50 protein-coding genes and 1 pseudogene (1 of these 51 running past the window's edge) are annotated in these 57671 nt (G+C 57.5%); 18 read left to right on the plus strand and 33 right to left on the minus strand.

Features of this window, described 5'->3' with window-relative positions; genetic code table 11:
• The 3 genes from BM403_RS26245 to BM403_RS26250 form a co-directional block, all read left to right on the plus strand.
• On the plus strand, positions 1-2348 hold a 2348-nt coding region (locus BM403_RS26245; protein WP_175538109.1), incomplete at its 5' end, for an RHS repeat-associated core domain-containing protein.
• A 3-nt stretch (positions 2349-2351) separates the two neighbouring features.
• The gene (locus tag BM403_RS31720) at positions 2352-2984 is read left to right on the plus strand and encodes a hypothetical protein (RefSeq protein WP_139238004.1); all 633 of its coding nucleotides are present in this window, start codon (positions 2352-2354) and stop codon (positions 2982-2984) included.
• Between the two features lie 196 nt (positions 2985-3180).
• Positions 3181-3543: an Mpo1-like protein gene (locus BM403_RS26250; protein WP_012722965.1), complete on the plus strand. Its 363-nt coding sequence runs from the start codon at positions 3181-3183 to the stop codon at positions 3541-3543.
• A gap of 2 nt (positions 3544-3545) precedes the next feature.
• Here the strand turns inward: BM403_RS26250 and BM403_RS26255 are convergent, their stop codons facing one another.
• The 3 genes from BM403_RS26255 to BM403_RS26265 form a co-directional block, all read right to left on the minus strand.
• Positions 3546-4343 carry an acyl-CoA thioesterase gene (locus BM403_RS26255; protein WP_012722964.1) on the minus strand — a complete coding sequence of 266 codons (798 nt, stop codon included), beginning with the start codon at positions 4341-4343 and terminating at the stop codon, positions 3546-3548.
• Positions 4344-4433: 90 nt separating this feature from the next.
• Positions 4434-5195 (minus strand): CHAD domain-containing protein, encoded by a 762-nt coding sequence (locus tag BM403_RS26260; RefSeq protein WP_093545864.1) that lies wholly within the window; start codon positions 5193-5195, stop codon positions 4434-4436.
• Between the two features lie 41 nt (positions 5196-5236).
• Positions 5237-5515 carry a hypothetical protein gene (locus BM403_RS26265; protein WP_012722962.1) on the minus strand — a complete coding sequence of 93 codons (279 nt, stop codon included), beginning with the start codon at positions 5513-5515 and terminating at the stop codon, positions 5237-5239.
• Between the two features lie 228 nt (positions 5516-5743).
• Between BM403_RS26265 and BM403_RS26270 the strand changes: the two genes are divergently transcribed.
• A complete protein-coding gene (locus BM403_RS26270) occupies positions 5744-6781 on the plus strand; it encodes a patatin-like phospholipase family protein (RefSeq protein WP_012722961.1) in 1038 nt (345 codons plus the stop codon).
• 114 nt (positions 6782-6895) lie between these two features.
• Here BM403_RS26270 and BM403_RS26275 read toward each other — a convergent pair whose 3' ends face one another.
• The 6 genes from BM403_RS26275 to kdpF all read right to left on the minus strand — a co-directional run bounded on the left by BM403_RS26275 (position 6896) and on the right by kdpF (position 14910).
• Positions 6896-7585, minus strand: a complete 690-nt coding sequence (locus BM403_RS26275) for a response regulator (protein WP_043204998.1) — start codon at positions 7583-7585, stop codon at positions 6896-6898.
• A gap of 37 nt (positions 7586-7622) precedes the next feature.
• Complete coding sequence (locus tag BM403_RS26280) at positions 7623-10274, minus strand: sensor histidine kinase (protein WP_093545867.1); 2652 nt, start codon at positions 10272-10274, stop codon at positions 7623-7625.
• 123 nt (positions 10275-10397) lie between these two features.
• The gene (kdpC, locus tag BM403_RS26285) at positions 10398-10943 is read right to left on the minus strand and encodes a potassium-transporting ATPase subunit KdpC (protein ID WP_093545870.1); all 546 of its coding nucleotides are present in this window, start codon (positions 10941-10943) and stop codon (positions 10398-10400) included.
• Positions 10944-11043: 100 nt separating this feature from the next.
• The gene (gene kdpB / locus BM403_RS26290; protein WP_175538110.1) at positions 11044-13101 is read right to left on the minus strand and encodes a potassium-transporting ATPase subunit KdpB; all 2058 of its coding nucleotides are present in this window, start codon (positions 13099-13101) and stop codon (positions 11044-11046) included.
• Between the two features lie 15 nt (positions 13102-13116).
• On the minus strand, positions 13117-14811 hold the full coding sequence (kdpA, locus tag BM403_RS26295) for a potassium-transporting ATPase subunit KdpA (protein WP_046035051.1): 1695 nt from the start codon (positions 14809-14811) through the stop codon (positions 13117-13119).
• A gap of 9 nt (positions 14812-14820) precedes the next feature.
• Entirely contained in the window at positions 14821-14910 is a 90-nt protein-coding gene (gene kdpF / locus BM403_RS26300) for a K(+)-transporting ATPase subunit F (RefSeq protein ID WP_003218754.1), read from the minus strand.
• 402 nt (positions 14911-15312) lie between these two features.
• On the opposite strand from kdpF, the gene eat reads away from it, so the two are divergent.
• A complete protein-coding gene (gene eat / locus BM403_RS26305; RefSeq protein WP_010211919.1) occupies positions 15313-16677 on the plus strand; it encodes an ethanolamine permease in 1365 nt (454 codons plus the stop codon).
• A 112-nt stretch (positions 16678-16789) separates the two neighbouring features.
• Positions 16790-16957: a DUF2897 family protein gene (locus BM403_RS26310; protein ID WP_012722955.1), complete on the plus strand. Its 168-nt coding sequence runs from the start codon at positions 16790-16792 to the stop codon at positions 16955-16957.
• A 74-nt stretch (positions 16958-17031) separates the two neighbouring features.
• Here BM403_RS26310 and BM403_RS26315 read toward each other — a convergent pair whose 3' ends face one another.
• Together BM403_RS26315 and BM403_RS26320 are read right to left on the minus strand one after the other, a co-directional pair.
• Positions 17032-17880, minus strand: coding sequence for an urea carboxylase-associated family protein (locus tag BM403_RS26315; protein ID WP_093545877.1), 849 nt, complete (start codon positions 17878-17880; stop codon positions 17032-17034).
• A 15-nt stretch (positions 17881-17895) separates the two neighbouring features.
• Entirely contained in the window at positions 17896-18540 is a 645-nt protein-coding gene (locus BM403_RS26320; protein ID WP_093545880.1) for a GntR family transcriptional regulator, read from the minus strand.
• A gap of 132 nt (positions 18541-18672) precedes the next feature.
• Between BM403_RS26320 and BM403_RS26325 the strand changes: the two genes are divergently transcribed.
• Positions 18673-19251, plus strand: a complete 579-nt coding sequence (locus BM403_RS26325; protein WP_093545883.1) for a TetR/AcrR family transcriptional regulator — start codon at positions 18673-18675, stop codon at positions 19249-19251.
• 20 nt (positions 19252-19271) lie between these two features.
• Here the strand turns inward: BM403_RS26325 and BM403_RS26330 are convergent.
• A pseudogene (locus BM403_RS26330) lies at positions 19272-19611 on the minus strand (ComEA family DNA-binding protein).
• 996 nt (positions 19612-20607) lie between these two features.
• Between BM403_RS26330 and BM403_RS26335 the strand changes: the two are divergent.
• The 7 genes from BM403_RS26335 to BM403_RS26365 all read left to right on the plus strand — a co-directional run bounded on the left by BM403_RS26335 (position 20608) and on the right by BM403_RS26365 (position 27758).
• Positions 20608-21018, plus strand: coding sequence for a sugar 3,4-ketoisomerase (locus BM403_RS26335; RefSeq protein ID WP_093545886.1), 411 nt, complete (start codon positions 20608-20610; stop codon positions 21016-21018).
• Complete coding sequence (locus tag BM403_RS26340; protein WP_093545889.1) at positions 21011-21475, plus strand: acyltransferase; 465 nt, start codon at positions 21011-21013, stop codon at positions 21473-21475. The genes BM403_RS26335 and BM403_RS26340 overlap by 8 nt, the downstream gene beginning before the upstream one ends.
• Positions 21472-22596 carry a DegT/DnrJ/EryC1/StrS family aminotransferase gene (locus tag BM403_RS26345; RefSeq protein WP_093545892.1) on the plus strand — a complete coding sequence of 375 codons (1125 nt, stop codon included), beginning with the start codon at positions 21472-21474 and terminating at the stop codon, positions 22594-22596. The genes BM403_RS26340 and BM403_RS26345 overlap by 4 nt, the downstream gene beginning before the upstream one ends.
• 55 nt (positions 22597-22651) lie before the next feature.
• Positions 22652-24373 carry an ABC transporter ATP-binding protein gene (locus BM403_RS26350; protein WP_218189872.1) on the plus strand — a complete coding sequence of 574 codons (1722 nt, stop codon included), beginning with the start codon at positions 22652-22654 and terminating at the stop codon, positions 24371-24373.
• Positions 24374-24406: 33 nt separating this feature from the next.
• Positions 24407-25291 (plus strand): hypothetical protein, encoded by an 885-nt coding sequence (locus BM403_RS26355; RefSeq protein WP_139238005.1) that lies wholly within the window; start codon positions 24407-24409, stop codon positions 25289-25291.
• Entirely contained in the window at positions 25288-26304 is a 1017-nt protein-coding gene (locus tag BM403_RS26360; protein WP_093545898.1) for a glycosyltransferase family A protein, read from the plus strand. Before BM403_RS26355 ends, BM403_RS26360 begins: the two co-directional genes overlap by 4 nt.
• An 83-nt stretch (positions 26305-26387) precedes the next feature.
• On the plus strand, positions 26388-27758 hold the full coding sequence (locus tag BM403_RS26365) for a hypothetical protein (protein WP_093545901.1): 1371 nt from the start codon (positions 26388-26390) through the stop codon (positions 27756-27758).
• A 151-nt stretch (positions 27759-27909) separates the two neighbouring features.
• Here the strand turns inward: BM403_RS26365 and BM403_RS26370 are convergent, their stop codons facing one another.
• The 17 genes from BM403_RS26370 to mtnA form a co-directional block, all read right to left on the minus strand.
• Positions 27910-29931 (minus strand): polysaccharide biosynthesis protein, encoded by a 2022-nt coding sequence (locus BM403_RS26370; RefSeq protein ID WP_093545904.1) that lies wholly within the window; start codon positions 29929-29931, stop codon positions 27910-27912.
• A gap of 94 nt (positions 29932-30025) precedes the next feature.
• A complete protein-coding gene (locus BM403_RS26375; protein ID WP_093545907.1) occupies positions 30026-31042 on the minus strand; it encodes an MraY family glycosyltransferase in 1017 nt (338 codons plus the stop codon).
• A 248-nt stretch (positions 31043-31290) separates the two neighbouring features.
• Complete coding sequence (locus tag BM403_RS26380) at positions 31291-32490, minus strand: glycosyltransferase family 4 protein (protein WP_093546033.1); 1200 nt, start codon at positions 32488-32490, stop codon at positions 31291-31293.
• A gap of 69 nt (positions 32491-32559) precedes the next feature.
• On the minus strand, positions 32560-33690 hold the full coding sequence (wecB, locus tag BM403_RS26385; RefSeq protein ID WP_093545910.1) for a non-hydrolyzing UDP-N-acetylglucosamine 2-epimerase: 1131 nt from the start codon (positions 33688-33690) through the stop codon (positions 32560-32562).
• Positions 33691-33761: 71 nt separating this feature from the next.
• The gene (locus BM403_RS26390) at positions 33762-34880 is read right to left on the minus strand and encodes a UDP-2-acetamido-2,6-beta-L-arabino-hexul-4-ose reductase (RefSeq protein ID WP_093545913.1); all 1119 of its coding nucleotides are present in this window, start codon (positions 34878-34880) and stop codon (positions 33762-33764) included.
• 3 nt (positions 34881-34883) lie between these two features.
• Positions 34884-35918, minus strand: coding sequence for a polysaccharide biosynthesis protein (locus BM403_RS26395; protein WP_093545916.1), 1035 nt, complete (start codon positions 35916-35918; stop codon positions 34884-34886).
• Between the two features lie 385 nt (positions 35919-36303).
• Positions 36304-36534, minus strand: coding sequence for a LapA family protein (locus BM403_RS26400; RefSeq protein ID WP_093545919.1), 231 nt, complete (start codon positions 36532-36534; stop codon positions 36304-36306).
• Between the two features lie 24 nt (positions 36535-36558).
• Positions 36559-36855, minus strand: coding sequence for an integration host factor subunit beta (ihfB, locus tag BM403_RS26405; RefSeq protein WP_003218804.1), 297 nt, complete (start codon positions 36853-36855; stop codon positions 36559-36561).
• A gap of 132 nt (positions 36856-36987) precedes the next feature.
• Positions 36988-37272, minus strand: coding sequence for a hypothetical protein (locus tag BM403_RS26410; protein ID WP_012722934.1), 285 nt, complete (start codon positions 37270-37272; stop codon positions 36988-36990).
• Positions 37273-37434: 162 nt separating this feature from the next.
• On the minus strand, positions 37435-39126 hold the full coding sequence (rpsA, locus tag BM403_RS26415; protein ID WP_093545922.1) for a 30S ribosomal protein S1: 1692 nt from the start codon (positions 39124-39126) through the stop codon (positions 37435-37437).
• Between the two features lie 120 nt (positions 39127-39246).
• Complete coding sequence (cmk, locus tag BM403_RS26420) at positions 39247-39936, minus strand: (d)CMP kinase (protein WP_012722932.1); 690 nt, start codon at positions 39934-39936, stop codon at positions 39247-39249.
• Entirely contained in the window at positions 39933-42143 is a 2211-nt protein-coding gene (locus BM403_RS26425) for a bifunctional prephenate dehydrogenase/3-phosphoshikimate 1-carboxyvinyltransferase (RefSeq protein WP_256577225.1), read from the minus strand. The genes cmk and BM403_RS26425 overlap by 4 nt, the downstream gene beginning before the upstream one ends.
• 28 nt (positions 42144-42171) lie before the next feature.
• The gene (hisC, locus tag BM403_RS26430) at positions 42172-43284 is read right to left on the minus strand and encodes a histidinol-phosphate transaminase (RefSeq protein ID WP_012722930.1); all 1113 of its coding nucleotides are present in this window, start codon (positions 43282-43284) and stop codon (positions 42172-42174) included.
• Positions 43285-43293: 9 nt separating this feature from the next.
• Positions 43294-44388 (minus strand): prephenate dehydratase, encoded by a 1095-nt coding sequence (pheA, locus tag BM403_RS26435; RefSeq protein WP_003172650.1) that lies wholly within the window; start codon positions 44386-44388, stop codon positions 43294-43296.
• Positions 44388-45473 carry a 3-phosphoserine/phosphohydroxythreonine transaminase gene (serC, locus tag BM403_RS26440; protein ID WP_012722929.1) on the minus strand — a complete coding sequence of 362 codons (1086 nt, stop codon included), beginning with the start codon at positions 45471-45473 and terminating at the stop codon, positions 44388-44390. Before serC ends, pheA begins: the two co-directional genes overlap by 1 nt.
• Positions 45474-45584: 111 nt before the next feature.
• The gene (gyrA, locus tag BM403_RS26445; RefSeq protein ID WP_046035074.1) at positions 45585-48239 is read right to left on the minus strand and encodes a DNA gyrase subunit A; all 2655 of its coding nucleotides are present in this window, start codon (positions 48237-48239) and stop codon (positions 45585-45587) included.
• Positions 48240-48663: 424 nt separating this feature from the next.
• Positions 48664-49740, minus strand: a complete 1077-nt coding sequence (mtnA, locus tag BM403_RS26450) for an S-methyl-5-thioribose-1-phosphate isomerase (protein ID WP_012722927.1) — start codon at positions 49738-49740, stop codon at positions 48664-48666.
• A gap of 108 nt (positions 49741-49848) precedes the next feature.
• Between mtnA and BM403_RS26455 the strand changes: the two genes are divergently transcribed.
• The 4 genes from BM403_RS26455 to BM403_RS26475 all read left to right on the plus strand — a co-directional run bounded on the left by BM403_RS26455 (position 49849) and on the right by BM403_RS26475 (position 53538).
• Entirely contained in the window at positions 49849-51180 is a 1332-nt protein-coding gene (locus BM403_RS26455; protein WP_093545928.1) for a TRZ/ATZ family hydrolase, read from the plus strand.
• 64 nt (positions 51181-51244) lie between these two features.
• Positions 51245-51943 (plus strand): bifunctional 2-polyprenyl-6-hydroxyphenol methylase/3-demethylubiquinol 3-O-methyltransferase UbiG, encoded by a 699-nt coding sequence (gene ubiG, locus BM403_RS26460; RefSeq protein ID WP_093545930.1) that lies wholly within the window; start codon positions 51245-51247, stop codon positions 51941-51943.
• Positions 51944-51947: 4 nt separating this feature from the next.
• Positions 51948-52619: an N-acetylmuramic acid 6-phosphate phosphatase MupP gene (mupP, locus tag BM403_RS26465; RefSeq protein WP_093545933.1), complete on the plus strand. Its 672-nt coding sequence runs from the start codon at positions 51948-51950 to the stop codon at positions 52617-52619.
• 178 nt (positions 52620-52797) lie between these two features.
• Positions 52798-53538, plus strand: coding sequence for a YciK family oxidoreductase (locus BM403_RS26475; protein WP_012722924.1), 741 nt, complete (start codon positions 52798-52800; stop codon positions 53536-53538).
• A 68-nt stretch (positions 53539-53606) separates the two neighbouring features.
• On the opposite strand, the gene BM403_RS26480 is transcribed toward BM403_RS26475, so the two are convergent.
• The 4 genes in view from BM403_RS26480 to BM403_RS26495 are tightly spaced (at most 32 nt apart) and all read right to left on the minus strand, a layout consistent with a single transcriptional unit that may run on beyond the window.
• The gene (locus BM403_RS26480; RefSeq protein ID WP_012722923.1) at positions 53607-55121 is read right to left on the minus strand and encodes an ABC transporter substrate-binding protein; all 1515 of its coding nucleotides are present in this window, start codon (positions 55119-55121) and stop codon (positions 53607-53609) included.
• Positions 55122-55153: 32 nt separating this feature from the next.
• Positions 55154-56125 (minus strand): ABC transporter ATP-binding protein, encoded by a 972-nt coding sequence (locus BM403_RS26485; protein ID WP_093545936.1) that lies wholly within the window; start codon positions 56123-56125, stop codon positions 55154-55156.
• The gene (locus BM403_RS26490) at positions 56122-57078 is read right to left on the minus strand and encodes an ABC transporter ATP-binding protein (protein WP_046035078.1); all 957 of its coding nucleotides are present in this window, start codon (positions 57076-57078) and stop codon (positions 56122-56124) included. The genes BM403_RS26485 and BM403_RS26490 overlap by 4 nt, the downstream gene beginning before the upstream one ends.
• Positions 57075-57671, minus strand: the 3' portion of a protein-coding gene (locus BM403_RS26495) for an ABC transporter permease (protein WP_012722920.1). 261 nt of this gene lie beyond the right edge of the window; only the last 597 of its 858 coding nucleotides appear in the window; its start codon lies beyond the right edge, outside the window — the gene reads right to left on this strand; it ends in the stop codon at positions 57075-57077. The genes BM403_RS26490 and BM403_RS26495 overlap by 4 nt, the downstream gene beginning before the upstream one ends.

Genomic DNA, 57671 nt, shown 5'->3' on the forward strand with positions numbered 1-57671 from the left:
TTTGGAAGTATGAGCGGAATGATCAGGGGGATGTGACGCGCAGGACCGATCCTGACGGCAACGCTATTGACTACAGCTACAACAAATATGGGCAGTTGGTTGGGGTTTGGTATCCGGATCACAGCTGTCAGAAGTTGGTTTGGAATGAACGTGGGCAGTTGCTTGAGGAGCAGTGGCCGAATGGTGGAATCAAGCGGTATCGCTATGACGATCTTGGGCGAAAAATCTCCCAAGAAGATGAGCACGGTGCGCTCACACAATTTGAGTGGAACGACATTGGGCGGTTAGTCCAAATCGTCTTGCCGAGCGGCGAAACGCGTAAATATACCTACAACCCCTACGGAAAAATCACTTCCGAACGCGATGAACTAGGGCACGTCACCCGCTACGAATACGCCGACGGCCTGCACCTGATCAGCCGCCGCATCAATGCCGATGGCAGCCAGGTCAACTACCGCTACGACAACGTACGTTTGTTGCTGACCGAGATCGAAAACGAGGTTGGCGAGACCTACCGACTTCAGTACCACAGCAATGGCCTGATCCAGCAGGAAACCGGGTTTGACGGTCAGCGCACGGCCTACGTTTACGACCTCAACGGCAACCTTCAGGAAAAGACCGAACACGGTGATGACGGCAGTCAGCAGGTTACCCGCTACGAGCGCGACCATGCCGGTCGACTCGTAAGAAAAACCCTGCCTGATGGTGGTGCCGTCGACTATGCCTACGACCGCCAGGGCAACCTCCTCAGCGTCGAAGACGGCCACTGGGCCCTGGCCTACGAATACGACAAACAAAACCGCCTCACCGCCGAACACCAAGGCTGGGGCACCCTGCGCTACGGCTACGACACCTGCGGCCAACTAACAAACCTGCGCCTGCCCGACAACAACCGCCTCACCTTCAACCACGACAAAGGCGGCCATCTTTCCACAGTTGAACTGAACGGCGCGGTACTGACCTCACACCAATTCAACGCAGGCCGCGAACAACAACGTACCCAAGGCAAACTGCTCAGCACTTACCAACACGACCACCAGGGACGCCTGTTCAACCAAAGCATCGGCGATGCCGACGGCCCGGTGTACCGCCGTCATTACGACTACGACAAATCCGGCAACCTCACCCGCCGGCTCGACACTCGCAAAGGCGAGCACCACTACCACTACGACCCACTAAACCGCCTCACCCGCGCCGACCACTCCCAAGGCGAGCCAGAACGCTTCGGCCACGACCCCGCCGGCAACCTGCTCATGCAAGACCGTCCGGGCCCCGACATCGTGGCGGGCAATCGCCTGATGATCCAAGGCGACCACCACTACGACTACGACGCCTTCGGCAACCTCATCCGCGAACGCCGCGGCAAAGGCTACGCACTCGTCACCGAATACCGCTACGACTGCCAGCATCGGCTGATCGGCCTCACCCAACCCAACGGCCAGACCGCCAGCTACCGCTACGACCCGTTTGGGCGGCGTATCAGCAAAACTGTCGGCGACGTAACCACCGAGTTCTTCTGGCAAGGCGACACACTCATCGCCGAGCACCACCAGGACCGTCACCGCAGCTATGTCTACGAACCCGAAACCTTCCGCCCGCTCGTCCTGCTGGAAGGCTTCGGCCCAAAGGAAACCAAGGCTTACCACTATCAACTCGACCACCTCGGCACGCCGCAGGAACTCACCGCCGCCGACGGAGAAATCGTCTGGTCCGCCCATTACCGCGCCTACGGCGAAATCAGCCACGTCGACATCGGAAAAATCGACAACCCGCTGCGCTTTCAGGGCCAGTACTTCGACCAAGAAAGCGGGCTGCACTACAACCGCCATCGCTACTACCATCCGGATATTGGTCGGTACCTGACGTCGGACCTGGTGAAGCTGGCGGGTGGGATCAATGCGTACCAGTACGTGCCCAACCCTACGGGATGGGTAGATCCGCTAGGGTTGAGTAGGTGTCCTGGAGGCGATGGGTGTAAACCCTCAAATCGCGTAGAAAACCCGGCGGAAAACGTTAAAGTCAATGAGGGTGATGTCGAGCTACCTAAAGGCTTTGATACCAAACTGTCTAGAAATGGGGCTTTTAGAAGAGCGAAAGAAATTGGCGGGGTTCCCAAACACCTGCATCCGGGACACGTATATAGAGATCCCCTTACCGATCAAGATCGCTATACAGAGAGTCGAATCTATGAATTCAATTTAAATGGCCGAATAATTGAAATTCGTGAGCACTCCTTAGGACACAAGAAAGGCAATCACGGCCCCCACTTTAATACTAAAATAACCATCAAGCGCCAAAAAGCACCACTTACAATTGGCGATGATTCTCACACATACTTCAAGAGGTAATCAATGAACACCGTACTCATCAAAGAAGTTGGCATCAGTCTATGGAACCAATTATATTCAACCAAGGAATGCGAGTTCTCTACAATCTCTCTACTCAATCAAGACTTTAAAAGTGTCTGGAACACATGGTGCGAACTCGCGTCCTCACTAACAGCAGAGTGGCCAACAATCATAACTTGGTACACCTTGGGGTTCCCGCACGAAAATAAAACACAAGAATACCTAACTTTAAAAGAGCACTCAAAACATTCAGCACCAAACGATATACTCAAAAAAAATGAGACAACCTCCATTTATTCTGGAATAGAGCACCTTAACTCCAAACCGGATCAGATAGACCCATCTACACTAACCAGCTATCGATACTGCGTGACACTTATGCAGAAAGAAAATAGCAATCTCGAAAACTTGTGGCAGAGACTGAAGCATCTAGACCACTTATCTAAAACCGATGATTTCAAACTGATACTTTCAGATCGAAGTTCGTTAGCCTTTAGTTTTTTTGATGCGGAAACACATGGTGTTGCCCAGCTCATTTGCCATTCAGAACACTTGCCTTACCTAAACGAAACCCTCCAAAAAATGAATTTGGAAGAAATCCAGCAGGACGGTGTTTACGCATATATCCACAGATAATGGGTTTAGGAGTGCGCCATTCACCTTGTTTACCTTACATATATGCCCTCTCAGAAGAGCTGAATATTAGACTGCTAGTCGATACCTATTATTTCGTATAGGTCTATAGACCCCATAGCCAACCCCAATTCGCCCCCCCACCCAACCCCACCTAAACTCTCTCCATGTTGTTTCAACGGACAGAGGATTCACCATCATGGGCAAACGTCATCCCAATCTCCCCGCCTGGCAATGGCGTAACTACCCGCAGAACCATCAGCACCCGACCAACCTGGCGTTGCACCTGATTGCCGTGCCGCTGTTTATCATCGGGTTTCTGTTGATCGTGTCCGGGGTGTTCAGCCTGAGCCTGGCCAGTTTTGCCATCGGGGTTGTCGGTATCCTGGCCGGCTTGGCGCTGCAGCGGCATGGCCATAGCCTGGAAGCCCAGGCCAGTGAGCCGTTCAGTGACCGTAATGATGCGGTACAACGCCTGGTGGTCGAACAGTTCGTGACCTTTCCGCGTTTTGTGTTGAGCGGTGGCTGGTGGCGTGCCTGGCGGCAGCGCCACAGGCATTGAGGTCAGGCGAAGACCACCACGGTCTGGCGGCTGATGGCGATGAGTTCGCCGGTCGGGCTCCATAGCGCGGCGGCGGCATGGCCGTAGCCGTCGCGGGCGTGCTCGATGTTGACGTAGTACTGGCACCAGTCGAGAGTCGTGAGGTCTTGCAGGGGCTGGATGAATTCGATGGTCCAGGTCAGGGTGCTGCCCGGTGCCGGTTTTTTGAGGTGCGGCAACAGTGCCGGGGGCCAGGCATCGACCAGGGCGAGTATATGTGCCTCGGTCAGTGGCTCTTCTTTCACATCTCCACGTAACCGCACCCAACCGCCCATATCGCGGGATTTGTTGCCGGTGAACGGCAGGCCGCCGACGCTCCAGCGCATTGCCAGGTGGCGCATGAATTCGGGGGTGACGCCCTTGATATAGGGCAGTTCCTGGCACTCATCCCAGTGTTTGAACACGGGTGGCGCTTGACTCTCAACCGCAATTTCCGACTCACGGGACGCGCCAAAACTGGCTTGTACCAACGTTGCCACTTCTCCGTTCTGCACCACGCGGCCGAGCAACTGGCTGACCGCTTTGCCTTCGCGTAACACTTCGACTTGATAACTGGCGCAAACGTCGGGCGCTACAGGGCCAACGAAGGTGATTGCCAGCGACCGCAGCGGGCGATCGGCCGGCACCTGGGCACGCAGGGCTTCGTATTGCAATGCGGCGACCAACCCACCAAAGGTCGCGCGACCCTGGGCCCATTCGGCGGGGATGGTGACATCCAGCGGGTTGCTACGGGCGGCATCGAGCAAATCACTAAAGCGCATAGCGGTCTCACATCAAGAGGAACAGATGAGCGATCTTAACCATCGAACCGGCCAGGTACAGCGCCTATTCCGGCCAAAAGCCGGACCGGCTCAGAAACAATCGGCGCTGAGTTTGTCCAGCACCCGATCCGCCTGCCCTTCAGCCTTGGCCATGGTGCGATGCCACACCGCAACACAAGGTTGCAGATCCGCCTGATGCTCGGCTTGCGCCAACCATTGCCAGCAATCATGCCAATCCCCCAGGGCGCCTTGGGCCTTTTTCAGCCGCGACAGGGCGTTGGCAGGCAACTTGTCCAATTCGGGGTAAGCCTCAGCGGCGTAACGCACACGCTTGATCAACAACCGCAGGCGATGGCGATCATGGTCGGGGTCCTTCAACGCTTCATCGAGCTTCTGCCATTGCTTGGCCAAGCGTTTTTCGATTCGCGCACGCAAACCTTTGAGCAGCTTCTGGTGTTCAGAGGCCCGGATGAAACGTGGGAAAGCGTCGAGGATCAGCAGCAAATGCGCGAGCTCCGGGCTCTGCGCCACTTGGCAATAGGCAGCGGGTTGCAGGCGCAGTCGCCGGTCGGCGGCCTCGTGATGACCATGCTGAAGTAAATAAGCCGCCAGCACCTCGCGGTCGCGTAGCGGCGTCGTCAATTGGCCGACAGTACGGGCGGCCGATTCAAGCTGCTCAACCCCAGGCAACCCACGCAAGGGGCGCAACAAACTGCGCAAACGGCGCACGGTGGTGCGCAGGTCGTGCAGGGCTTCATCGTCGGTGACGGCGGCGAGGCGAGCCTGGCAGCTCAGTAACCCTACTTCCAGGCCAATGACCTGAGCGACTAACTGATCGACCAAAGCTGACATTCTGCCCTCGCTAGCTGATGAAATGTCCTACTCACAGCAGGTTAACGCCCTGCGCGAGACTCTCGGATATAGAACCGCGCTTTCTCGGCCTTGTTGGAGCAGCCTTCAAACGCCTCGAACTGTTGCTGGGTCTTGGCCCCTGTCAACAAAGACAAGGCTTTGGAATAGCTCACGGTCCCGGCAAAACCTTCCGCCTTGGCCAAGTCCAGCTCTTTCCAGGCGGCGTCCAGTTGCGAGCCGCAGCTGTCGCGATACGCGGTTTTCCCGGCGCAACCGGCAAGGGCCAACACGATCACAGGCACACACATCCAGGCTTTCATCGATGACACCTCAAAATAAAGAAAAAACAGTCGTACGCTGTAGACGTTGCCTACATGGAAAAGTGCCTGTCCTTAGCCTGAAATCGATAGTACCTACATACCCGAGCAATACCAGAGCATACCCGAGCACTGCGGCTATCCTGGAAAAATATTGCAGGCCCCGCGAAGATTGAAGCCGCCCCCTCAATGGGTGCATTGTGGGCACCTGCCTTGGGGAGGACATGGACCATGAATAAACGTGTTGCCTTGGTGCTGGGCTCCGGCGGGGCCCGGGGCTACGCGCATATCGGCGTGATTGAGGAAATCGAACGGCGTGGCTATGACATTGCCTGTATCGCCGGGTGTTCCATGGGGGCAGTCGTCGGCGGGATCTACGCCGCCGGCAAACTGGATGAATATCGGAACTGGATTGAAAGCCTCGACTACCTCGACGTGCTGCGCCTGGTCGACGTGAGTTTTCGCTTGGGGGCCATTCGTGGCGAGAAAGTCTTCGGGCAGATCCGCAAGATCGTCGGCGAGATCAATATCGAAGAGCTGCGCATCCCCTACACCGCCGTCGCCACCGACCTCACCAACCAGCAGGAGATCTGGTTCCAGGAAGGCTGCCTGCACCAGGCCATGCGCGCCTCGGCGGCGATTCCCAGCCTGTTCACTCCGGTGATGCAAGGCAATCGCATGCTGGTGGACGGCGGCTTGCTCAACCCTCTGCCCATCGTGCCGGTGGTGTCGAGCCACTGTGACTTGATCATCGCGGTCAACCTTAACGCCACCAACCAGAAGCACTACCAGTTGCCGGTGATCCAGCGCCCGCCAGCGTTCAAGAGTCGCTTCAACAACTTGGCGAAATCACTCGGTTCGCACTTGCCGTTTCGCCGCAAGCAGGCCGAACAACTGATGAAGCTGGAGCAGGAAGCCTTGGAGGCCCAGGCGGCGGAGATCAACCCGTGGCTGGAGTCTGCCGAGCCGGAGTCCCAGCAACCCGCCGCCGCGCCGGAAAAGCCCGGCGCGCCCAAGTCAGCGACCGGTTCGTTCATCATCGATAACGTCGGCCCGGCGTCGCTGCTCGACCTGATCAACCAGAGCTTCGAGGTGATGCAGACGTCACTGGCGCAGTACAAGATTGCCGGCTATCCGCCGGATGTGTTGATTAACGTGCCGAAGCGCGTGTGTCGGTTTTTCGAGTTCTACAAGGCGCCGGAGTTGATCGCGCTGGGGCGGGAAATTGCCAGTGATACGTTGGATCGCTATGAGAGTGAGCAGCGCTGAGACCCTTGGTGATGCTGATGGCCCCATCGCAGGCAAGCCAGCTCCCACATTTGGAATGCATTTCCCTGTGGGAGCTGGCTTGCCTGCGATGACGCCAGAGCAAGCACCAACGATCTACCCGCCTAACAACCGATACCCCACCCCCGCCTCAGTCACGATAAACCTTGGCTGGGTCGGGTCATCCGCCAGTTTTTGCCGCAGATGCCCCACCACAATGCGCAAGTAATGGCTGTCTTCAGTATGGGTCGGCCCCCAGATATCCTTGAGTAACTGTTGCTGGGTAATCACCCGCCCCGGATGCCGTGCCAGTTGCGCCAGCACCGCATATTCCTTGCGAGTCAACGCCACTTCCGCCCCGTCCAGCAGCACCCGGCGATAGGCCAGGTCCACCGTCAACGGGCCAAAACTCAAGGCCGCTTCCTGCGCTTCACCGGCCGGGGCCTGACGCAGCAACGCGCGTACACGGGCGAGAAACTCCTGGATGCCAAAGGGTTTGGTCACATAGTCATTGGCACCGCTGTCGAGGGCCTCGACCTTTTGCCCTTCGCTGGCCCGTACCGACAGCACCAGCACCGGCACCGTCGACCATTCGCGGAATTCGCGCAGCACCTGCTGGCCGTCCATGTCCGGCAGGCCAAGGTCGAGCACCAGCAAGTCCGGCTTGCTCAGCGCCGCCTGGGCCAGGCCTTCGGTGCCGGTGCCGGCCTCGATCACTTTGTAGCCCTGGGAGGCCAGGCTGATGCGCAGGAATTTGCGGATCTGCGGTTCGTCATCAATGACCAAAATCGTCGCGGTCTGGCTCATGGTGTCCAATCAAAATCCGTGAAGAAAGCAGGGTAGCTCATGCCTCGCGCTCCAGGCCAGGCTGTGTCGGCAAGGGCAGGAACAAGGTGATGCAGGTGCCACGCCCGTCGATACCGTCGGCCACGCTGATATGCCCACCGTGGGCACCGACCATGCCTTGGCAGATCGCCAGGCCCAGGCCTGTGCCCTGCCCGCCTCGATCACCGCGAGCGGCGGTGTAGAACATGTCAAAGATCTTTGCGCGTTCGTCTTCGGGAATGCCGGGGCCTTCATCAGCCACGGCGAAAAACAGCTGGTTATCCAACACCCCGGCACTCAGTTGCAAGCGGCCTTGCGGAGGCGAAAAGCGTGCGGCGTTTTCCAGCACATTCACCAGGGCCTGCTCGATCAACGCGGCATGCACATACAACAACGGCAGCTCCGGCGGCACATCGGCCCTCACCTGCAACGGCGCCAGCACCGCCCGCAAACGACCGAGGGCGCTGCCGACGATATCGCCCGGCGAGACCCAATCCCGCGCCAGTTTCAACGCACCGTGGCCAAGGCGTGTCATGTCCAGCAAGTTCTGGATATAGCGATCCAGGCGCTCGGCCTCATCGCGGGTGCCCTCGAGCAATTCGCGGCGATCCTCCAGGGGAATGGCCTCACCGAGTGCCAGCAGGCTGTCGATGCTGCCGCGCATGGAGGTCAGCGGCGTGCGCAAATCATGGGACACCGAAGCCAGCAACGCACTGCGCAGTTGTTCGGTTTCGCCATGCAGCCGAGCGGACTCAAGCTCCTGGGCCAGTTGCGCCCGCGCCAGTGCCTGGGCCAGCGGTTGGCTCAAGGCGGTCAGCAAGCGACGGCGTTGACCGCTCAATTCCAGACCGGGCTTGGGACTGACCCCCAGCAACCCCAGCGGGCCCTCTTCGCCCGACAGCGGCCACCACCACCAACGCCCGAACGGCAACGTGCCGGTGCCCATGCCCGCCGGCTGATCATGCTGCCAGGCCCAGTCGGCGGCGGCGCGCTCGGCTTCGGTCAGCGTCAGCGGGCCCCCGGTCTCAATCGCCCAGCCGCCCTGGCCGTCGCGGTTGACCAGGCACAGGTCGAGGTCGCTCCAGCCTTCCAAATGATGCGCCGCCGCGCTGATCACTGCCTGGCGATCGGTAGCGGCGGTGAGTTTGCGTGACAGGTCCAGCAGTTCGCTGGTTTCTTCCTGGGTATCGCGCAGCGCCTGCAACTGGCGGCGTTGGCGCGCAGCCAGGTTGCCCGTCAGCGCCGCCATCAATAGGAAGAACAACAGGGTCAGTACGTCTTCTTCGCGCTGGATGGCGAAGGAAAAATTCGGTGGGATAAACAGGAAGTCGTAGGTCATGAACGACAATCCCGCGCACACCAGCGACGGCCCCAGGCTGCTGCGCACCGCCACCAGCAATACCGCGGCCAGGAACACCAGCGAGATATTCGGCAGCGGCAACACGCTGGACACCGCCCAAGCCACTGCCGCCGCAACCACCGTCGCCACGACCGCCAGCGCGTAATCGAACCACACCAGCCCACGCACCTCCGGCAAACGGGGCGACGCGGGCATGTCGTCGCTGTCGAGGATGTTGATTTCCAGACCCCGCGCATGACGCAGCAAGCGCGCGGCCAGGCCACCCCCGAATAACCGACGCCGCCAACGCATCCGCGATTGCCCCACCAGCAACAAGCTGGCACGGCGTTCGGCGGCATGCTGGATCAGCGTCTTGGCCACCTCCCCCGCCCGCAGCAACACCACCTCACCGCCCAGGCGTTCGGCCAGTTGCTGGGCATTCTGCAGGCGTAGCCTCGACTGCTCATCCCGCGCCCGGCCGTTGTCGATATGCACCAGGCTCCACGGCAAATGGCGGCGCTGGGCAACGCGGCTGGCGTGCCGTACCAAGCGTTCGGCCTGCGCATCGCCATCCACCCCCACCAGCAAGCGCCCGCGCACCGCAGGCGCGGACTGGCCCAGTTGGCGATAACCCTGGGCCAGATCGTCATCGACGTGGGCGGCGGCGGTTTGCATCGCCAACTCGCGCAGGGCCATCAGATTGGTCTGGGTGAAAAACGCATCGATGGCCGCGCGGGCCTGTTCCGGCACGTAGACCTTGCCGTCGCGCAAGCGCTCCAGCAATTCGCGGGATGGCAGGTCGATCAGCAACAGTTCGTCGGCCTCTTGCAGCACCCAGTCCGGCAAGGTTTCGCGCACCTGCACGCCGGTGATACCGCGCACTTGGTCGTTGAGGCTTTCCAAGTGCTGGACGTTGACCGTGGTAAACACGTTGATGCCGGCGGCAAGCAATTCCTGGATGTCTTGCCAGCGTTTTTCGTGGCGACTGCCGGGGGCGTTGCTGTGGGCCAGTTCGTCCACCAACACCAGCCTGGGCTTGGCGGCGAGCAGGCCGTCGAGGTCCATTTCTTCGAGCATCACGCCGCGGTATTCGCTGCGCAGCAAGGGTTGCTGTGGCAGGCCGCTGAGCAACGCTTCGGTCTCGGCGCGACCATGGGTTTCGACCACGCCGGCAACCAACCGCACGCCTTGGCGCAACTGCGTGTGCGCGGCCTGGAGCATCGCGTAGGTCTTGCCCACCCCCGGCGCAGCGCCGAGGAAAACTTTGAGCCGGCCACGGCCGTCCCGGGGCAGATCGGCTAACAGGGCGTCGGCGCGGCCGGAGTCGCTCATGCTCGGGTTCCTTCAGATGTTTATTGGTTGCACCTCAGGCCGCCATCGCGGGCAAGCCCACTCCCACATTTGGAATGCATTCCCCTGTGGGAGCTGGCTTGCCTGCGATGCCGGAGCCACTGACTACAACTTTTCCAGGGCCATATTCAGCGCCAGCACATTCACCACCGGCGGCCCCACCAACGGGCTTTCGATGTGTTCATCCAGCAACCGCTGCAGGGTCGACACCGGCACATTCCGCGCCGCCGCCACCCGCGCCAGTTGATAGGCAATCGCCTCGGGTGGCAAGTGTGGATCAAGACCGCTGCCAGAGGTAGTCAGCGATACCAAGGGCACCGGCCCCTGGCTCGGCACTAACTGTTTGCTCGCGTCATCGAAGATACGCGTCGCCAGCGCCGGGTTGCTTGGGCCGAGGTTACTGGCGCTGCTGGAAACCGTCGCAAAAGCGCCGGCGGACGGACGCGGATGGAACCAGCCGTCGCCGGTAAAGTCTTGGGCGATCAGGCTGGAACCGCGCACTTTGCCGCTGGCGTCGCGTACTAGGCTGCCATTGGCCTGGTCCGGGAAGGCGACTTGGGCGACGCCGGTCACCACCAATGGGTAGGCGACGCCGGTGATCAGGGTCATGAGCACCAGCAGGCTCAGGGCCGGGCGGACGATGTTGGACATTTCGGATTCCTCAATTTGTGGGACGCTCTGCTGTGTTGCAATGGGGCTGCTTCGCAGCCCGGCGCGGGGCAAGCCCGCTCACTACAAAGAGCAGGTTCGGTTACACCAGGTGCAGCGCAGTCAGCAGCATGTCGATCGCCTTGATGCCCACGAACGGCACCAGAATCCCGCCCAGCCCGTAGATCAACAGGTTGCGCCGCAGCAACGCCGCCGCACTCGCCGCCTGCACACGCACACCGCGCAGCGCCAACGGAATCAGCACCACAATGATCAAGGCGTTAAACACGATGGCGGAGAGAATCGCGCTCTGCGGGCTCTGCAAGTGCATCACGTTGAGCACGCCGAGTTGCGGGTAGATCGAGGCGAACAACGCCGGCAGGATCGCGAAGTACTTGGCCACGTCGTTGGCGATGGAGAAGGTGGTCAGCGCGCCACGGGTCACCAGCAATTCCTTGCCGATCTGCACCACGTCCAACAGCTTGGTCGGGTCGCTGTCGAGGTCGACCATGTTGGCGGCTTCGCGAGCGGCCTGAGTGCCGTCATTCATGGCCATGCCGACGTCCGCCTGGGCCAGCGCCGGGGCGTCATTGGCGCCGTCACCACACATCGCCACCAGGCGGCCGTCGTTCTGTTCATGGCGAATGCGCGCGAGTTTTTTCTCCGGCGTGGCTTCGGCCAGCACATCATCCACGCCCGCTTCGGCCGCAATCGCGGCAGCGGTCAGCGGGTTGTCACCGGTGACCATCACGGTGCGGATGCCCAGTTTGCGCAGCTCAGCGAAACGCTCACGGATGCCGGGCTTGACCACGTCCTTCAGGTGGATCGCGCCGAGCAACTTGCCATCGGCACACACCAGCAACGGGGTGCCGCCGCTTTGGGCGATCTTGTCGATTTCCCGCGACAGCGCGGGCTGCAGGTCGCGACGTTGTAGACCGATGAACGCCAACAGCGAATCCACCGCGCCTTTGCGAAATACGCGGCCCTGATAATCGACACCGGACAACCGCGTTTCGGCACTGAACGGCACGGTCGTCAGCTCGTCCGCAGTCGGCTCGGCCTGAGGGTGCAAGGCGCGCAGGTATTCGACGATGGATTTACCTTCCGCCGTGTCATCCGCCAGCGAGGCAAACAACGCGCCTTCGGCCACTTCCTTGCCACTGACGCCAGGCGCCGCGACCACCGCCGCACAGCGACGGTTACCAAAGGTGATGGTGCCGGTCTTGTCCAGCAGCAACACATGCACGTCGCCCGCCGCTTCCACGGCACGCCCGGACTTGGCGATGACATTGAGGCGCACCAGACGGTCCATGCCGGCGATACCGATGGCCGACAACAAGCCGCCGATGGTGGTAGGAATCAGCGTCACCAGCAGTGCGACCAGGAACACCAGCGGCAAGCTGCCATTGGCGAAGTGGGCGAACGGTTGCAGGGTCACCACCACCAACAGGAAGATCAGGGTCAGGCCGATCAGCAGGATATCCAGCGCGACTTCGTTGGGGGTTTTCTGGCGTTTGGCGCCTTCCACCAAGGCGATCATGCGGTCGAGTGTGGACTCGCCGGGGTTGGCGGTGATGCGGATCAGCAGCCAATCCGAGACCAGGCGGGTGTTGCCGGTGACGGCCGAACGGTCGCCGCCGGACTCACGGATCACCGGGGCGGATTCCCCGGTGATCGCCGCTTCGTTGACCGCCGCAATACCTTCGATGACTTCGCCGTCTCCGGGGATCATTTCCCCGGCGGCAACGCGCACCACATCGCCTTTGCGCAGGCTGGTGGCCGGCACGACCTTGAAGCTGCCATCCGGCTCCTTGCGGCGTGCGCTCAGGCCTTCACTGCCGGCCTTGAGGCTGTCGGCACGCGCCTTGCCACGCCCTTCGGCCAAGGCTTCGGCGAAGTTGGCGAAGAGCACGGTGAACCACAACCACACGGCAATCTGCACCGCGACGAACGTCGGCACGGCGGTGTCAGGCACGAAGCACAGCACGGTGGTGAGGATGGCGGTCAGCTCGACCACCAGCATCACCGGCGAGCGTTGCAGTTGACGCGGGTCCAGCTTGACGAACGCCTGGACCAGCGCCGGGCGCCACAGGGCTGAGATGGCGGTTTTGGCGGGTTCCTGGGTTTTGACCGGGGCCGCGTTTTTTGCAGGCATATTCATTTTCATATCCCTTTACTAGAAGCCCATGCTCAAGTGTTCAGCGATGGGGCCTAACGCCAGCGTTGGCAGGAAGGTCAGGCCGCCCACCAGCAAAATGGTCACGGTCAACAGGGTCACGAACAGCGGGCCGTGGGTCGGGAAGCTGTTCTGGCCAATCGGTGCGGTCTTCTTCATCGCCAGGCTGCCGGCCAGGGCCAGTACCGGAAGGATGTAGCCGAAGCGGCCGATCAACATGCCCAGGCCCAGCATCAGGTTGTGGAACGGCGTGTTGGCGCTGAAACCGCCGAATGCCGAGCCGTTGTTGGCACTGGCCGAGGTGTAGGCGTAGAGCAACTGGCTGAAACCGTGGGGGCCAGGGTTACTGATGGCACCGGCCGGGCCAGGCAGGCTCGCGGCAATGGCGCCGAGCACCAGCACGCCAACCGGCATCACCAAGAGGGTCACGACCAGCAATTGCACTTCCTTGGCCTGTAGCTTTTTGCCCAGGTATTCCGGGGTGCGGCCGATCATCAGGCCGGCGAGGAACACCGCAATCAACACGTTGAGCAACATGCCGTACATGCCGGCGCCGACGCCGCCGAAGATCACTTCGCCGACCATCATGTTGACCAGCGCAACCATGCCGCTGAGGGGGTTGAGGCTGTCCTGCATGCCGTTGACCGAACCGTTGGACGCCGCCGTCGTCGTCACCGACCACAGCACCGTACCGGTGGTGCCGAAGCGGGCTTCCTTGCCTTCCAGCGGCGCGGTTTGCTCCACGGCCGGATTATTCAGGGTCGGATTGGGCTGGTATTCGGCCCACAACGAGGTCGCGCCGCCGATCAGGAACAGCGCCAGCATGCAGCCGAGGATCGCGCGGCTCTGACGCAGGTCTTTGACGTAGTGGCCGAAGGTGAACACCAGCGCCACCGGGATCAGGATGATGGCCGCCAACTCAAACAGGTTGGCCCAGGCCGTCGGGTCTTCAAACGGGTGTGCCGAGTTGACACCGAAGAAGCCGCCGCCGTTGGTGCCCAATTGCTTGATCGCAATCTGGCTCGCCGCCGGGCCAAGGGGAATCACTTGATCCACGCCTTGCATTGTCACGGCGTCAACGTAGTGAGCGAAGGTCTGCGGCACGCCCTGCCACACCAGGAACAACGCCAGCACCAGGCACAACGGCAGCAGGCCGTAGAGCGTGGCGCGGGTCATATCGACCCAGAAGTTGCCCAGCGTCTTGGTGGACTTGCGACCGATCCCGCGGCAAAGCGCGACCAAGACCGCCAGACCGGTCGCCGCGCTGACGAAGTTCTGCACCGTCAGGCCGGCCATCTGGCTGAGGTAACTCAGGGATGCCTCACCGCTGTAGGACTGCCAGTTGGTGTTGGTCATGAAACTGACCGCGGTGTTGAAGGCCAGGGTCCACTCCTGCCCCGGCAATTTCTGCGGGTTCAGTGGGAGGTAGTCCTGGAACAACAGGATCGCGAACAACAGCAAAAAGCCCGCGAGGTTGAACGCGAGCAAGGCCAGCATGTATTTCTGCCAGCTTTGTTCCTGCTGCTCGTCCACGCCCGACAGGCGATAACAGGCACGTTCCACCGGGCCCAATACCGGCGTGAGCCAGGTGCGCTGCCCCTCCATCACCTTGTAATAGAACCGCCCCAGGAACGGTGCCGGCACCAGTACCACGGCGAAGAAGGCGATGATCAGCCAATAGTCATAACTGTGCATAGCCCGCTCCTAGTTCCGATCCGCGCGTAACAGCGCAACCAGCAGATAAATGAACAGCGCCACGGCCAATAGCAGTGACACCCCGTCCAGAACGCTCATGGAAGTCTCTCCGTTTAGCGGCGAGTGCCGCGTGTGGGGCAATTGTCGGCAGGAGTGGTGTAAAGGAACGAGAGCGAGGGTGTGGGTGGGGCGTAAAGACGGCGTAAAGAGTGGGTTTATGCGCAGGTTACAGAGGGATTTGTGGTGATTGGGAGGGCCTCATCGGGGGCAAGCCCCCTCCCACACTTGGCCTGCGTACACCGGTCGGAATGTGGGAGGGGGCTTGCCCCCGATGAGGCCCGCACAGCCACTCCCGCACTTATCTGGTGCGATACCGGACATGTTCAAACGCCAAACCATCCCCAGCGCGACAGTTGCGCAGCTTTACGACAATGATTCCCAGCCTGGCATGTCCGCTGCAACACCTTGAATCATTCCAACCGGTTCAGGGAGAGCAACACAATGAACACACAACTCAAACCCACCTTGGGCACCCTGCACTTATGGGGTATTGCGGTCGGGCTGGTGATTTCCGGGGAATATTTCGGCTGGAGCTATGGCTGGGGCGTCGCCGGGACCTTGGGCTTCCTGGTGACCTCATTGATGGTCGCCGCAATGTACACCTGCTTTATCTTCAGCTTCACCGAACTGACCACCGCCATTCCTCACGCAGGCGGGCCGTTTGCCTACAGCCGTCGCGCTTTTGGCGAGAAAGGTGGCTTAATCGCCGGGCTCGCGACATTGATCGAATTCGTCTTTGCGCCCCCCGCCATCGCCTTGGCCATCGGCGCCTACCTGAATGTGCAGTTTCCAGCACTGGACCCGAAACACGCCGCCGTCGGCGCCTATATCGTCTTCATGGGCCTCAACATCCTCGGCGTGAAACTGGCCGCCACCTTCGAACTGGTGGTGTGCGTGCTCGCCGTCGCTGAACTGCTGGTGTTTATGGGCGTGGTCGCGCCTGCCTTCAGCTTCAGCAACTTCGCCCTGAACGGCTGGGCCGGCTCCGATACCTTCGGCGCCCCGGCGATTGCCGGGATGTTTGCCGCGATTCCTTTCGCCATCTGGTTCTTCCTCGCCATCGAAGGCGCGGCCATGGCGGCCGAAGAAGCGAAAGATCCGAAGCGCACCATTCCAAAAGCCTACATCAGCGGCATCCTGACCCTGGTGATCCTGGCCATGGGCGTGATGTTCTTCGCTGGCGGCGTGGGCGACTGGCGCACCCTGTCGAACATCAACGACCCGCTGCCACAAGCCATGAAGACCGTGGTCGGCGACAGCTCCGGCTGGTTGCACATGCTGGTGTGGATCGGCTTGTTTGGCCTGGTAGCGAGCTTCCACGGCATCATCCTGGGTTACTCGCGCCAGTTCTTCGCCCTGGCCCGCGCCGGGTACCTGCCGTCTTTCCTGGCCAAACTGTCGCGTTTTCAGACACCGCACCGCGCAATCATCGCCGGTGGCGTGGTCGGCATCGCAGCGATCTACAGCGACGGCCTGATCAACCTGGGCGGCATGACGTTGACCGCCGCGATGATCACCATGGCGGTATTCGGCGCCATCGTGATGTACATCATGAGCATGCTCAGCCTGTTCAAACTGCGTAAGACCGAACCGCTGCTGGAACGCACCTTCCGCGCACCGGGTTACCCCATCGTGCCGGGCATCGCGCTGGTGCTGGCGGTGGTGTGCCTGGTGGCCATGGCCTGGTTCAATGCACTGATCGGGCTGATCTTCCTGGGCTTTATGGTCGTGGGGTTCGCCTACTTCCAGATGACCGCGCAAGACCGCGCCGATGCACCGGCGGATGCGATGTTGACCGGGCTCTGATCTACTAAGAGGCAGAACGGGCCTACACTGAACTAGTAAGAAAGCCCGTCACTCAAAGCAGTTATTCCCGTGGGAAAACTCTCCCACGGCAATCTGCCTCAAGGAGAGCCTTATGCCGTGGTATGCATGGTTGATATTAGTGGTCGCCATCGGGTCGATCGTCGGTGGACTGATGATGCTGCGTGACAGCGCCAACAAAGTGGAACTCACCGACGAACAACGCAAGCGCGTGGCCGAGCGAAACGCCCAGGCGGACGCCAAGGATGCGCAGGATCGCTAACATAGCCGCCCTGACAAACAACCTGTGGCGAGGGAGCTTGCTCCCGCTGGCTGCGAAGCCGCCCCTCTAAAGCGTTACTCCCAATCCGCCTTGGCAATATGCAACCCGTGCTGCCCCTTATAGGCAGCACGCTCAGGCTGGCTCCAGCCACTCAGCAACGCATCCTCCAATTTATAAATCTCAACCCCCAGCGGGCGGCACACCGTCAACGGGTCCTGCGCCTCCGGCCCCCACATCGGCAGCGACAAATCCCCACCGGGGCACGTCGACAACGCACACAACAAATCAATCTCAGCAAAGAACTCCAGGTAATCCCCCTTCTGCGCCGGGCACGCCTTCATGAAATACATGTCGTCATGATTCAGGCCCGTGCACTGGAAAATATTCAGCACATCATGCACGTCGAATTCCGTCAGACCATGGGGTAAAACCGCGCGGGTCAGGTTCGAGTGACAATGGTGATGGAAGTCCTCACCGGTGAGCATCCGGTTCACATACGGATCACAACGCGTGCCGAGCAAATCATGCAAACGTCCGCCGTGCTCATCAATGCCATAACCGGCCAGACTGTCATCGGTGATCGTCACCAAGGGCCGCAAAAAAGGCAGGTTCGACCACAGCCGGTCATGGGTACTGACATGAGCGCCCTGCAACTGACGCGTACGCGCCGCCCACAAACGCTCGCGTGGGTCGTTGGCGTTCCACACATTAAAGTCACCCACCTGCGGCCCAACCGGCGTGGTCACACGAAACACATGCCCGGCCGGCACCTTCCACGCCCTGCCCGTGCGGATCGGCACTTCGAATTGCTCGATCAACGTGCGTTGCTGTTTTTGGTCACGGATACGCTCGTAAAACGCCGTGTCGACCTGCAACGCCGAACCTTTGCTGACCTGATAAGCGGCCGGATAGTCTTTGTACATAATGCAGATCCTCGATCAGGGGTGATTAAACAAAGCCAACGACAGGCGTTCCGAATCAGCCAGGTACAGGCTCATCGCCTGCCCTGCCGCCGGTTTGTCCTGCTGGACCAACAAGGTGTAAATCTCACAATCACGCTCCAACCACGGCGACTGGAAGCGCTGCTCATCGGGCGCAGCGCAAAACACCAGGCGCAATTGGGCGATCACTTGGGCAAAAAACTCATCGAACAAGGGGCTGCGCATCAACCCGACGATTTGCTGGTGAAACACCAGGCTATGAGTGGCGACTGCACGCCAGTCTTCGCGCTCACGGGCCAGGGTGGTGGCGTCGATGGCGTTCTGCATGCGCGCGGATTGATCCTCTGTCAAAGGGCCACTCTGGGCGATGGCCTGCAACTCCAGGGTGCGGCGGACTACAAATAAGTCACGCACTTCCTCTCGCTCCAAGCGACGGACCATTACGCCCTTATTGCGCACATACCGCGCCAGCCCTTCCTGACCCAGACGGTGCAGCGCTTCGCGGATGGTATTGCGCGAGGCGTTATAGGCGGTCACCAGCTCGGCCTCAACCAACGGCATTCCCGGCAACAGCCGCCCGCCGATGATGTCGGCACGCAACTCCAGGGCGATCTGATCGGCCAGGGACAAACTGAGTGTCATGGTTACCTCACGATTGTTGAACAATCTTGTGCGTAGAGGTAATCACTTTTCGTGCCAACGGCCAAGGCTCAGGAGAGACGTGTAAATGGAGTCAAGTTGGTTAAAATGCCAGCCTGTCACCGAGGCCGCCCTATGCGTTATTCGTCCAACCACAAAGCCCAGACCCACCAACGCATCATCAAGGAAGCCTCCGTACGCTTTCGCCGCGACGGCATCGGCGCCACCGGCTTGCAGCCGTTGATGAAAGCGCTGGACCTGACGCATGGTGGGTTTTACGCGCACTTCAGATCCAAGGGTGAACTGGTAGAAAAAGCCCTGCAGGCCGCCGCAGCAGAGCTGGATGCCCATTGCGAAACGCTGTTCAGCCAGGAACGGCCGCTGGAAGCGTTTATTGACAGTTACTTATCGGAGTGGCACCTCAACTCGCCGGCTGAAGGCTGTCCATTGCCGACCATGTCTTCGGAGCTAGGGCTGAGAGGCCAGCACAGTCCGACGACGGATGCCGTACTCGACGCGCGGCTCAAGCAGATCGAAACGGCCTTGGGGGAAGGACAGAGTGATGCACAAAGCTTGGTGATGATGTCGACACTGGTCGGGGCCCTGGTGCTTGCCAGGAGTGTTGAGGACAAGGCACTCGCCATGCGAATCATGGAGGTGGTGCGAGACAGTTTGAAGACCCAGGTTTCAGAGGATCAAAAAGCCGGTCAGTGACCGGCCTCCCTTGTATTGGCTTAGTTGATCACAAGCCTCTCGCGGTTTTTCTCCAGCAGAGCCTTGCCGATCCCCTTCACTTCCAACAACTCATCCACCGCCGTGAACGGGCCATTGCTTTCGCGGTAGGCCACGATTGCCTTGGCTTTGGAGGCGCCAATACCGAAGAGGTCACGACGCAGGGTTTCGGCGTCGGCGGCGTTGAGGTTGACCTTGGCGGGTTGCTCGGCCTTAGACATTTGGGCGGTGATGGGGGTTGGGGGTTGGGGCTTCGGGTTTGATGGAAGGGGCTGCGGTGGTGGTGACGGAGAGAGTGGTGAGGAAGGCGAAGATTAGGGAGGTGAGGTAGGTGTTTTGCATTTTGACGCTCCATGACATTGGTGAAGGAAAAGCAGCTTTTCCGAAGCTGCTTTTCCACGTTAGATGAAACTTCAACCAAGTCAAAAACCCTCATGTTACAAAGCGTGAACTCGTTGAAAATGCCATTATCGACAAAAATTTTAAGCAAGTCAGACACTTTGTTTAATCTGACCAAATATATAATCATCTAGTCTGACAGGTATCTAAGCAGACCCGATTACCTGCCTCATCTGAAACACCCATTACTTTATAAATAAGTGCCCGTTAAAAAGACTCTGTTTATAGCCTTAACGACGCAGCTTCTGTATTAGAGCAGCAACAATGCAATACCGGCGGTCTTACTAAAGCATTGTGCCAGCCGCCCGCCTTGCACCCACTCATTTCCGTCCGCCCCCCAGAGAGCTCCCTGAGAGCGACAGCTTGATGTCATCAATGCGGGACCGCAGGCTGGTATGGCCCAGATACAGTCGAGCTCAAAAGATTTAACGTAGGTGTATCGGCAGGAACGGGCTCGCGCGGAACACCCGCTCTGCATGAAGCGTTCACCGGGGATAGTGGCATCTGGTATATTGCGCGACTTGAACGTACTCAGGTCTAACGTGCGGAAACAAATTTTGAGCGCCAGAGGTGACCTTGCGATTGATCACACCCTGCGCATGCGCGCCCCTGTCGGATCTTGGAAACGGTCGGCCAGAACGATGTCGCCGTAAACATCTATCGCCCCTCATGATGAGTATCGAGCGCGGAGGCGATTCATGGAATGTGTCAACCCGATGGAGGCCCCCGGAGTTCACTGTCACGCAAGCCTGATCTCTAGCTGAAGGACTGCCGCCGATTCTATGCCAAAGCGGACAAATGGCTAAACTTTACGTGTACTTCAAGACCGCTTCGCGTAATCTAGAAATTTTCAGATCCGCTTGAAAAAAACGCTAAAGGCCTGAAAACGCAGCTCTATTTATTTTTAGTCAAATTTATTGCAGACGGTGGAAGAGGAAAATGAGCTTAATCAAATGGATTGATTTTCCTAGCTTAGGTGATGAAAGGGGGGGATTGGTAGCTCTCGAAATCGGCATGGAAAAAGCAATCCCTTTTGATATAAAACGTGTTTACTACATTTACCATACCGCTGAAGAAGTCAGCCGTGGATTTCATGCCCACCGCAACTTAAAACAAGTTGCTATTTGTGTCATGGGGAAACTTAGAATGGTCCTTGATAATGGACTATCCCGTGAAGAATGTTGGATGGAAAACCCTACCAAGGGGATCTTGATCGAGAGCATGGTATGGCGAGAAATGCACGACTTTAGTGACGACTGCATTTTATTAGTACTGGCTAGCGAGCACTATGACGAGTCAGACTATATTCGCAATTATGAAGATTTTATAGAGGCTGCGAAAGATGTCTAAGATCCACTCGCTGGCGGACGTCAAAAGTGGAAATATTGGAGCTGGCACGCGGATATGGCAATTCAGTATTGTCTTTGAAGGTGCCGCCATCGGCAGTAATTGCAATATCTGCGCGCACACTTTAATCGAAAGCGATGTAGTTATTGGTAACAATGTCACCATTAAATCAGGTGTCTTTTTGTGGGACGGCACCCGCATTGAGGACGACGTTTTTCTGGGCCCCAACGCTACATTCACAAATGATCCCATGCCGAGATCTAAGATTTACCCCGAAACGTTTACGGGTATAACAATTATGAAGGGGGCCAGCATTGGCGCCAATGCCACGCTGCTCCCCGGTGTGACTGTAGGATCCTACGCGATGGTTGGTGCGGGGGCTGTTGTGACAAAAAACGTTCCAGCTAGGGCTGTAGTTATTGGCAACCCCGCAAAAATCATCAGGTATATCGACAAATGATTAGCTTTCTCGACTTAAAGAAAATCAACGCCGTGATGCGCGAAGAGTTAATTGAGTCTTGCACTCGAGTTATTGATTCAGGCTGGTTTATTGGCGGCAATGAGCTTTCCAAGTTTGAAGCGCAGTTTTCTACTTATACACAGAGCCGTCACTGCATCGGCGTTGCGAACGGCCTTGATGCGCTAAACCTGACATTGCGCGCCTGGAAGGAACTGGGCAGGCTCAAGGAAGGGGATGAGGTTATCGTCCCGGCCAACACTTATATTGCAAGCATTCTTGCCATTACGGAAAATCGGTTGATACCCGTGTTGGTGGAGCCGGATGCAGCGACCTACAATTTGAACCCGCAGCTTGTTGAATCAGCTATCACACCCAAGACCCGGGCAATCATGGCGGTGCACCTGTATGGCCAGCTCTGCGATATGCCAGCATTAATGTCGTTGGCGAAACGAAACAACCTCCTTGTATTGGAAGACTCAGCTCAGGCACACGGCGCCCGCCAGGACGGACGCTGCGCCGGGAGTTGGGGCGATGCATCAGGATTCAGCTTTTACCCAGGCAAAAATCTCGGGGCTTTAGGCGACGCGGGCGCGATCACTACCGACGATGATGAGCTGGCTGATACCCTGAGAGCACTGCGAAATTATGGCTCGCACGAAAAGTACAAGAACCTTTATCAAGGAGTAAACAGCCGCCTCGATGAAATCCAGGCAGCCATGTTGAGTGTCAAACTCAAGTATCTGGATGAGCAAACAACAGCTCGCAGAGATGTCGCCCAGAAATATATGGAAGGCATCCGCAATCCTGGCATAACGCTGCCGTTGGCGGCGGGCACACCCGTGCAATCCCTGGAAAGTCATGTATGGCATGTATTCGTTATTCAATGCAAACGACGTGACGAATTGCAGCAGTACCTGCTCGCTCAAGGGATTCAAACGATCATTCACTATCCTGTCCCAGCACACCAACAACAGGCGTACCAGCAGTGGAACTCCCGCAGTTATCCTCTGACTGAGGCGATACACAAGCAAGTGCTGAGCCTACCGATAAGCCCTGTCATGACCTCGTCAGAAGTTCAATTTGTCATTACAGCTGTCAATAACTTTGTGTGTGAAGCGTGAACTGATGATTGCATCGTTAATAAGACTCTGGAAGTGCCTGACTCTAAAGAGGAAGGTGCAGCTATCTATCATCCTTGTTCTTATGATTATTGCGTCGTTTGCTGAAGTTTTGAGTATCGGCGCGATCGTTCCATTTCTGGCGGTTCTGATCAATCCAGAAAAATTAATGGATCAGCCTCTCGCAAGCAGCGTGCTCACTGCGCTTGGAATCACCCGCGCTGACGGACTGCTTCTGCCCCTTACGATCATTTTCGCGCTTGCGGCCATTTTGTCCGGGGCCAGCCGTTTTGTTTTGATGTGGGCACAGAACCGCTTCAGCTCTGCGGTAGGTAGCGATTTGGCGGGAGGTATCTACAAGGCGGTAATACATCAGCCTTACAGCAAGCACCTTTCGCGAAACAGCAGTGAGGTGATTACGGCTATTTTCAACAAAGTTGACATTGTTGTTCGTGAATTCCTCATTCCCACATTGACGATTGCCAGTTCGGCTTTCATGATGCTCGCGATACTTATCATCGTACTGGCCATTGAACCGGTTGTTGCGTTCCTTGCATTTGCCAGTTTTGGCAGCGTCTACGTCTTAGTAATTTTTGCCACGAAGAAACAACTTGGCAAAGACAGTCTTGAAGTGAGTTCAAGCTCGGACAAAGTTCTAAAGTTACTGAATGAAAGCCTTGAGGGGATTCGTGACGTCATTATCGACGCCTCTCAGCTGTCGTATCGGAAAGACTTTGACGCTGCCGATTCAAAACTGCGCAGGGCCAAAGCCAACATACAAATCATTGCGAACGCGCCGCGGTATACGATCGAATCGTTTGGCATGTTGATGGTTGCTGTATTCGCCTACTGGCTCGCGCAGCAACCTGGAGGATTGTTAGCCTCTATACCGATACTGGGAGCATTAGCCCTGGCGGCACAGCGCCTATTGCCAGTATTGCAGCAGTCTTACGCAGCGTGGGCCTGCATCAGAGGCGCCCATGACTCCTTGCTGGATGTACTCAACCTTCTTCCGGAAACAAACATTCAACTCGATACGGACACGCCCCGAACCCATCACCCCTTCAGTGAGTCGCTGTCACTCAACGCCGTATCTTTCCGTTATGGTGAGAATGGCCCGTGGGTGCTGAAGGATATTAATCTCAACATCCCTAAAGGTGGGCGTATCGGGTTGGTCGGCGCAACAGGAAGTGGTAAAAGTACACTACTCGACATGTTGATGGGATTGTTGACCCCGACCGAGGGTACTTTCCTGGTCGATAACGAGCAGATTACAACTGCTAATTGTCGCAATTGGCAGGCCAACATTGCACATGTACCTCAACTTATATTTCTATCTGACGCCTCGGTGGCGGAGAACATCGCCTTTGGAATAGCTTATCAAGATATAGATCTTGAACGCGTTCGGCGGGCCGCAGAAAAAGCCCAAATGGCAGAAGTTATCGAGTCTTGGGCAGATGGCTACGACACACCAGTAGGGGAAAGAGGCGTTTTTCTATCAGGTGGACAGCGTCAACGTATCGCGATTGCCAGAGCCTTTTATAAAGAAGCAAGCGTTATCGTTCTGGATGAAGCAACCAGCGCGCTTGACAGCAAAACCGAGCTTGAGGTGATGAAAGCCGTAGAAGGGCTTGGTGAGGACATAACATTGATCGTTATCGCCCATCGGCTCAATACCCTCAAGGGATGTGACACAGTGATCGAAATAGAGAATGGCGTAATTGTGAAGAGCGGTTCCTATGAGTCCCTATGCGGCGCCACATTGAAACAGTCTGTGTAAATATGGGCTCCTTGATAATAGGCTTTGGATTTTATGACTCACAATGCTGATCCCACAATCGAAAACGATTGCACCATTCTTGTAAACTCATGCGACAACTATGAGGATGTGTGGCTGCCTTTTTTTAGTGCTTTCAAGGAGATGTGGCCAGATTGCAACTGCAAGATCATCCTCAATACAGAACATAAGAGTTTATGCGTTGAAGGGCTGCAAATAGTCACCTTAAACCTGACCCCGTCAGAAGGTAAAAAACCATGGGGATGGCGGCTGCGCAAAGCGTTGTCCTTAGTGGATACCCCATTCGTCGTTGCGTTGTTTGACGACTTCATCCTGGAAGCGCCAGTCAACAAGGAAAAATTGACCCGGTGCATTCAGGAAATGAAGAATGACACAGAAATTAGCGTATTTTACTTCAATAATATTCCGGGCATGAACACCCCCACCCCTAAACACGAAGGATTCGAACTCATTGGTCAAAGGAACGACTATCGATTGAATTCAGTGCCAGCTGTATGGAGAACCCAACAACTCTTAAAGTTCACAGGAGAGTTGGACTCACCATGGGCTTGGGAGTTTTTTGGCAGTGCGCGAACCTACAGTAGTGATGACCAATTCTATTGCGCTCAGCCAGACAAGGAAGATACGTTTATTTATAACTACAAGCTGGGTGGCGCAATACGCAGAGGCAAGTGGGTTGCAAGCGTCATTACACCGGCGTTGAAAAAATATAATCTCCCCTTGGACCTTAAACACAGAGGGATTGCTAGTGAATCACTATCAGATGGCAAATATAGCTTGAAGTGGAAAGTAGATTTTTTCTTACTAGGTTTCAAAATGATTGGATTCAGCGCCTTCATTTTTCTCTATAGAGTTTTACTCAAAAAACTGTCTAAGCGCTTTCAAAGGTACATTGCATGAGCAAGGCTAACTTCACTTTTGCGGTGATCACTTTCAATCACGAATCATACATCATTGAACACCTTGAAAGCATAAGGTTTTTGATTGAGAACTTCGGATCCACGTACAACTTCAACCTGATCATCGCTGACGATGGCTCACGAGATCGAACCGTCGAACTGGCAAATCAGTGGCTATCAGCACACAACGCCCTATTTTCCAATATCACGGTCTTGGCCGATGGCTCGAATCATGGTACCTGCTTTAACTACACCCGTATCTGGCCGCTGATTGACGGCGATCTATTCAAAATAACCGCTGGCGATGACGTTTACTCTTGCGTAAACATATTTAAAGAGGTGGAACGTTTAAAGCACAACGACTTTTTCTCAGGTTTGCCATTGCTATTAATTGATGGAAAGCTCGGCGAGTCACGCCCTACTATCTTCCATATCTTGGCGACGGACGTTATCTATAAAGGAAAAAAACTTATAGAGCGCCTGAAAGGAATCAGCAGTATTAATACGCCAAATTTGTTCTGCAATAAAAAATTTCTGCAAGACAAAAATCTGTTCGACTTTATAAACAGCTATAGTGTGACTGAAGATTTTCCAATGATGGTGAAAATCGCAAACTCCTATGAAAACATTACTTTTGTACAGACGAGGGAAGTATACGTTTATTACAGACGCACCTCAGGCTCGACCTACCTCATTCGCGGATCTGACTTCGACAAAGACAAACTAAAAGCATTCGACTACATGTTGTCGAACGAAAAAAATTGGCTGGACAGGTTCGTCTTGAGAAATAGAATCTATTGCTACAAACTTGACAATAGTCTTTTTAAAAAACTACTGAACCTAGGGTATTACTCGTACCTATTCAAGTTAATGGCAAATGCATTGCCAATCGCCAAGGCGTGCTCGGAATCCCCTTCGGCTACGCAGGTACATCAAACGCACTACGATCTAATTGCAAAAAATGCAAATAATTTCTTAGACAGCATTCAAAAAAATCAACCACATATCAAATAAAACCATTGCCACTATAAAAACATAGAATACATATCGTTATTATTCTGCAAGGCAGAGCAACACTATCTTTAAGGAGTTGAAGAATGAGTACCGCAAAGGTCTATGCGCCGTTACTGCTAGTCGAAGCCTATTTATTATTTGGGTTGTGGCTCTTCTTTTTTGGACCTATCTATTGGCCATTGAAGAACCAGGGTGAATTCCTCGGCTTCATTTTTTTATACCATGTATTCTTCATAGTCGGTTACATTCTGCAAACTAAATTCTTTGTTAAGCATTCAAGCGTCGAGTCAACCTTAAAACGAGCCCCCGACGACAACATATTCATTAGGTACTTCTGGTTCATTCTGCTCATGGCATTCGCGGCGAATGTGGTGGTACACAGGAACACCACGCTTTCGAACTCATATATCCCAGATGACTTCTTCGCCGGTCTTTATCGAGGTCTGGTAACACCTTGGGAGGCTAGGGCTTTCTACGCCTCAGAGGCCTCCTCGATTGGTTTTGTAAAAAATCCGTACATAACAGCGATAACGCTATTTGCAGGGCCATTCAAATACATACTGTTACCGGGACTTGTATTCTACTGGCATGCATTAAGCAACGTTCGCAGAATTGCAGGAATGCTTGTCCTTACTATACCGTTGCTGACAGGTATCATTGCCAGCTTAAGCGTGATCAATTTTTCTTATGTGTTTATTATCTCGACGTGTCTAAGCGTGCTGCTTATCTCAAGCAAATCCAGCGGCATTGTTTCCACACTCAAACAAAGAAAGTTCTTTCTAGCATTCCTAGCGTTTATGTTCCTTTTTTCTTTCTGGCAGTTTTACAGTGTAAAATCTGCGCATTCGCCATATCAAGTTGTCGTCGAGAATAGTAAACCCCAATCCTTTGATTACTTAAAACAAAAAGGAATAGCATTTAGAAGTGAGGATCCAGGCGCCGAGAGATCTAACATTGTGGACTTTTATGAAAAGCTGACCAGTTATATGGTTCAGGGCTATTACGGAATGTCGGTTTCGCTTGACGAAGATTTCCAATCTTCATATGGCATTGGGCACTCAGTATTCTTGCAAAAATCCTTTGCCCAATACTTAGGCATTGACGTCAGGGAGAGAACATTCCCACATAAAGTTACTGAAAAATGGGATGAGTTTGTTTACTGGCATTCTTTTTATACCTATATAGCCAATGACGTGGGCTTTTGGGGCGTGGCCATCGTCATGCTGATACTGGGCGCTTACTTCTCTTATGTTTACCTTTCCGCGACGCTGCATGATAATTTTTATGCAAAAATGCTGCTCCCTCTGTTCGGAATCCTCTTTTTGTATATCCCGGCAAACAACCAGATCTTCGGCTTTCTCGAATCGATGACTTCTTTTTGGATACTGACGGTGCTGTTTGTCCTATCCAAAAATGCTCGCGTCAATGGCTATGCAAAAGTTAAAAATACTTAAACACTATGAATGGCCGTCAACGCGTGCTTAATACCACGCGTTACGGCTGGAGTGAGCTGTGGGCTCCGAGGGGAGGCCTTACTCAGTCGTTGACACAATGACTGGGGAGCCGGGGTGTTCGCCGGCAACTCGGCTTAAGCTCGCTCAGCAGTCAACCGGACGGAGAGCGGGCAGACAACTCGCCATCACAGTGCCGCTGAGTATGCATCCAGTCAACAATCTCCCCCTCCGGGTTGTAGCCGCTTACAACGCTTTTCAAAATCTGCCTGACGAGCACGTAATCATTCTCTTCAACGCCCGCCAACAAAGCTTGCAACTTCAGTTTGAGGACATCCCATGTTAGAAACTCCTCACTTGCCCGCATAATCATCGGGTGGCTCGTGGCTGCAACGTTGTCACCTATCAACAATTCCTCATAAAGTTTTTCACCTGGACGTAGCCCACTAAAATTGATCAGGATATCCCCGTGTGGGTTCCTATCTGAACGAATACTCAACCCCGACAGATGGACCATCTTCTCAGCAAGCTCCACGATCTTCACGGGCTCGCCCATGTCGAGCACGAACACATCGCCCCCCAACCCAAGAGAACCCGCCTGAATCACCAACTGTGCAGCCTCGGGTATGGTCATGAAGTAACGCGTGATCTTCGGGTGGGTGACGGTCAAAGGTCCCCCCGCCTGGATCTGCTTGTGGAACAACGGTATAACCGAGCCCGAAGAGCCCAGCACATTACCAAAGCGAACCATGGTGAAACGTGTTTTGTTGACGCGAGAAACTTTCGATGTATCGCCAAACAGAACCGGGGCCAGCTCCTTGCTCAATGCTTGCAACACTAACTCAGCAAGACGCTTGGTACTGCCCATGACATTAGTCGGCCGTACAGCTTTGTCGGTTGAGATAAGAACGAAATTTTCGACCCCCGCCTGCAAGGCAGCTTGAGCAGTATTAAGTGTGCCAATCACATTATTGAGAATGCCCTCGGCAATATTGTGCTCCACCATGGGCACATGTTTATAGGCCGCTGCGTGGTAGACCGTATCGACGGACCAGACCTTCATGACTTCAAGTAGCCTATCCTGATGCCGCACTGAGCCAAGTATAGGTAACAGTTTTACGCTCAGGGACTCCGACTGTACGCGCTGCTCAAGCTCGGACAAAATGCAGTACAAGTTGTATTCGCCATGATCAAACAACAGCAAAGTCGTGGGCCCGAGCGTCAGTATCTGGCGGCAGAGCTCCGAGCCGATAGAGCCGCCCGCCCCCGTCACCATCACCACGCGTTGCTTGATGCATCTTTCCAACAGCTCATCCTGAGCCGGTACAGGATCCCGACCCAGCAGGTCGGCAATATCCACTTCCTGAATGTCATCGACCTTGACCCGACCACTCGCTAAGTCCATGAACCCAGGGACGCTACGCACGTGCAACGGGTAGCCTTCAAGGTATCCGAGTATTTCCCGACGTCGCGCCCTTGTAGATGAAGGGATCGCCAGCAGCAGCTCCTCGGCACCGGTATCGTCGATCATTCGTTGAATATGCTTCGGTTTATACACCTGCAGCCCGGAAATCACGCGATCGGCAATACTATTGTCGTCGTCAATGAAGGCAACCGGACGCATCAGTTTTCCCATGCGCAATGCGGCCACCAGTTGGTTGCCCGCCGCCCCAGCGCCATAAATAGCCACCTTGGGCAGACCATCATCGCGATTTGTGAAAGGAACGTGCTGAGCCGCGGCAAACCAGTCGCCAAGGAAATACTGACGCATACCAAGGCGCAAGCCGCCAATGATAACCATGCTCAGCCACCAATAGTTGAATACGATTGAACGAGGTACAACTGTCTGGTGATTGCTATAAAGGTATACGACGAGCGCCAGCAATAGAGCTGACAAACTGACCGCCTTGATGATGGCAATTAACGCATCATTTCCAAAATAGCGCATGACGGCGCGGTACATGCCGAAGTTGATAAAAAGCGGAATAGCGATAACCGGCGCACTGAGAAATAGCCATAAATGGACGACAAATGGGTTGTTCAGTTCGTCAAATCCCAAACGAACGACAAACGCAAGCCAAAGCGCTACCCACACAAGCACGATATCGGTGGCAACTTGCAGAATGCGTTTTTGCCTACGTGGCAAGCCCACCAGGCGGGTGCGTAGATTATCCATAAACCCTTTTTATACCTCAGTCCTTAGTACCGCCAGAAAAAACGGCGGTTCCATGTTGTGCTTCGTGTGATGTTCAAACGATGCTGCCAACAAATTATCCGGTTTTTTCCAGCTCACCAGCATGAAACTTGATAGCCAGCAGTACCAGCGGAACATAAGCCAGCACCAACCCCAAGACACCATCAAAGCCTAACCCGACGCAGAGACCAATGGGTAGCAGCCAGAGCACGTTGATGGCTGTGACCGCCAGCGTGACGGGCAAGTGCCGCCCCGCTTGGCGCGATGCATACTGATAGGCATGACTGCGGTGCGCCTCGTATACCTTATCCCCACGCAGTAAGCGTCGGCCCAAGGTAAAGGTAGCATCAACAATAAATACGCCCAGCAAAATGAGCCAGACCCATAGCAACTCACTCGCCGACCAAGCGGCCTGCAATGAGAGCACGCCAATCACAATGCCAAGGAATCCGCTGCCTGCGTCCCCCATGAAAATGCGCGCGGGCGGGAAATTCCAATAGAGGAAACCAAGCACACAAAACGCTAATAGCAAGGGTCCCAGCATGATCGCCTCATGACCGGTCAGCCAGTACACAAGGCATGCCCCCAGACAGGCGCAGACAGCCTCGACGCTCGCAATTCCATCGATCCCGTCCATGAAGTTATACAGATTGAGCATCCAAACCAGGTACATCGCAGCCAGCAAATACCCAATCCAGCCGAGGTCCACGTCAAACCCCAGCAATTCGATAACGGGCAGCCCCCCCATCCAGAAAAGCGCCCACCCGGCTGCAACAAAATGTGCCAGTAGTCGCCAACGCGCGGCAATATGGCCGTGATCATCAAGGAACCCAACCACAGCAATCAGTGCACCGCTCCCCAGTATTGGCCAAGTAGCCTCCCAACTGATCGATCCAGTGCCGGCCATCAAGCCTATTGCTGTCAAATACGTCAGAACGATAGCGACGCCACCACCTCGCGGCGTCGGTACGGTGTGGGAGCTGCGGCCGTTGGGTATGTCCATCAGGCTGCGAGACAAGGCGTAGCGACGTAACACCCAAGTCAACAGAAGTGACGTTATTAGTACCGCTGCGAATACGAACCGGAGGGTCATGTAAGATTAGGTTCCTGGAACAAAATGCGGGCAAGAAAGGCTCCGCATTTTTCGCAGCGCCCATCAAGCCGGTAAGATTTTTCGAAGACTGTCTAGCGGTTTATTACAACACCGTGTCAATTTATGACGAGTAGAAAATGCTGGAACTCCGTACTGTGGAGGTCATCCGCACGCGGGCACCTAACTAGCAAACCGCGGACAAAACTGCTGAGCCTGGCACCCCAACCACACAGCGCGACAACACTTATTCATCGTTTATGATTTCGCCTCAAGGTACCTTTCCTGAAAAGTACCTCGAGACGGTCAAACAACGTTGCCTTTGAAAAGTGCTCACGGTAGTAACGTCTGCCAGCCACCCCCATTCTCTCCAGCTCGGACGCAGGCAATGAGCTCATGGCACGTACGATCTCGGCGAGCCCCGTGGCATCGCCAGAGCCACACGCCATACCTGCAGTCGACTCTACAACCACGCGGGCAGCCTCGCCATCGATCATGGCGATAACGGGCTTCCCTGACGCAAGATATGCCTGCACCTTACCCGGAATGGTTTTCTCGAAGACTTCATTTGTCTTCAATGACACCAACAGCGCGTCTGCGGTCGCGAAAAGTGCAGGCATTTTTTCCAACGGATGCCGCCCCAACAATAGAACGTTATCCAGTTGGTGCTCCGCTACATGTTTGGCCAACCACTCACTGGCCCGACCATTTCCGACGATCACCCAACGCACAGGCAATTCAGCCTTGATCGCTTTGGCTGCCTCCATAATGGCTGGAAAATCCTGGGCTTCACCGATATTCCCAGCGAAAAGGATCGTGAAGACTGACTCATCGCGGGTCAGCAAGTCAGAAGCCGTCTGCACATCGCCAGAAAAGTCGTCTTCGGCCCAGCTTGGGAAGTACACCAGACGATCGGCTGAAATCGAGCGAGTGCAGTACTTCCGCACATCCTCGTCAAAGGAACGCGACTGTAACAACAGATAATCGGAACGGTTGTAGATCCAGGACACCATTTTCCCGACGAGACCAAGCAACCTCGGGTTCTTGATTACCCCTACCGCATTCAGGGTTTCAGGCCACAAATCCAAGACCCAGACAAATACCGGTGCGTTTTTCAGACGCCCAAGTACCAGTGCTGGAATAGCGCCCATAATCGGCGAGACGCCATACACGAAAATGGCGTCGAATGACTGTCCCCGCAACTTGTAGCACCCGAAGATTGAAGCGCTGGTAAAAAACGACAGGTAATTCAAGGCAAGCGTAATACTACGCTTGCCTCGCGCCAACATCGGAACTCGAACAATGCTCGCGCCCTGATAGTGAGAGAACTGTGCGGGGTCACGCAGATAATCGGCATAGACCAGCCCTTCCGGATAGTTGGGCTGCCCTGTGAGCACTGTTACTTCATGACCTTTGGCGACAAACCCCTCGACCATGTTGTTGATGCGCATGTTTTCAGGCCAAAAATACTGGGTGACCACCAAAACCTTGAGCGGGCGTTCCTCGGTGAGCCTATCCAATCAGTATTGCTTCCATACAGTACGCATGACGTAGTCGCGATAGCTGTGGATGATCCTCGCGACCTTCTCGGAGACATTCGGCATGCTGTAGTCTGCGACCAGGCGCAGCGTACGCTCCTGGCCACTGGCTTGGCTTTCCAGCAATTGCAAACCCTGCATTACACGCTCAGTTTCCAGGCCGACCATCATCACTGCAGCTTCTTCCATCCCCTCTGGACGCTCGTGTGCTTCCCGCATGTTCAGTGCTGGGAAGTTGAGGATTGAAGATTCTTCATTGATAGTACCGCTGTCCGAGAGTGCAGCTTTGGACGTCAGTTGTAGCTTGTTGTAATCCTTGAACCCGAGCGGCTTGAGCAGTTGCACATTTTTGTGAAAAATCACACCCATCGCATCTACACGCTTTTGGGTGCGCGGATGCGTACTCACGATGACTGGAAAGTCATAATGGGCAGCAACGGTATTAAGCACGTCTACCAATTTGAGGAAGTTCTTATCGGAATCGATATTTTCCTCACGGTGGGCACTCACGACAAAAAATTTGCCGGTCTCAAGTCCCAGTCGCTCCAAGACATCCGAAGCCTCAATACCTTCACGGTAGTAATTGAGCACCTCATACATCGGGCTACCAGTCTTAATCACCATGTCCGGCGACAGGCCTTCGCGTAGTAAGTAATCTCGAGCGATACTGCTATAGGTCAGATTAATATCTGCTGTGTGGTCAACGATGCGTCGATTGATCTCTTCTGGGACGCGCATATCGAAACAGCGATTGCCGGCCTCCATATGAAAAGTAGGAATCTTGCGACGCTTCGCGGGAATGACAGCCATGCAACTATTGGTGTCACCGAGCACCAACAAGGCCTCTGGTTTCGTTTCCTCCAGCACACGGTCCACAGCAATGATCACGTTGCCGATGGTCTGCGCGCCGCTGCAACCCGCTGCGTTGAGAAAGTGGTCCGGCTTGCGAATACCAAGATCCTGGAAGAATATCTCGTTCAATTCGTAATCATAGTTCTGTCCGGTATGCACCAGGATGTGTTCACAATGCTCATCCAGCTTGGCCATCACCCGCGACAAACGGATGATTTCCGGACGAGTGCCCACAACCGTGACAACTTTCAGCTTTTTCATCTAAATATTCTTTCCTGAGTCATTGATGTCGGAATTATCGACCGAGATCACGGCCTCACGCGCCTGACAGATCAGGCTCGAGTTCCAACCGACATTGCAAAAGTATCCGGCCGTTCGCGATCAAAAATCTCATTAGCCCACAACATGACGACCATCTCGTCATCACCGACATTGGTAATATCGTGCGTCCAACCAGGCACCGTCTCCACGATCTGAGGACGCTCACCGTCGGTGTGCAACTCGTAAAACTCGCCAGAAACAATATGGCGAAAGCGGAAGCAAGCCTTGCCTTTGATCACCAGGAATTTTTCGGTTTTGCTGTGGTGGTAATGTCCGCCACGGGTAATACCAGGGTGGGCGGTGAAATAAGAAAACTGGCCACTGTCCTTGGTCTTCAGCATTTCGACAAAAACACCACGTGGATCGCCGTGCTTTTGCACTTCATAAGTGAACTGTTCGACAGGCAAGTAGCTGACATAGGTCGAATAGAGCGCACGCACCAGCCCTGAGCCAACAGCTTCACTGATCAACGAATTACGACTCTCGCGGAACGCATGCAGCTGGTCAGCCAGATCACCCACAGTAATGCTGTATACCGGTTGCACCTGCGCAACGCGGTCAGTGGACACACCGGCATCCATGGCCCTGATGAAACAATCGACGACGTCGTCGATGTAGACCAGGCTGATTACAGCCTCCCGATCATTGACCTGGATAGGCAAGCCTCGGGTGATATTGTGGCAAAAGGTGGCGACGGCGGAGTTGTAATCAGGACGTGCCCACTTACCAAACACATTGGGTAGGCGCAAAACCTCCACCCTGGAACCATGGCTTGACCGCAGGTCATGCAACGCCTGCTCGGCCGCCAACTTGCTGACACCATATGGGTTGTCACGATCGGCCTGGGTGGACGAGGTATAAAGCACTGGTATGGGCCTACCACTTGCCTTGATCGCATGGCAAAGTGCAAGGGTCAGATCGGTGTTGCCGACTTTGAATTCTTCCGGTGATTGCGGTCGATTAACCCCGGCCAAGTGAAACACAAAATCACAATCGGCCACTCGCGCGGCCAACTCGGCAATGCTGTTTTCCCGAGTGAAGGAGACGACCTCTACATCCTTGCGCTCATTCAGGTGCGCAATCAGGTTCTTACCGACAAAGCCATTGGCGCCGGTGATCAATACCTTCATCACTCACTCCTCGGGCGTAGCGTGTTCGCCACGCTGAATCGCCTGCATGAACTCAAGCTTAAGCAAGAGTCGTTGCATGCCAGCCAGATCCAATCGTTCGGTATTGTGGGAGTTGTAATCTTCTGTGCGAGAAATTTTCTCTTCACCTTGCTCCACGAACTTGGAGTAGTTCAGATCGCGCAGATCGGGTGGCACTCGGTAGTAGTCACCCCGATCTTCGGCACAAGCCATCTCCTCACGGCTCAACAGCGCCTCGAAGAGCTTCTCGCCATGCCGCGTACCGATCACTTGAATAGGGTGTTCAGGCTTGCCAACCATGGAGGTCAACGCTTTGGCCAGGGTCTCGACCGTCGCCGCTGGCGCCTTCTGCACAAACAAGTCACCGTTGCGACCGTGCTCGAATGCATACAAAACCAGATCGACGGCATCCGCGAGGGTCATCATGAACCGACTCATGTTTGGATCAGTCAGCGTCAACGCTTGCCCTGCACGAATCTGCTCGATGAAGAGTGGGATCACGGAGCCCCGCGAAGCCATGACATTGCCGTAGCGAGTGCCACAAATAACGGTTTTCTTGTCATCCACATTGCGAGACTTGGCCACCATTACTTTTTCCATCATTGCCTTGGAGATACCCATGGCATTGATAGGGTAGACCGCTTTGTCGGTGCTCAAGCACACCACGCGCTTGACTGCGTTCTGGATCGCAGCCTCAAGAACGTTTTCGGTACCGATAACGTTCGTTTTAACCGCTTCCATCGGGTGAAACTCACAGGAAGGAACCTGCTTGAGCGCTGCCGCATGAAAAATGTAATCCACTCCGCGGGTGGCGTTGAGTACGCTCTGATAATCACGCACATCGCCGATATAAAATTTCAGTTTGGCGTTAGCGTAACGCTTACGCATATCGTCCTGCTTCTTCTCGTCTCGACTGAAGATGCGGATTTCATCGATGTCGCTGTCGAGAAAACGTTTGAGTACTGCGTTGCCGAATGAACCAGTGCCACCAGTGATAAGAAGTGTTTTTCCGCTAAACATAATGAGTCCTAATGCAACGCGCACTGCACAACAAGCTTCTAGCTGGCGAATCACCTCAGAATCTGCCATCCAATTAATCTACTGACCCACTGGAATGCCCAGCGGTGAAGATATCCAAGGAAAACGTCGGGGTTTGCTCGCCTACAGCCTGAAAATCAGCTTTGCGTGGTGCAGTTAAAGATGAGGGATTTTAAAATGGAGTCCATTTTAAGCGCTGCATTCTCAATGTCAAAAGCGAACGCAGATAAATGACGTGCTGGCGCTTGCCCTAACTGTCACATCAGGACGGAACCGGCCCTGGCTGGATGAACAAAGGACTGACGGGATTCCGATGTTTGGGCGGCTCAGCCAACCTTTCCAGATAAGCTAAGGCGTGACGATCAGGCTAACGCACTTGCTGAGAATTCCTGCGACCCACTAACAACGCGAGCACAGGGCTAACAAGCATCCCGAGAATCAATGCAAGCGTCACAAAAACCGAAATCGGAAGCTCGACTGTAGACCAGCCAAAAAATGCCAATGAGGTGCCCTGCTGGTTTTCCAGCACAAAGGCCAACACAAAAAGAGCGACGAGCAAAGCAGCCATTACTACAAAAACGCGTTTGGCCCTACGCATAACTTTCTCCCGATCAAAATAGACTCAGACGCCTTCTTCTTCGTCTTCGTTCACCCGATCCCGCAACTCCTTCCCTGGCTTGAAATGAGGCACAAACTTCCCATCCAGACTCACCGACTGCCCAGTCTTGGGATTCCGCCCTACCCGCGGCGCGCGATAGTGCAGCGAGAAGCTGCCAAACCCACGGATCTCAATCCGATCACCAGTCGCCAGGCACTGGGACATTTGCTCGAGCATGGTCTTGATAGCCAGCTCAACATCCTTGGATGAGAGCAGCCCTTGATGGGTGACAATTCGTTCGATCAACTCCGACTTGGTCATATTTTTCCCTTCTTTTTCAAGCAGCTAGGAAAAGCGCTTCGAAGGTTTTAGCATGACTTGATGAATTTGAACAGCCCATGCATAAACTTATCTGCTGGTTAAATAAACACCTGCGTGAAACACGTAACCGCCTCAATTGCAGATGACGAGCATCTTGCGAGTCACCGCGCCAGCAGGGTTCCAGCCGAACAGGTAGTCGCCCTCTTCGTCCGTGGCGTCACTGGACTTGGTGATGACCTTATAGCCCTGCATCTTGCACTCACGGGCGGCGCGCTTCTCGCACTTGTCCCACTTGTTGCCCAGCCCCGAGCAGTCGATCTCGATGCCGCTGACGCCGCGCTTAGCGTGGGTCTTGGCACTGGTGGTAGAGCAGCCTGCGAGCATGAGCACTGCGAGTATTACAATAAGCCTGTTCATTCAACTCCTTACTGAAGCGACATCACGAGAACCGCTTTTTTCCTAAGACTATAGTCAGTTCTGACACTGATCTACTCACCTTGGTTCTCGACGTTGATTCAACAAATTTCAGGCACAAAAAAGGGCGACCGAAGTCGCCCTTTTTCTATGGTCTGACAGAACTTAGTTCTGTTTTTCCATTTGTGCACGCAACAGGTCGCCCAGAGTGGTAGGACCAGCAGCGATGCTATCCGAAGGCTTGTCTTTCAAGCTTTGGATGGCTTCTTTCTCTTCAGCATCGTCTTTCGACTTGATGGAAAGCTGGATTACACGGCTCTTGCGGTCAACGCTGATGATCTTGGCTTCTACTTCCTGGCCTTCTTTCAGAACGTTACGTGCGTCTTCAACGCGGTCACGGCTGATTTCGGAGGCTTTCAGAGTCGCTTCGATATCGTCGGCCAGAGTGATGATGGCGCCTTTAGCGTCAACTTCTTTCACGATGCCTTTAACGATTGCGCCTTTGTCGTTGTCCTGAACGTATTCAGAGAACGGGTCGCTTTCCAGTTGCTTGATACCCAGGGAGATACGCTCGCGCTCTGGGTCAACCGACAGGATAACGGTGTCCAGCTCGTCGCCCTTCTTGAAACGACGAACAGCTTCTTCGCCCACTTCGTTCCAGGAGATGTCGGACAGGTGAACCAGGCCGTCGATGCCGCCGTCCAGACCAATGAAGATACCGAAATCGGTGATCGACTTGATGGTGCCGGAGATTTTATCGCCCTTGTTGAACTGGCCAGAGAAATCTTCCCATGGGTTAGATTTGCACTGCTTGATGCCGAGGGAGATACGACGACGCTCTTCGTCGATGTCCAGAACCATAACTTCCACTTCGTCGCCGACTTGTACGACTTTCGAAGGGTGGATGTTTTTGTTGGTCCAGTCCATTTCGGAAACGTGTACCAGGCCTTCAACGCCTTCTTCCAGCTCTGCGAAGCAGCCGTAGTCAGTCAGGTTGGTAACACGCGCGGTGACGCGAGTGCTTTCTGGGTAACGGGCTTTGATAGCGACCCATGGATCTTCACCCAGTTGCTTCAGGCCCAAGGAAACACGGTTGCGTTCGCGATCGTATTTCAGAACCTTGACATCGATCTCGTCGCCAACGTTGACGATTTCGGAAGGATGCTTGATGCGCTTCCAAGCCATGTCGGTAATGTGCAGCAGGCCATCCACGCCACCCAAATCGACGAATGCGCCGTAGTCGGTGAGGTTTTTGACGATACCTTTGACTTGTTGGCCTTCCTGCAGGGATTCCAGCAGAGCTTCACGCTCGGCGGAGTTCTCTGCTTCCAGGACGCTGCGACGGGAAACGACAACGTTGTTGCGTTTCTGGTCGAGTTTGATGACCTTGAATTCGAGTTCTTTGCCTTCCAGGTGCGTGGTGTCGCGCACTGGACGAACGTCGACCAAAGAACCTGGCAGGAACGCACGGATGCCGTTAACGTCGACAGTGAAGCCGCCTTTAACCTTACCGTTGATAACGCCCTTGACCACTTCTTCAGCTGCGAAGGCTGCTTCGAGAACAATCCAGCATTCAGCGCGCTTGGCTTTTTCACGGGACAGCTTGGTTTCACCGAAACCGTCTTCAACCGAGTCCAGAGCAACGTGAACTTCGTCACCGACACTGATTGTCAGATCACCAGCATCGTTGTAGAACTGTTCCAGCGGGATCAGAGCTTCAGACTTCAGACCAGCGTGAACGGTTACCCAGCGAGCTTGGTAATCGATATCAACGATAACACCGGTGATGATGGAGCCTGCCTGAAGGTTCAGGGTTTTTAGGCTTTCTTCAAAGAGTTCCGCAAAGCTTTCGCTCATTTTAATTCCTGTTGATAAGGGCGAAGAATACGCCCATCTCCACACCCCAGACGGTGTGGGTCAGTTTCAGTTAAAAGAAGCCACCGCAGGACTATGACTGGTCCCCTGCGGCCTTCTTGGTCACCCGGCGATATCGCGAATGGCGATCTCGCTCATGATGCGTTCCAGCACCTGCTCGATGGACAACTCCGTGGAATCCAGCTGTATGGCATCAGCCGCCGGTTTAAGCGGGGCTACTGCGCGCTGGGTATCACGCTCATCGCGTGCACGGATCTCATCTAGCAGACTCGACAGACTAACACCATCGACTTTGCCCTTCAACTGCAAGTAACGGCGGCGAGCCCGCTCCTCGGCGCTGGCGGTCAGGAAAATCTTCAAGGGCGCCTCGGGAAACACCACGGTCCCCATGTCACGGCCATCAGCCACCAGGCCCGGCGGCTCCTGAAACGCCCGCTGGCGCTGCAGCAGCGCATCACGCACGGCCGGCAGTGCGGCTACCTGGGAAGCCCAGGAGCCGACTTGTTCGTTACGCAGGTCATCCGTCACATCATCCCCTTCGAGGATGATGCGCTGGGGATGACCTTCCGTCGCGCCGACGAACTGCACATCCAGGTGCGCCGCCAGCAGCTTCAGGGATTCTTCGTTGGTCAGGTCGACGCCATGGTTGCGAGCGGCAAATGCCAGCAGGCGGTACAGCGCGCCGGAATCCAGCAGGCACCAGCCCAGGCGCTTGGCCAGGATGCCGGCGATCGTGCCTTTGCCCGAGCCGCTTGGCCCGTCGATGGTAATCACCGGTGCTTTGATATTCACAATTGAGCCTCTTGGGCAACACGGATGCCGACTTGGGCACACAGTGTAAGAAAGTTCGGAAAAGACGTAGCAACATTGGCGCAGTCATGGATACGAATCGGCGCCGCCGCCCGTAGGGAAGCTACGCTGAACGCCATGGCAATCCGGTGATCGCCATGGGCGTGCACGTCACCACCGCCCATCAGGCCACCGTCAATGATAATCCCATCGGGGGTCGGTTCACACTTCACCCCCAGTGCCAGCAGACCATCGGCCATGACCTGAATACGGTCGGACTCCTTCACGCGCAGCTCTTGCGCCCCACGCAACACGGTCCGCCCTTCGGCGCAGGCCGCCGCGACGAACAGCACCGGGAACTCATCGATGGCCAACGGCACCAGCGCTTCGGGAATCTCGATCCCCTTCAATGACGCCGCACGCACCCGCAAGTCCGCCACAGGCTCGCCGCCGACTTCGCGCTGATTTTCCAGGGTGATATCCGCCCCCATGAGCCGCAGGATCTCGATCACCCCGGTACGCGTCGGATTGACCCCCACGTGCTCCAGCAAAAGCTCGGAACCCTCGGCGATCGACGCTGCCACCAGGAAAAATGCGGAGGAGGAAATATCCCCCGGCACTTCTATATGGGTGGCGATCAAGGCATGACCCGACTCCAGCGAAGCCGTCGCGCCCTCCACCGCCACCGGGTAACCAAAACCGCGCAACATGCGTTCGGTATGGTCACGGGTCGGTGCCGGTTCGGTCACGGCGGTCTTGCCCTCGGCATACAACCCCGCCAGCAACAGGCAGGACTTGACCTGGGCACTGGCCATCGGCATGGCGTACGTCAGGCCTTTCAACGCCTGACCACCCCGAATAGTCAGCGGCGGACGCCCTTCCGGCCCGGTCTCGATCACCGCGCCCATGTCCCGCAGAGGATTGGCCACGCGATTCATCGGGCGCTTGGACAGGGACGCGTCGCCCGTCAGCACACTGTCGAAGCGCTGCGCAGCCAGCAAACCGGACAGCAGGCGCATCGACGTACCGGAGTTACCCAGGTAGATCGGCCCCGGTGCCGGCTTCAAGCCATGCAACCCCACGCCATGAATGGTCACGCGCCCATGGTGCGGCCCTTCAATCACCACGCCCATGTCACGAAACGCCTGCAACGTCGCCAAGGCGTCCTCGCCTTCGAGGAAACCTTCGACCTCAGTCACCCCCTCGGCCAACGAACCCAGCATGATCGACCGATGGGAGATCGACTTGTCACCCGGCACCCGAATGCGTCCGCTCAAGCGGCCGCCCGGATTGGCGAGGAAGGTCAGGTCATCGGTGTTCACTGCGGTTTCCATGTAGGCCCGGCGCGCCAGGATCTTGCTGAAATGCTCACGCGCCACCCGCGCACGGGTGAACACGCCCAATAATTGGTGGCCATCTCCGGCATCGACCGCGTCGCGCAAGGCGTCGAGGTCACTGCGGAAGGTGTCCAGGGTGCGCAACACCGCTTCGCGATTGGCAAGGAAGATGTCATGCCACATCACCGGGTCGCTGCCGGCAATCCGCGTGAAATCGCGGAAGCCACCGGCGGCGTAACGGAAAATCTCAAGGTTTTCGTTGCGCTTGGCCAGCGAGTCCACCAAGCCAAAAGCGAGCAAATGCGGCAAATGGCTGGTCGCCGCCAGCACTTCGTCATGACGCTCGACCTGCATGTGCTCGACATCCGCCCCCAGCTCACGCCACAGACGATCCACCACCGCCAACGCGGCCGGGTCGGTTTGCGTAAGCGGCGTCAGGATGACTTTGTGGCGACGGAACAGCTGCGCATTCGACGCTTCCACCCCGCTCTGCTCGGAACCGGCAATCGGATGGCCCGGCACAAAGCGCGCGGGCATGCCGCCAAACGCCTGTTGCGCCGCACGCACCACATTGCCCTTGGCACTGCCGACATCCGTCAGGATCGCCTGGCCCAGGTCCATGCCCGCCAACACGGCCAGCAGCTTCTCCATGGCCAGGATCGGCACGGCCAGCTGGATCACGTCAGCGCCCTGGCACGCGAGCGCCAGGTCCGCCTCACAACGATCCACCACCCCCAACTCAACCGCCAACGTGCGCGATTGCGGGTCCAGGTCCACACCGACCACTTCGCCGCACAGCCCGCTTTCACGCAGGCCTTTGGCGAAAGAGCCGCCGATCAACCCCAGACCGACCACCACCAGGCGACCGATCATAGGCACAGCAGGTTGCAATGCAGTGACATCAACCACGAGCCAGAACCTTGGCCAATGCCTCCAGGAAGCGGCTGTTTTCAGCCGGCAAACCGATGGTGATACGCAGATGGTTCGGCATGCCGTAGTTGGCCACCGGACGCACGATCACGCCTTCGCGCAGCAGGCCCTGGAAGACCGGGGCAGCCACCTGGCCGAGGTCGACGCAGATGAAGTTGCCCTTGGACGGAATCCAGCCCAGGCCCAGCTCACGGAAGCCTTGCTGCAACTGCAACATGCCGCTTTCGTTGATGCGGCGGCCTTCTTCCAGGTACTCGGCATCCTTCACCGCCGCACAGGCCGCCGCCAGGGCGAGGCTGTTGACGTTGAACGGCTGGCGCACGCGATTCAGCACGTCAGCGACGACCGCGCTGGACAAACCGTAGCCGACCCGCAGCGACGCCAGGCCGTAAGCCTTGGAGAAGGTGCGCGAGACCAGCAGGTTCGGGTAGGCAGCCAGGAAATCCAGGCCGTCCGGCAGGTCGCTGCCTTCGGCGTATTCGATGTACGCCTCGTCCAGCACCACCAGCACGTGCTCAGGCACGTCTTGCAGGAAGTCGTTCAGCGCCTGAGCGTCGAACCAGGTGCCGGTCGGGTTGTTCGGGTTGGCGATAAACACCACGCGGGTCTGTGCGTCGATGGCCGCCAGCATGGCCGGCAGGTCATGACCCCATTCCTTCGCAGGAATAATGCGCGCGTCAGCGCCGACCGCCTGGGTCACGATCGGATAGACCGCGAACGCATGTTCACTGAACACCGCGTTCAGGCCCGGCGCCAGGTAGGCACGACCGACCAGCTCAAGAATGTCGTTGGAACCGTTACCCAGGGTCACCTGGTTCAGCTCGACCCGGCACTTCTCCGCAAGCAAGGACTTGAGCGCAAAGCCGTTGCCATCGGGATAGCGGGTCAGCTCAGCCAACTCTTCACGGATCGCCGCCAGCACTTTAGGGCTAGGGCCCAGCGGGTTCTCGTTGCTCGCCAACTTGACGATTTTGGACGGATCCAGGTTCAACTCACGCGCCAGCTCGTCCACAGGCTTGCCCGGAACGTAAGGCGACAGTTGTTGCACGCCCGGCTGAGCCAGGGCGAGGAAGTTGCCACTCATGTTAACGCCTCACAGAACCGCTTTCGGGTAAGAGCCCAGCACCTTGAGTGCAACGGCTTCCTGACTGATTTTCTCGAGCACGCCTTTGACCAGTGGGTCGCGGTGATGGCCGATGAAGTCGATAAAGAACACGTAAGTCCATTTACCGCTGCGCGAAGGACGAGTCTCGATGCGCGTCAGGTCAATCCCGTTGTCGTGAAACGGCACCAGCAGTTCATGCAGCGCGCCGGGCTTGTTGCTCATGGAGACGATGATCGAAGTCTTGTCGTCGCCGGTCGGCGGCACTTCCTGGCTGCCGATCATCAGGAAGCGCGTGGAGTTGTCCGGGCGGTCCTCGATTTTTTCGGCCAGGCGCGTCAGGCCGTACAGGCCCGCCGCCATATCACCGGCGATGGCCGCCGAGTTCCATTCACCCTTGACCCGCTTGGCCGCTTCGGCGTTGCTGGAGACCGCCACGCGCTCGACATTCGGGTAATGCGCATCCAGCCATTTGCGGCACTGGGCCAGGGACTGGGCGTGGGAATAGATACGGCTGATGCTGTCGGTCTTGGTGTTCTCGCCCACCAACAGGTGGTGGTGGATACGCAACTCGACTTCGCCGCAGATCACCATGTCGTGCTCGAGGAAGCTGTCCAGCGTGTGGTTGACCGCGCCTTCGGTGGAGTTTTCCACCGGCACCACGCCAAAATTCACCGCACCGGCTGCCACTTCACGGAACACTTCGTCGATCGCCGCCATGGGCTTGCTGATCACTGCGTGACCGAAGTGTTTCATGGCCGCCGCTTGGGTGAAGGTGCCCTCAGGGCCGAGATAAGCCACTTTCAGCGGCTGCTCCAGCGCCAGGCACGAGGACATGATTTCACGGAACAACCGCGCCATCTCTTCGTTGCCCAACGGGCCCTTGTTGCGTTCCATCACGCGCTTGAGCACCTGGGCTTCACGCTCAGGCCGGTAGAACACCGGCACTTCACCTTCCGCCAGGGACGCCATCTTCACGCGTGCCACTTCCTGGGCGCACCGCGCGCGCTCACTGATCAGTTCCAGGACTTTCTCGTCCAGGCTATCAATGCGTACGCGCAGGGCCTTGAGTTCTTGCTCAGACATTAGCCGTGTTCCTTTTCGAACTCTGCCATGTAGGCAATCAGCGCCTTGATGGCGTTGATGTCGACAGCGTTGTAGATGGAGGCGCGCATGCCACCGACCGAACGGTGGCCCTTGAGGTTCAGCAGGCCGCGCTCGTCGGCACCGGCCAGGAATGGCTTGTCCAGGCGATCGTCAGCCAGGCGGAACGGCACGTTCATCCACGAGCGGTCGGTCAGGTTGATCGGGTTGCTGTACAGGCCGCTGGCGTCGATGAAGTCGTACAGGGTGCGCTTCTTCTCTTCGTTGAGCTTGCCCATGGCGGCGACGCCGCCCTGCTCTTTCAGCCACTCGAAGACCAGGCCGGACAGGTACCAGGCGAACGCCGGCGGGGTGTTGTACATCGAGCCGTTATCAGCCGCGACCTTGTAGTTGAGCATGGTCGGGCACAGCGAACGGGCACGCCCCAGCAGGTCTTCGCGGATGATGTTGACCAGGATGCCGCTCGGGCCGATGTTCTTCTGCGCACCCGCGTAGATCATGCCGTACTTGGACACATCGATCGGGCGCGAAAGGATGTCAGAAGACATGTCGCACACCAGCGGAACGTCGCCGACTTCCGGTACCCAGTCGAATTCCAGGCCGCCGATGGTTTCGTTCGCTACGTAATGCACGTAGGCGGCGTCCTTCGACAGCTTCCACTCGTTCTGGCCGGGAATGGCAAAGTAATCGTAAGGCTTGGCGGTGCCCGCCACATTGACGTGACCGTAGCGGGAGGCCTCTTCAATGGCTTTCTGACCCCAGATACCGGTGTCGATGTAGTCGGCAGTGCCGTCTTCCGGCAGCAGGTTCAGCGGGATCTGGGCGAACTGCTGGCTCGCGCCGCCCTGCAGGAACAGCACTTTGTAGTGGGAGGGGATGCCCAGCAAGTCGCGCAGATCCTGCTCGGCTTTGGTGGCAATGGACACGAACTCATCGCTGCGATGGCTCATTTCCATCACGGAGAGGCCTTTTCCATGCCAGTCGAGGAGTTCACCCTGCGCACGCTGCAGGACTGCTTCAGGAAGCGCCGCGGGACCGGCACAGAAGTTATAGGCTCTCTTGCTCACATCCAATCTCACTCTGATCTGGTGGGGTGGTGCAATAAACGGGTGTTTCAATACTTTCATAAGGGACAAACAACAAGGGGGCGAATCTTCATCCGCCCCCTGTGTGTCCGCTTATTCCTGCGGTTCTTCTTCGTCTGCGGCAGCATCGAGGGTTGGCTCGTCGACGTTGTCATCGCCTGCTGCGATCACCTCGCCTTCAAATTCCTCGCCCTCCAGCTCTTCGCCTTCGACTTCCGACGGCTCCTGGACACGCTCCAGGCCGACCAGTTTTTCGTCCTTGGCCAGCTTGATCAAGGTCACGCCCTGGGTGTTACGGCCCAGGCTCGACACTTCAGCCACACGGGTACGCACCAGGGTGCCCTGGTCGGAAATCAGCATGATTTCCTCGCCGTCGAGCACCTGGACCGCGCCGACCAGACGGCCGTTGCGGTCGTTGCTGACCATGGCGATCACGCCCTGGCCGCCACGCTTGTACTCCGGGAACTCGCTGATGGCCGTACGCTTGCCATAACCGCGCTCGGAAGCGGTGAGGATCTGGCTGCCTTCTTCCGGGATCAGCATCGAAATCAGCTTCTGCCCTTCCGGCAGGCGCATGCCGCGCACACCGCGGGCGGTACGGCCCATGGCACGAACGTCGGATTCCTTGAAGCGCGTCACCTTGCCACCATCGGAGAACAGCATGACTTCACGCTCGCCATCGGTGATGGCGGCGGAGATCAGTACGTCGCCTTCGTCCAGCTCCAGGGCGATCAGGCCCACGCTGCGTTGACGGCTGAAGGATTCCAGCGGGGTCTTCTTCACGGTGCCTTTGGCGGTCGCCATGAAGATGAAGTGACCTTCGGTGTATTCCTCGACCGGCAGCATGGTGGTGATGTATTCATCACTGTCCAGCGGCAGCAGGTTGACCAGCGGACGACCACGGGCGGCACGCGACGCTTCCGGGATTTCGTAGGTTTTCAGCCAGTACACCTTGCCCTTGCTGGAGAACAGCAGCAGCGTGGTGTGACTGTTGGCGACCAGCAGGTGAGCGATGTAGTCCTCATCCTTGACGCCGGTAGCCGATTTACCTTTACCGCCACGGCGCTGGGCCTGGTACGCCGCCAAAGGCTGGGTCTTGGCATAGCCACCGTGGGAAATGGTCACCACGCGCTCTTCTTCCGGGATCATGTCACCCAGGGTCAGGTCGAGGCGCGCGTCGAGGATCTCGGTGCGGCGCACGTCGCCGTATTCGGCGCGGATCACTTCCAGTTCTTCGCGGATCACTTCCATCAGGCGCACGGCGCTGCTGAGGATGCGGATCAACTCGCCGATCTGGTTGAGGATCTCCTGGTACTCGGCCAGCAGCTTCTCGTGCTCCAGGCCGGTCAAGCGGTGCAGGCGCAGTTCCAGGATGGCCTGGGCCTGTTCCGGCGACAGGAAGTACTTGCCGTCACGCAGGCCGTATTGCGGGTCCAGGGTCTCCGGACGGCACGAGTCGGCGCCGGCACGTTCAACCATCGCCACCACGGCGCTGGACTCCCACGGCATCTTGATCAGGGCTTCTTTAGCTTCCGACGGGGTCGGCGAAGCCTTGATCAGGGCAATCACCGGGTCGATGTTCGACAGCGCAACCGCCTGGCCTTCCAGGATGTGGCCGCGCTCGCGGGCCTTGCGCAGTTCGAACACGGTACGGCGGGTAACGACTTCGCGACGGTGACGGACGAAGGCTTCCAGCAGATCCTTGAGGTTCAGGATGCGTGGGCGGCCATCGATCAGTGCAACCACGTTGATACCAAACACGCTTTGCAGTTGGGTCTGGGCATAGAGGTTGTTGAGGATCACCTCAGGCACTTCGCCACGGCGCAGCTCGATCACGACGCGCATACCGTCTTTGTCGGACTCGTCGCGCAGCTCGGTGATGCCTTCCAGCTTCTTCTCTTTAACCAGCTCGGCGATCTTCTCGATCAGACGCGCCTTGTTCAGCTGGTAAGGGAGCTCGGTGATGACGATCTGCTGGCGGCCACCGACCTTGTCGATGTCTTCGATCATCGAGCGGGCGCGCATGTAAATGCGGCCGCGACCGGTGCGGTAGGCTTCGATGATGCCGGCGCGACCGTTGATGATCGCGGCGGTCGGGAAGTCCGGACCGGGGATGTATTGCATCAGCTCATCGACGGTCAGCTCGGGGTTGTCGATGAGGGCCAGGCAACCGTCGATGACTTCACCGAGGTTGTGCGGCGGGATGTTGGTGGCCATGCCCACGGCGATACCGCTGGAACCGTTGACCAGCAGGTTGGGGATCTTGGTTGGCATGACGGCCGGGATCATTTCGGTGCCGTCGTAGTTCGGCACCCAGTCCACGGTTTCTTTATGCAGGTCGGCCAGCAGCTCGTGCGCCAGCTTGGTCATGCGCACTTCGGTGTATCGCATGGCCGCAGCGTTGTCGCCGTCGACCGAACCGAAGTTGCCCTGGCCGTCTACCAGCAGGTAGCGCAGGGAAAACGGCTGGGCCATCCGAACGATGGTGTCGTACACCGCAGTGTCGCCGTGAGGGTGATACTTACCGATCACGTCACCGACAACACGGGCAGATTTCTTGTACGGCTTGTTCCAGTCGTTACCCAGCTCGCTCATCGCGAACAGCACACGCCGGTGCACGGGCTTCAAGCCATCGCGCGCATCAGGCAGTGCCCGACCGACAATTACGCTCATCGCGTAGTCGAGGTAGGACTGTTTCAGCTCGTCTTCGATATTGACCGGGAGGATTTCTTTGGCCAGTTCGCCCATGAGAAGCCTGATTCCTTTTTCGGGTGAAACCTCGTCACATCCATTTGGGACGAACGAAGCTCGCCGCTGCCGGCAGAGTGCCTGACAACGACTTACGACAAATCAACGAGTTATGACACGGATCTGCACGTTATAGGCCACCCCTCGGGGTGGCCCTGGAAACCGCCGGATGTTATCACAATCGCCGCCACGCACCTATCCCCCTGATGCGCATGGAGCATAGTAAGTTGACGGATGACAGGCTTGAGGGCGACGAGAGGGGCTCAGAGGTGGGTTGGTGCTTTTTTCTGAGGGCAGATCCGAGGGTTTTGTTGACTTATAAAGCCAATCGGGGGCAAGCCCCCGCCCACATTTTGAATGCGTTGGCCGCTCAAGTGTGGGAGGGGGCTTGCCCCCGATGGCCATTCCACAAACACCACACCCCTCAATGCAACCGCTTACGGCACATCAACTTGGCCAATTTGGCCGTATCCGGCCGCTCGACCACACCTTTCTCGGTCACGATCACGTCGATCAGGTCGGCCGGCGTCACGTCAAACACCGGGTTGTAGGCATTCACATCCGCCGCAAAGCGCTGGCCGGCCACTTCCAGCAACTCACCGGCATCGCGCTCTTCCAGGGCAACGTCATCGCCAGTGGCCATCATCATGTCCAGGGTGGAACTCGGCGCCACCACCATGAAACGCACGCCATGGTGCATCGCGCACACCGCCAGCTGGTAGGTGCCGATCTTGCTGATCACGTCACCATTGGCGGCAATGCAATCGGCGCCGACGATCACCCACGTCACGCCTTTGGTCTTGAGGATATGCGCCCCCGCCGAATCGGCATTCACCGTCACCGGAATGCCCTCGCCCGCCAGTTCCCAGGCGGTCAGCCGCGAACCTTGCAGCCAGGGGCGCGTTTCGTTGGCATAGACCTGCTCGACCATGCCCTCCAGGTAGGCCGCGCGAATCACTCCGAGCGCCGTTCCCACGCCGCCGGTCGCCAGGGCGCCTGCGTTGCCGTGGGTGAGGATGGCCTGGGCATTGCCCTGGTGCTTGCGGATCAGTTCGACGCCCAGTTGGGCCATGGTCAGGTTGGCTTCGCGATCACTTTCATGGATCGCAATGGCTTCGGCTTCCAGCACCGCCAGCGGATCGGCGTGCTTCTTGACGCGATCCAGACGGTCGCGCATGCGCTTCAACGCCCAGAACAGGTTCGATGCGGTGGGACGGGCATCGGCTAACAGTGCGTAGTCTTCTTCCCAGGCAGCCTGCCAGTCACCGCCCTCGGCGATGCGCACACGGGCCGCCAACACCAGGCCATACGCAGCACTGATGCCAATGGCCGGCGCACCGCGCACCACCATCGTACGGATGGCTGCCGCCACGTCTTCGACCGTCACGCAGGCCACCCAGCTTTCCCGGGATGGCAAGGCACGCTGATCGAGCAGGTACAGCGCGCCATCACGCCAATCGATGGCCTTCACCTTCTCCGCTGCCAACAGTCGATCGCGCATCCCTTACTCCGCACTCAAGAACAAAGCCGCCGATTATAGCGATCCGCCAGCCAGGACGCTCGGGTATACTTCGCCCTTCTTTTATAGCTGCCTGGGAAGAAGCCCGCGATGACCGCCACTGCCGCCCCGCTCGACGTGTTGCTGCTGCCAACCTGGCTGGTGCCTGTCGAACCCGCTGGCGTGGTGCTCAAGGAGCATGGCCTGGGCATCCGCGATGGGCGCATTGCCTTTATCGGGCCACGGGCAGCGGCCTTGAAGCTGGCAACCCACGAGGTGCGCGAGCTGCCGGGCATGCTGCTCAGCCCTGGCCTGATCAACGCCCACGGGCATGCGGCGATGAGCCTGTTTCGCGGCCTGGCCGACGACCTGCCACTGATGACCTGGCTGGAAAAACACATCTGGCCCGCCGAGGCCAAGTGGGTCGATGAAGCGTTCGTACGCGACGGCACCGACCTGGCCATCGCCGAGCAGCTCAAGGGTGGCATCACCTGCTTCTCCGACATGTACTTTTACCCCAAGGTCGCCAGCGACTGCGTGCACAACAGCGGCATGCGCGCGCAGATCGCGATTCCGATCCTCGACTTCCCGATTCCCGGCGCCAGCACGGCCGATGAGGCGATTCGCCAGGGCATCGAACTGTTCGGCGACCTCAAGCACCACCCGCGCATCAAGATCACCTTCGGCCCCCATGCGCCTTACACCGTGTGCGATGACAACCTGGAAAAAATCCGCGTAATCGCCGAAGAGCTGGACGCCACGATCCATATGCATGTTCACGAAACCGCCTTTGAAGTGCAGCAAGCCGTCGAGCAGACCGGCGAGCGCCCACTGGCGCGCCTGGGTCGCCTCGGGCTGTTGGGGCCGCGCTTCCAGGCCGTTCATATGACCCAAATCAGCGAGGATGACCTGGCTTTGCTGGTAGAAAGCAACACCAGCGTCATCCATTGCCCGGAATCCAACCTGAAACTGGCCAGCGGCTTTTGCCCGGTGGAGCGTCTGTGGCAGGCTGGCGTGAATGTGGCCATCGGCACCGATGGCGCCGCCAGCAACAATGACCTCGACCTGCTGGGCGAAACCCGCACTGCGGCGATGCTGGCGAAGGCCGTCGCCGGTTCGGCCACGGCGCTGGATGCCCACCGTGCCCTGCGCATGGCGACGCTCAATGGCGCGCGAGCCATGGGCCTGGAAAGCGAGATTGGCTCGCTGGAGGTCGGCAAGGCGGCGGATATCGTTGCCTTCGATCTGTCGGGGCTGGCGCAACAACCGATCTACGATCCGGTCTCACAACTTATATATGCCACTGGACGCGATTGCGTGAAACACCTTTGGGTCGCCGGCAAGCAATTGCTCGACGACCGGCAGTTGACCCGCATGGATGAACACCAGTTGACCGCCACGGCCATCGCCTGGGGCCAACGTATCAGCGGGCACAGCGAATAACGCCGGTCTTGAACCGTATCGTTCAGGGCTGACAAACCGATTTATCAGATTTAGAGGATTCACCATGAGCAACGTCGACCACGCCGAAATCGCCAAATTCGAAGCCCTGGCTCACCGCTGGTGGGACCGCGAAAGCGAGTTCAAACCCCTGCACGACATCAACCCGCTGCGGGTCAACTGGATTGACGAACGCGTCAACCTGGCCGGCAAGAAGGTGCTGGACGTGGGCTGCGGCGGCGGCATCCTCAGCGAAGCCATGGCCCAGCGCGGCGCGACCGTGATGGGCATCGACATGGGTGAAGCGCCCTTGGCGGTGGCCCAGCTGCACCAGCTGGAATCCGGCGTGAGCGTGGAGTATCGCCAGATCACCGCCGAAGCCCTGGCTGAAGAGATGCCCGATCAGTTCGACGTGGTCACCTGCCTGGAAATGCTCGAGCACGTGCCGGACCCGTCCTCGGTGATCCGTGCGTGCTTCCGCATGGTCAAGCCGGGCGGCCAGGTGTTCTTCTCCACCATCAACCGCAACCCCAAGGCCTACCTGTTCGCGATCATCGGCGCCGAATACATCATGAAGCTGCTGCCGCGCGGCACCCATGACTTCAAGAAATTCATCCGCCCTTCCGAGCTGGGCGCCTGGAGCCGCCAGGCCGGGCTGACCGTCAAGGACATCATCGGCCTGACCTACAACCCGCTGACCAAACACTACAAGCTGGCCAGCGATGTTGACGTCAACTACATGATCCAGACCCTGCGCGAGGAGTGAGCCTGTGAAGTTGCGAGCGGTTCTCTTCGATATGGACGGTACCCTGCTGGACACCGCGCCGGACTTTATCGCCATCTGCCAGGCCATGCGCGCCGACCGCGGCCTGGTGCCGATCAATCCCCAGCACATCCGCGATGAAATCTCCGGCGGTGCACGGGCGATGGTCGCCGTGACCTTCTCGATGGACCCGGAATCCCCAGGCTTTGAAGCGCTGCGCCAGGAGTTCCTCGAGCGCTACCTCAAGGGCTGCGCGGTCCACAGCAAATTATTCGACGGCATGGCCGAGCTGCTGGAAGACATCGAAAAAGCCAAACTGATCTGGGGCGTGGTCACCAATAAGCCACTGCGCTTTGCCGAACCGATCATGCAGCAGCTGGGCCTGGCCGAGCGCTCGGCGCTGCTGATCTGCCCCGACCATGTGAAAAACAGCAAGCCGGACCCGGAGCCGATGATCCTGGCGTGCAAGATGCTCGACCTGGACCCGGCCAGCGTGCTGTTCGTGGGCGATGACCTGCGCGATATCGAGTCCGGCCGCGACGCCGGCACCCGTACCGCGGCGGTGACCTACGGCTATATCCACCCGGACGACAACCCGCGCCATTGGGGTGCCGATGTGGTGGTGGATCACCCGCTGGAGCTGCGCAAAGTGCTGGATAACGCACTGTGCAGTTGCTGATTGGGAATGCTTGCGGCTGATGTGCCTTTGTGGCGAGGGAGCTTGCTCCCGCTGGCCTGCGTAGCAGGCCCATCTTTTGGGGCCGCTTCGCGCCCCAGCGGGAGCAAGCTCCCTCGCCACAAAAGCAAAGGCTGCGATCAATCACATGGATTTTCTGTGAATTCTGTCGAGGTTGTTTATGTTTGATTACTCCGCACGTCCAGAACTGCTCAAAGGCCGAATCATCCTGGTGACCGGTGCCGGTCGCGGGATTGGCGCGGCAGCGGCGAAAACCTACGCCGCCCATGGCGCTACCGTGCTGTTGCTGGGCAAGACCGAAGCCAACCTGGCCCAGGTCTATGACGAAATCGAAGCGGCGGGCCAGCCGCAACCGGTGGTGATCCCGTTCAACCTGGAGACCGCCCTGCCCCATCAGTACGATGAGCTGGCCGCGATGATCGAAAAAGAATTCGGCCACCTCGACGGCCTGCTGCACAACGCCTCGATCATCGGCCCACGCACGCCGATCGAGCAGTTGTCCGGTGAGAATTTCATGCGGGTCATGCACGTGAACGTCAACGCGATGTTCATGCTGACCAGCACCCTGCTGCCGCTGCTCAAACTGTCCCAGGATGCGTCGGTGGTCTTCACCTCCAGCAGCGTCGGGCGTAAGGGCCGGGCGTATTGGGGGGCTTATGGGGTGTCAAAGTTTGCGACCGAGGGGCTGATGCAAACCCTGGCCGATGAGCTGGAGGACGTGGCGGCAGTACGGGCCAACAGCATCAACCCCGGTGGCACGCGCACCAGCATGCGCGCCCAGGCGTACCCAGGGGAAAACCCGATGGAAAGGCCGGCGCCGGAAGAGATCATGCCGGTGTACCTGTACCTGATGGGGCCGGACAGTGCCGGCATCAACGGGCAGGCGTTCGACGCGCAATAACAGGCACCCTATAAAACCAAATGTGGGAGGGGGCTTGCCCCCTCCCACATTTTTTATTGCAGTGTTCTTTAGTTTTTCACCACTTCCTCAAGGGTGAAACGCCCCAGCGGGTTTTGCAGAAAGTTGCTCACATTCTTGCGTGAGATGTTGATGTACGGGCTGTAGTACAAGTCGATCCAGTTCACGTCCTGTTTCGCCAATTTCTGCAATTCCACATACATCTGCTCACGCTTGGCCGGGTCGGCCTCGATGCGTGCGGCGGCTACCAGGTCCTTGACCTTGTCGTTCTTGTAGCGGGTCATGTAGTTCTGGTTGGTGTCGTGGCCCAGCACGAAGGTGGTCTTCTGGTCCGGGTCGAGGATGTCGTTGGTCCAGTACATCACCGAAATATCGTACTCACCGTCCACCAGCATCTGCCAGCTTTGGGTCGGGTCGACCTTTTGCAGGTTGGCGGTCACGCCGACCTTGGCCAGTTGGTCCTTGATGATCACCGCAATCTGCTCGTCGGCTTCGTTGCCGGCGTTGACCACGTAGTTGAGCTTCAAGTCCTTGGCGCCGGCCTGCTCCAGCAGCTTCTTGGCGGCGGTCGGGTCGTACGGGCGCTGCAGGTTGTTGGCGTAGTGGTACAGCGAGCCCTTTGGAATGTAGGAATAGGCCACGGTGCCCTGACCGTAGGTGGCGGTCTTGACCAGCGATTGTTTGTCGATAGCCATGTCCAGCGCTTCACGCACTTCCTGCTTGGCCAGCAAGCCATGGGCGTGGTTGATCAGCAGGTGATCTTCACGGGTCGACGGGTCGGCGTGGATCACCACGTTCTTGTCTTTCTTCAGCTCTTCAACCCGTGAGAACGGCACGAAGATCGCCGTGTCCAGCTCGTTGTTCTGCACCATGCGCATGCGGGTGTTGTCGTCGGTGACGGACACCCACTCCACGCCATCCAGGCTCACGTTCTTGGCCTGCCAGAAGTTCGGGTTCTTCTTGAGGATCACCCGATCGCCCTTGCGCCACTCGTCCACGGTAAACGCACCGGAGGTCACCGGGTTTTCCGAGTAGGCGTCTTCGCCCATCTTGGTCATGGCTTTTTCCGACAGGATCGATACCGTCGGCGACGCCAGTTGCGAGAGGAAGGCCACCGCCGGAGTCTTGAGGGTGACCACCAGGGTTTTCGGGTCCGACGCCTTGGCGGTGTTGATCAGGTTGAACGGATCGGCCCACAGCGAGGCCTTGTTGTCGCGAATACGCAACAGGCTGAACGCCGCATCTTCGGCGGTGATCGGCGAGCCATCCGAGAACTTCGCATCACGCAGCTTGAAGGTGTAGGTCAGGCCGTCCTTGGAGATGTCCCAGCTTTCGGCCAGGCCCGGCTCCATCTTGGTGCCCAGGTTGTCGACGCGCACCAGGGTGTCGTAGACGTTGGCGAAGACCCAGGTGTCTCGGTTCTGAGCGCTTTTGATCGGGTCGAACGTGGTGCTGTCTTCACGGCAGCCGATGGTCAATACACCCGCCGCCTGGGCGAAACCAGCGGTCAGCGACCAGGCGGTCAATGTGGCGGCGGCGAGCAACTTCAAGTGGCGCGATTGCATATCACAACTCCTTGTTAATGAATGGCAGAGGGTTAAAGCAAAGGTTCTTCAAGCACGCAACTGTACCGATGCTCGTGCAGGAAATGCGTCGGCGGCAACACCACGGAACACATGGAGCGGGCATGCCGGCAACGCGGATGAAAGGCACAGCCCGTAGGCAAATTCAGTGGGCTCGGGGGTTCACCCGGCAAGGGCTCCGTAGGTAACGGCCGATGCGGGTCAATCTCGGGAATCGCATGGATCAGCGCCGCCGTGTACGGATGGCGTGGCGTTGTAAAGACCGCCTCCACCGGGCCTTCCTCGACGATCTTGCCCAGGTACATCACCGCCACGCGGTCGCACAGGCGGCGCACGATGGCGAGGTCATGGGCGATGAACAGGATCGCCAGGTTCATGCGCTGTTGCAGTTCCAGCAGCAGGTTGATGATCTGGCCCTGGATCGACACATCCAGCGCCGCCACGCACTCATCGGCGATGATCAGTCGTGGCTCCACCGCCAGCGCCCGGGCAATGCCGACGCGCTGGCATTGCCCGCCGCTGAGGGAGCCGGGTTTGCGGTCGGCGAGTTCGGGGCGCAGGCCGACCAGGTCGAGCAACTCATTCACGCGCGCGGGAATCTGCTGCGGCGCGACCTTGCGCTGCACCCGCAGCACTTCGGCGATGGTTTCGCCGATGGTGTGGCGCGGGTTTAGCGCGGCGTACGGGTCCTGGAAGATCATCGCGGTTTCATGCCGCAGGCGGGTGATGTCGATGGCGCTGCCATGCGCCATGTCGACGCCATCAAACAACACCTGGCCGGCGCTGATCGGGTTGAGGTGCAGAATGGCGCGGCCCAAGGTGCTTTTGCCGCTGCCGGACTCGCCGACCAGCCCCAGGGTTTCGCCCGCCGCCAGGTTCAGCGACACGCCGTTCACCGCCCTTACCCACTGCTTGTTCAAACCAAACAGGCCGGTGCCGGACGCGGCAAACTTCACCTCGAGATCCTTGATCTGCAACAGGCTCATGGCTGCGCTCCCAACGGGTAATGACAGGCGACGCGCGCGCCTTCCGGCAGCACCTCGGTACACAAGGCGCCGACCTGCGGGCAACGCGGGTTGAACCGGCAGCCGGCGGGCAATGCATCCAGCAACGGCGGCTGCCCGGGGATGGTGCGCAGCAAGGCGTGGCCACTGCTGTGGGCGGGCTGGCAGTCGATCAAACCGGCGGTGTACGGGTGCTGTGGCCGGGCCAGCAGGTCGTATTTGCTGCCGTGCTCGCAGAGGCGCCCGGCATACATCACGGCGATGGCGTCGCAGGTTTGCGCGACCACACCGAGGTCGTGGGTGATCATGATGATCGACAGACCGCGTTGATCGCGCAGGTCCAGCAACAGCCGCAGGATTTGCGCCTGCACCGTCACATCCAGGGCGGTGGTCGGCTCGTCGGCGATCAGCACTTTCGGGTTGCAGCCCAGCGCCACGGCGATCATTGCGCGCTGGCGCATGCCGCCGGAAAACTCGTGGGGGTAGTTGTCGATGCGCGCCTGGGGATCGGGAATGCCCACCTGGCGCAACACGTCGATGGCCTGCAACCGGGCATCTTTCTTCGATGCGCCCTGGTGCAGGCGAATGCCTTCGGCAATCTGTTCGCCAATGCGCATCAGCGGATCAAGGTGGCTGCTGGGGTTTTGGAAAATCATGCCCAGTTGCCCGCCGCGTATCGCGCGCATCCCCGCATCATCCAGCTGCAACAGGTCCTGCCCGGCCAGCCTTACAGCACCGCCCTGCACCCGCAGGTTGGGCGATGGCAGCAAGCGCATAAGACCGCGACAGGCCATGGTCTTGCCCGAGCCGCTCTCGCCCACCAAGCCAAGGATTTCGCCCTCGGCCAGATCGAAAGACACGCGGTCGACCAAGGTCACCTCGCGCCCGGCATTGTTGGCGATCACGCTGAGATCGCGCACCTGCAGCACACTCATGAGCGATCCCCCAACACTTGCGCCACGCCATCCGCCAGCAAGCTGAAGCCCATGGCCAAGGTCACGATGGCCAGCCCTGGGAAGGTGCAGATCCACCACGCGGTGGTGATAAAGGCTTGCCCCTCGGCCACCATCGTCCCCCACTCGGCGGTCGGCGGTTGCACGCCCAGGCCCAGGTAACTCACGGCGGCTCCATTGAGCAGCACCAATACGGCGTCAGACATGGAAAACACGATCGAGCCGAACATGGCGTTAGGCAATAAATGCCGGAACAGAATGCGCCCATGGCCAAAGCCCAGGCTCTTGGCGGCCAGGGCAAAGTCGCTTTCCTTGAGCACCAGTATTTGCGAGCGGATCAGCCGTGCATACGACACCCAGCCCACCAACGCCATGGCGATATAGAAACTCTTCAGGCCTGGACCAAGGATGGCCATGATCGCCAGCATCAACACCAGGAACGGGAATGCCAGGATCACGTCGATCAAGCGCATGCAGAAACTGTCGAAACGCCCGCCGATATAGCCCGACACCGCGCCGACAAAGGTGCCGATCATGAACGGGAAAATCACCCCGACGATGGCCAACTGCAGGTC

This window comes from Pseudomonas sp. OV546 (genome assembly GCF_900116845.1).
GTDB classification, from domain to species: Bacteria; Pseudomonadota; Gammaproteobacteria; order Pseudomonadales; family Pseudomonadaceae; genus Aquipseudomonas; species Aquipseudomonas petroselini.

Excerpts from the sequence above, each read along its gene's own strand:
- BM403_RS31720 (WP_139238004.1), top strand. The coding sequence starts at position 2,352 with ATGAACACCGTACTCATCAAAGAAGTTGGCATCAGTCTATGGAACCAA.
- BM403_RS26250 (WP_012722965.1), top strand. The coding sequence starts at position 3,181 with ATGGGCAAACGTCATCCCAATCTCCCCGCCTGGCAATGGCGTAACTAC.
- BM403_RS26255 (WP_012722964.1), bottom strand. The coding sequence starts at position 4,343 with ATGCGCTTTAGTGATTTGCTCGATGCCGCCCGTAGCAACCCGCTGGAT.
- BM403_RS26260 (WP_093545864.1), bottom strand. The coding sequence starts at position 5,195 with ATGTCAGCTTTGGTCGATCAGTTAGTCGCTCAGGTCATTGGCCTGGAA.
- BM403_RS26265 (WP_012722962.1), bottom strand. The coding sequence starts at position 5,515 with ATGAAAGCCTGGATGTGTGTGCCTGTGATCGTGTTGGCCCTTGCCGGT.
- BM403_RS26270 (WP_012722961.1), top strand. The coding sequence starts at position 5,744 with ATGAATAAACGTGTTGCCTTGGTGCTGGGCTCCGGCGGGGCCCGGGGC.
- BM403_RS26275 (WP_043204998.1), bottom strand. The coding sequence starts at position 7,585 with ATGAGCCAGACCGCGACGATTTTGGTCATTGATGACGAACCGCAGATC.
- BM403_RS26280 (WP_093545867.1), bottom strand. The coding sequence starts at position 10,274 with ATGAGCGACTCCGGCCGCGCCGACGCCCTGTTAGCCGATCTGCCCCGG.
- kdpC (WP_093545870.1), bottom strand. The coding sequence starts at position 10,943 with ATGTCCAACATCGTCCGCCCGGCCCTGAGCCTGCTGGTGCTCATGACC.
- kdpB (WP_175538110.1), bottom strand. The coding sequence starts at position 13,101 with ATGAATATGCCTGCAAAAAACGCGGCCCCGGTCAAAACCCAGGAACCC.
- kdpA (WP_046035051.1), bottom strand. The coding sequence starts at position 14,811 with ATGCACAGTTATGACTATTGGCTGATCATCGCCTTCTTCGCCGTGGTA.
- kdpF (WP_003218754.1), bottom strand. The coding sequence starts at position 14,910 with ATGAGCGTTCTGGACGGGGTGTCACTGCTATTGGCCGTGGCGCTGTTC.
- eat (WP_010211919.1), top strand. The coding sequence starts at position 15,313 with ATGAACACACAACTCAAACCCACCTTGGGCACCCTGCACTTATGGGGT.
- BM403_RS26310 (WP_012722955.1), top strand. The coding sequence starts at position 16,790 with ATGCCGTGGTATGCATGGTTGATATTAGTGGTCGCCATCGGGTCGATC.
- BM403_RS26315 (WP_093545877.1), bottom strand. The coding sequence starts at position 17,880 with ATGTACAAAGACTATCCGGCCGCTTATCAGGTCAGCAAAGGTTCGGCG.
- BM403_RS26320 (WP_093545880.1), bottom strand. The coding sequence starts at position 18,540 with ATGACACTCAGTTTGTCCCTGGCCGATCAGATCGCCCTGGAGTTGCGT.
- BM403_RS26325 (WP_093545883.1), top strand. The coding sequence starts at position 18,673 with ATGCGTTATTCGTCCAACCACAAAGCCCAGACCCACCAACGCATCATC.
- BM403_RS26335 (WP_093545886.1), top strand. The coding sequence starts at position 20,608 with ATGAGCTTAATCAAATGGATTGATTTTCCTAGCTTAGGTGATGAAAGG.
- BM403_RS26340 (WP_093545889.1), top strand. The coding sequence starts at position 21,011 with ATGTCTAAGATCCACTCGCTGGCGGACGTCAAAAGTGGAAATATTGGA.
- BM403_RS26345 (WP_093545892.1), top strand. The coding sequence starts at position 21,472 with ATGATTAGCTTTCTCGACTTAAAGAAAATCAACGCCGTGATGCGCGAA.
- BM403_RS26355 (WP_139238005.1), top strand. The coding sequence starts at position 24,407 with ATGACTCACAATGCTGATCCCACAATCGAAAACGATTGCACCATTCTT.
- BM403_RS26360 (WP_093545898.1), top strand. The coding sequence starts at position 25,288 with ATGAGCAAGGCTAACTTCACTTTTGCGGTGATCACTTTCAATCACGAA.
- BM403_RS26365 (WP_093545901.1), top strand. The coding sequence starts at position 26,388 with ATGAGTACCGCAAAGGTCTATGCGCCGTTACTGCTAGTCGAAGCCTAT.
- BM403_RS26370 (WP_093545904.1), bottom strand. The coding sequence starts at position 29,931 with ATGGATAATCTACGCACCCGCCTGGTGGGCTTGCCACGTAGGCAAAAA.
- BM403_RS26375 (WP_093545907.1), bottom strand. The coding sequence starts at position 31,042 with ATGACCCTCCGGTTCGTATTCGCAGCGGTACTAATAACGTCACTTCTG.
- BM403_RS26380 (WP_093546033.1), bottom strand. The coding sequence starts at position 32,490 with ATGCGCATCAACAACATGGTCGAGGGGTTTGTCGCCAAAGGTCATGAA.
- wecB (WP_093545910.1), bottom strand. The coding sequence starts at position 33,690 with ATGAAAAAGCTGAAAGTTGTCACGGTTGTGGGCACTCGTCCGGAAATC.
- BM403_RS26390 (WP_093545913.1), bottom strand. The coding sequence starts at position 34,880 with ATGAAGGTATTGATCACCGGCGCCAATGGCTTTGTCGGTAAGAACCTG.
- BM403_RS26395 (WP_093545916.1), bottom strand. The coding sequence starts at position 35,918 with ATGTTTAGCGGAAAAACACTTCTTATCACTGGTGGCACTGGTTCATTC.
- BM403_RS26400 (WP_093545919.1), bottom strand. The coding sequence starts at position 36,534 with ATGCGTAGGGCCAAACGCGTTTTTGTAGTAATGGCTGCTTTGCTCGTC.
- ihfB (WP_003218804.1), bottom strand. The coding sequence starts at position 36,855 with ATGACCAAGTCGGAGTTGATCGAACGAATTGTCACCCATCAAGGGCTG.
- BM403_RS26410 (WP_012722934.1), bottom strand. The coding sequence starts at position 37,272 with ATGAACAGGCTTATTGTAATACTCGCAGTGCTCATGCTCGCAGGCTGC.
- rpsA (WP_093545922.1), bottom strand. The coding sequence starts at position 39,126 with ATGAGCGAAAGCTTTGCGGAACTCTTTGAAGAAAGCCTAAAAACCCTG.
- BM403_RS26425 (WP_256577225.1), bottom strand. The coding sequence starts at position 42,143 with ATGATCGGTCGCCTGGTGGTGGTCGGTCTGGGGTTGATCGGCGGCTCT.
- hisC (WP_012722930.1), bottom strand. The coding sequence starts at position 43,284 with ATGAGTGGCAACTTCCTCGCCCTGGCTCAGCCGGGCGTGCAACAACTG.
- pheA (WP_003172650.1), bottom strand. The coding sequence starts at position 44,388 with ATGTCTGAGCAAGAACTCAAGGCCCTGCGCGTACGCATTGATAGCCTG.
- gyrA (WP_046035074.1), bottom strand. The coding sequence starts at position 48,239 with ATGGGCGAACTGGCCAAAGAAATCCTCCCGGTCAATATCGAAGACGAG.
- mtnA (WP_012722927.1), bottom strand. The coding sequence starts at position 49,740 with ATGCGCGATCGACTGTTGGCAGCGGAGAAGGTGAAGGCCATCGATTGG.
- BM403_RS26455 (WP_093545928.1), top strand. The coding sequence starts at position 49,849 with ATGACCGCCACTGCCGCCCCGCTCGACGTGTTGCTGCTGCCAACCTGG.
- ubiG (WP_093545930.1), top strand. The coding sequence starts at position 51,245 with ATGAGCAACGTCGACCACGCCGAAATCGCCAAATTCGAAGCCCTGGCT.
- BM403_RS26475 (WP_012722924.1), top strand. The coding sequence starts at position 52,798 with ATGTTTGATTACTCCGCACGTCCAGAACTGCTCAAAGGCCGAATCATC.
- BM403_RS26480 (WP_012722923.1), bottom strand. The coding sequence starts at position 55,121 with ATGCAATCGCGCCACTTGAAGTTGCTCGCCGCCGCCACATTGACCGCC.
- BM403_RS26485 (WP_093545936.1), bottom strand. The coding sequence starts at position 56,125 with ATGAGCCTGTTGCAGATCAAGGATCTCGAGGTGAAGTTTGCCGCGTCC.
- BM403_RS26490 (WP_046035078.1), bottom strand. The coding sequence starts at position 57,078 with ATGAGTGTGCTGCAGGTGCGCGATCTCAGCGTGATCGCCAACAATGCC.